Origin of the sequence: Wocania arenilitoris, from assembly GCF_021728535.1 — a bacterium.
Taxonomy (GTDB): domain Bacteria; phylum Bacteroidota; class Bacteroidia; order Flavobacteriales; family Flavobacteriaceae; genus Wocania_A; species Wocania_A arenilitoris.
In genome coordinates this window covers 173014-230684 of sequence record NZ_JAKKDU010000005.1, presented here as the reverse complement: position 1 = coordinate 230684, position 57671 = coordinate 173014, and the positions used below count along the sequence as shown (strand labels likewise).

At 32.1% G+C, this 57671-nt stretch carries 44 protein-coding genes and 1 pseudogene (2 of these 45 only partly in view); 19 read left to right on the top strand and 26 right to left on the bottom strand.

Going from position 1 to position 57671, the window contains the following annotated elements; all coding sequences use genetic code 11:
• The 5 genes from L3X37_RS05960 to L3X37_RS05940 all read left to right on the top strand — a co-directional run.
• Positions 1-154 carry the 3' portion of an acetyl-CoA C-acyltransferase gene (locus tag L3X37_RS05960; RefSeq protein ID WP_237239258.1) on the top strand. The gene continues 1037 nt to the left of window position 1, outside the view, so the window shows 154 of its 1191 coding nt (coding positions 1038-1191); its start codon lies beyond the left edge, outside the window; the stop codon is at positions 152-154.
• Between the two features lie 36 nt (positions 155-190).
• Positions 191-544 carry a four helix bundle protein gene (locus L3X37_RS05955; RefSeq protein ID WP_262910787.1) on the top strand — a complete coding sequence of 118 codons (354 nt, stop codon included), beginning with the start codon at positions 191-193 and terminating at the stop codon, positions 542-544.
• 42 nt (positions 545-586) lie between these two features.
• Positions 587-2389: an acyl-CoA dehydrogenase FadE gene (locus L3X37_RS05950; protein ID WP_237239256.1), complete on the top strand. Its 1803-nt coding sequence runs from the start codon at positions 587-589 to the stop codon at positions 2387-2389.
• A gap of 382 nt (positions 2390-2771) precedes the next feature.
• The gene (locus tag L3X37_RS05945; protein WP_237239255.1) at positions 2772-4103 is read left to right on the top strand and encodes a M28 family peptidase; all 1332 of its coding nucleotides are present in this window, start codon (positions 2772-2774) and stop codon (positions 4101-4103) included.
• A gap of 12 nt (positions 4104-4115) precedes the next feature.
• Positions 4116-5765: a M1 family metallopeptidase gene (locus L3X37_RS05940; protein ID WP_237239254.1), complete on the top strand. Its 1650-nt coding sequence runs from the start codon at positions 4116-4118 to the stop codon at positions 5763-5765.
• 95 nt (positions 5766-5860) lie between these two features.
• Here the strand turns inward: L3X37_RS05940 and L3X37_RS05935 are convergent, their stop codons facing one another.
• Complete coding sequence (locus L3X37_RS05935) at positions 5861-6538, bottom strand: Crp/Fnr family transcriptional regulator (RefSeq protein ID WP_237239253.1); 678 nt, start codon at positions 6536-6538, stop codon at positions 5861-5863.
• Between the two features lie 107 nt (positions 6539-6645).
• On the opposite strand from L3X37_RS05935, the gene L3X37_RS05930 reads away from it, so the two are divergent.
• From L3X37_RS05930 to L3X37_RS05885, 10 genes are all read left to right on the top strand, one after another.
• Positions 6646-9021 carry a heavy metal translocating P-type ATPase gene (locus L3X37_RS05930; protein WP_237239252.1) on the top strand — a complete coding sequence of 792 codons (2376 nt, stop codon included), beginning with the start codon at positions 6646-6648 and terminating at the stop codon, positions 9019-9021.
• Positions 9022-9101: 80 nt separating this feature from the next.
• Complete coding sequence (ccoS, locus tag L3X37_RS05925) at positions 9102-9290, top strand: cbb3-type cytochrome oxidase assembly protein CcoS (RefSeq protein ID WP_237239251.1); 189 nt, start codon at positions 9102-9104, stop codon at positions 9288-9290.
• Positions 9291-9295: 5 nt separating this feature from the next.
• Positions 9296-11470: a cytochrome-c oxidase, cbb3-type subunit I gene (gene ccoN / locus L3X37_RS05920; RefSeq protein WP_237239250.1), complete on the top strand. Its 2175-nt coding sequence runs from the start codon at positions 9296-9298 to the stop codon at positions 11468-11470.
• 5 nt (positions 11471-11475) lie between these two features.
• Complete coding sequence (locus L3X37_RS05915; RefSeq protein ID WP_237239249.1) at positions 11476-11661, top strand: CcoQ/FixQ family Cbb3-type cytochrome c oxidase assembly chaperone; 186 nt, start codon at positions 11476-11478, stop codon at positions 11659-11661.
• A complete protein-coding gene (locus L3X37_RS05910) occupies positions 11658-12593 on the top strand; it encodes a cbb3-type cytochrome c oxidase N-terminal domain-containing protein (RefSeq protein WP_237239248.1) in 936 nt (311 codons plus the stop codon). Before L3X37_RS05915 ends, L3X37_RS05910 begins: the two co-directional genes overlap by 4 nt.
• Before the next feature lie 47 nt (positions 12594-12640).
• Positions 12641-14065 (top strand): cytochrome c oxidase accessory protein CcoG, encoded by a 1425-nt coding sequence (gene ccoG / locus L3X37_RS05905; RefSeq protein ID WP_237239247.1) that lies wholly within the window; start codon positions 12641-12643, stop codon positions 14063-14065.
• Between the two features lie 26 nt (positions 14066-14091).
• Positions 14092-14538, top strand: a complete 447-nt coding sequence (locus L3X37_RS05900; protein ID WP_237239246.1) for a FixH family protein — start codon at positions 14092-14094, stop codon at positions 14536-14538.
• A gap of 12 nt (positions 14539-14550) precedes the next feature.
• Complete coding sequence (locus tag L3X37_RS05895; protein WP_237239245.1) at positions 14551-15252, top strand: sulfite exporter TauE/SafE family protein; 702 nt, start codon at positions 14551-14553, stop codon at positions 15250-15252.
• A gap of 61 nt (positions 15253-15313) precedes the next feature.
• Complete coding sequence (locus L3X37_RS05890; RefSeq protein WP_237239244.1) at positions 15314-15709, top strand: hypothetical protein; 396 nt, start codon at positions 15314-15316, stop codon at positions 15707-15709.
• Between the two features lie 221 nt (positions 15710-15930).
• Positions 15931-18033 carry a TonB-dependent receptor gene (locus L3X37_RS05885; RefSeq protein ID WP_237239243.1) on the top strand — a complete coding sequence of 701 codons (2103 nt, stop codon included), beginning with the start codon at positions 15931-15933 and terminating at the stop codon, positions 18031-18033.
• A gap of 70 nt (positions 18034-18103) precedes the next feature.
• On the opposite strand, the gene L3X37_RS05880 is transcribed toward L3X37_RS05885, so the two are convergent.
• Both L3X37_RS05880 and hemN read right to left on the bottom strand, forming a co-directional pair.
• Complete coding sequence (locus L3X37_RS05880) at positions 18104-18937, bottom strand: universal stress protein (RefSeq protein WP_237239242.1); 834 nt, start codon at positions 18935-18937, stop codon at positions 18104-18106.
• A gap of 17 nt (positions 18938-18954) precedes the next feature.
• Positions 18955-20319 carry an oxygen-independent coproporphyrinogen III oxidase gene (hemN, locus tag L3X37_RS05875; RefSeq protein WP_237239241.1) on the bottom strand — a complete coding sequence of 455 codons (1365 nt, stop codon included), beginning with the start codon at positions 20317-20319 and terminating at the stop codon, positions 18955-18957.
• Positions 20320-20444: 125 nt separating this feature from the next.
• Here hemN and L3X37_RS05870 point away from each other — a divergent pair, with 125 nt between their 5' ends.
• Positions 20445-21020 (top strand): superoxide dismutase family protein, encoded by a 576-nt coding sequence (locus tag L3X37_RS05870; protein WP_237239240.1) that lies wholly within the window; start codon positions 20445-20447, stop codon positions 21018-21020.
• Between the two features lie 74 nt (positions 21021-21094).
• On the top strand, positions 21095-22267 hold the full coding sequence (locus L3X37_RS05865; protein ID WP_237239239.1) for an LETM1-related biofilm-associated protein: 1173 nt from the start codon (positions 21095-21097) through the stop codon (positions 22265-22267).
• Between the two features lie 65 nt (positions 22268-22332).
• Here the strand turns inward: L3X37_RS05865 and secDF are convergent, their stop codons facing one another.
• The 3 genes from secDF to mdh form a co-directional block, all read right to left on the bottom strand.
• Entirely contained in the window at positions 22333-25320 is a 2988-nt protein-coding gene (gene secDF, locus L3X37_RS05860; protein WP_237239238.1) for a protein translocase subunit SecDF, read from the bottom strand.
• Positions 25321-25522: 202 nt separating this feature from the next.
• Positions 25523-26185, bottom strand: coding sequence for a hypothetical protein (locus L3X37_RS05855; RefSeq protein ID WP_237239237.1), 663 nt, complete (start codon positions 26183-26185; stop codon positions 25523-25525).
• A gap of 183 nt (positions 26186-26368) precedes the next feature.
• Positions 26369-27295, bottom strand: coding sequence for a malate dehydrogenase (gene mdh, locus L3X37_RS05850; RefSeq protein ID WP_237239236.1), 927 nt, complete (start codon positions 27293-27295; stop codon positions 26369-26371).
• 617 nt (positions 27296-27912) lie between these two features.
• Here mdh and L3X37_RS05845 point away from each other — a divergent pair.
• Positions 27913-29027, top strand: a pseudogene (locus L3X37_RS05845) (ISAs1 family transposase).
• Between the two features lie 50 nt (positions 29028-29077).
• Here the strand turns inward: L3X37_RS05845 and L3X37_RS05840 are convergent.
• From L3X37_RS05840 to L3X37_RS05790, 11 genes are all read right to left on the bottom strand, one after another.
• Entirely contained in the window at positions 29078-29905 is an 828-nt protein-coding gene (locus tag L3X37_RS05840) for an endonuclease/exonuclease/phosphatase family protein (protein ID WP_237239235.1), read from the bottom strand.
• Between the two features lie 14 nt (positions 29906-29919).
• On the bottom strand, positions 29920-31695 hold the full coding sequence (locus L3X37_RS05835) for a DUF4091 domain-containing protein (protein WP_237239234.1): 1776 nt from the start codon (positions 31693-31695) through the stop codon (positions 29920-29922).
• 33 nt (positions 31696-31728) lie between these two features.
• On the bottom strand, positions 31729-33291 hold the full coding sequence (locus L3X37_RS05830; protein WP_237239233.1) for a sulfatase: 1563 nt from the start codon (positions 33289-33291) through the stop codon (positions 31729-31731).
• Between the two features lie 18 nt (positions 33292-33309).
• Positions 33310-34947: a beta-N-acetylhexosaminidase gene (locus tag L3X37_RS05825; RefSeq protein ID WP_237239232.1), complete on the bottom strand. Its 1638-nt coding sequence runs from the start codon at positions 34945-34947 to the stop codon at positions 33310-33312.
• A gap of 68 nt (positions 34948-35015) precedes the next feature.
• Entirely contained in the window at positions 35016-35930 is a 915-nt protein-coding gene (locus L3X37_RS05820; protein ID WP_237239231.1) for an endonuclease/exonuclease/phosphatase family protein, read from the bottom strand.
• Positions 35931-35981: 51 nt separating this feature from the next.
• Positions 35982-37889 carry an acetate--CoA ligase gene (acs, locus tag L3X37_RS05815; RefSeq protein ID WP_237239230.1) on the bottom strand — a complete coding sequence of 636 codons (1908 nt, stop codon included), beginning with the start codon at positions 37887-37889 and terminating at the stop codon, positions 35982-35984.
• Between the two features lie 21 nt (positions 37890-37910).
• Complete coding sequence (gene nagB, locus L3X37_RS05810; protein WP_237239229.1) at positions 37911-39839, bottom strand: glucosamine-6-phosphate deaminase; 1929 nt, start codon at positions 39837-39839, stop codon at positions 37911-37913.
• A 15-nt stretch (positions 39840-39854) separates the two neighbouring features.
• Positions 39855-40826 carry a Gfo/Idh/MocA family protein gene (locus L3X37_RS05805; RefSeq protein WP_237239228.1) on the bottom strand — a complete coding sequence of 324 codons (972 nt, stop codon included), beginning with the start codon at positions 40824-40826 and terminating at the stop codon, positions 39855-39857.
• A gap of 51 nt (positions 40827-40877) precedes the next feature.
• Positions 40878-42248: a sugar MFS transporter gene (locus L3X37_RS05800; RefSeq protein ID WP_237239227.1), complete on the bottom strand. Its 1371-nt coding sequence runs from the start codon at positions 42246-42248 to the stop codon at positions 40878-40880.
• A 37-nt stretch (positions 42249-42285) separates the two neighbouring features.
• Positions 42286-43356 carry a phosphotransferase enzyme family protein gene (locus L3X37_RS05795; RefSeq protein ID WP_237239226.1) on the bottom strand — a complete coding sequence of 357 codons (1071 nt, stop codon included), beginning with the start codon at positions 43354-43356 and terminating at the stop codon, positions 42286-42288.
• On the bottom strand, positions 43356-44261 hold the full coding sequence (locus L3X37_RS05790) for a nucleotidyltransferase family protein (RefSeq protein ID WP_237239225.1): 906 nt from the start codon (positions 44259-44261) through the stop codon (positions 43356-43358). Before L3X37_RS05790 ends, L3X37_RS05795 begins: the two co-directional genes overlap by 1 nt.
• 169 nt (positions 44262-44430) lie before the next feature.
• Between L3X37_RS05790 and L3X37_RS05785 the strand changes: the two genes are divergently transcribed.
• Positions 44431-45474, top strand: coding sequence for a LacI family DNA-binding transcriptional regulator (locus tag L3X37_RS05785; protein ID WP_237239224.1), 1044 nt, complete (start codon positions 44431-44433; stop codon positions 45472-45474).
• 3 nt (positions 45475-45477) lie between these two features.
• Here L3X37_RS05785 and L3X37_RS05780 read toward each other — a convergent pair whose 3' ends face one another.
• The 9 genes from L3X37_RS05780 to L3X37_RS05740 all read right to left on the bottom strand — a co-directional run.
• On the bottom strand, positions 45478-46350 hold the full coding sequence (locus L3X37_RS05780) for an AraC family transcriptional regulator (protein WP_237239223.1): 873 nt from the start codon (positions 46348-46350) through the stop codon (positions 45478-45480).
• Between the two features lie 115 nt (positions 46351-46465).
• Complete coding sequence (locus L3X37_RS05775; protein ID WP_237239222.1) at positions 46466-48160, bottom strand: beta-N-acetylhexosaminidase; 1695 nt, start codon at positions 48158-48160, stop codon at positions 46466-46468.
• Positions 48161-48182: 22 nt separating this feature from the next.
• The gene (locus L3X37_RS05770; RefSeq protein WP_237239221.1) at positions 48183-48521 is read right to left on the bottom strand and encodes an L-rhamnose mutarotase; all 339 of its coding nucleotides are present in this window, start codon (positions 48519-48521) and stop codon (positions 48183-48185) included.
• 5 nt (positions 48522-48526) lie between these two features.
• A complete protein-coding gene (gene fucP / locus L3X37_RS05765; protein ID WP_237239220.1) occupies positions 48527-49855 on the bottom strand; it encodes an L-fucose:H+ symporter permease in 1329 nt (442 codons plus the stop codon).
• Positions 49856-49925: 70 nt separating this feature from the next.
• Complete coding sequence (locus L3X37_RS05760; protein ID WP_237239219.1) at positions 49926-50705, bottom strand: SDR family oxidoreductase; 780 nt, start codon at positions 50703-50705, stop codon at positions 49926-49928.
• Between the two features lie 27 nt (positions 50706-50732).
• The gene (locus L3X37_RS05755) at positions 50733-51650 is read right to left on the bottom strand and encodes an alkaline phosphatase family protein (RefSeq protein ID WP_237239218.1); all 918 of its coding nucleotides are present in this window, start codon (positions 51648-51650) and stop codon (positions 50733-50735) included.
• 33 nt (positions 51651-51683) lie between these two features.
• Positions 51684-54524 carry an NPCBM/NEW2 domain-containing protein gene (locus L3X37_RS05750; protein ID WP_237239217.1) on the bottom strand — a complete coding sequence of 947 codons (2841 nt, stop codon included), beginning with the start codon at positions 54522-54524 and terminating at the stop codon, positions 51684-51686.
• A 17-nt stretch (positions 54525-54541) separates the two neighbouring features.
• On the bottom strand, positions 54542-56926 hold the full coding sequence (locus L3X37_RS05745) for a glycoside hydrolase family 95 protein (RefSeq protein ID WP_237239216.1): 2385 nt from the start codon (positions 56924-56926) through the stop codon (positions 54542-54544).
• Positions 56923-57671, bottom strand: the 3' portion of a protein-coding gene (locus L3X37_RS05740) for an amidohydrolase family protein (RefSeq protein ID WP_237239215.1). The gene runs 79 nt beyond the window's last position; only the last 749 of its 828 coding nucleotides appear in the window; its start codon lies off the right edge, out of view; it ends in the stop codon at positions 56923-56925. The genes L3X37_RS05745 and L3X37_RS05740 overlap by 4 nt, the downstream gene beginning before the upstream one ends.

Genomic DNA, 57671 nt, shown 5'->3' with positions numbered 1-57671 from the left:
ATTAGGGCATCCTCTCGGTTGTACAGGAGCCAAGCTTTCAGTTCAATTATTTGACGAAATGCGTAAACGAGAAATGAAAGGTAAATATGGCGCCGTGACAATGTGTGTTGGAACTGGTCAAGGTGCTTGTGGAATATTTGAATTTCTTAATTAAGAACAAGGACAATTAGAACCAAGAGACAAGACTTAAATGCATAATTTCAAAAAACTAAAAATATGGATAGTTAGTATGGAGTTAGTTTCAGAATCTTATAAAATAACACGAACTTTTCCAGATTTTGAAAAATTTGGATTATCAAATCAAATGAATCGATGTGCAGTTTCAATTCCTTCAAATATAGCTGAAGGTTCTAGTAAAAGCACAGATAAACATTTCAATAAATATCTTGAAAATAGTTTAGGTTCTGCTTTTGAATGGGAAACCCATTTAACAATTGCATTTAACGAAGGTTATCTATCAGAAGAAAAAATCAAAGAATTAGAAGAAAAAATAAAACAAATACAAAAAATGATTTCAGGTTTTCAATCTGGACTTAAATTTTAAGTCTTGAATCTTGAGTCTTGAATCTATTAATCTTAAAATAGAATGGAAGAAAAAGAATTATTAAGAGGAGGTCAGTTTCTTGTAAAAGAAACAAACTGCGAAGATGTTTTTACTCCTGAAGATTTTTCAGAAGAACAACAAATGATGAAAGATGCAGTTATGGAATTTAATGACCGCGAAATTATCCCTCACAAAGCACGATTTGAAGCAAAAGATTATGCTTTAACTGAAGACGTTATGCGTAAAGCTGGTGAATTAGGATTTTTAGGTGTTGCAGTACCTGAAGCTTATGGCGGCTTAGGAATGGGATTTGTTTCAACCTGCTTAACATGTGATTATATTTCAAGCGGCACAGGCTCTTTCAGTACTGCCTTTGGCGCACATACAGGAATTGGAACCATGCCAATTACACTATATGGAACAGAAGAACAAAAACAAAAATATGTGCCAAAATTAGCTACTGGTGAATGGTTTGGTGCTTATTGTTTAACAGAACCTGGAGCTGGAAGTGATGCTAATTCAGGAAAAACAACTGCTACACTTTCTGAAGATGGAAAATCTTACAAGATTAACGGCCAAAAAATGTGGATTTCAAATGCAGGTTTTTGCCGTTTAATGATTGTTTTTGCAAGAATCGAAGATGATAAAAATATAACAGGTTTTATTGTAGAATATGATGAAGACAACCCTAATGGAATTACCCTAGGTGAAGAAGAACACAAACTAGGTATTCGTGCTTCATCAACACGACAAGTATTTTTTAATGACACTGTCGTTCCTGTTGAAAACATGTTATCTGAGAGAGGAAACGGTTTCAAGATTGCAATGAATGCTCTTAATGTTGGGCGTATAAAATTAGCAGCTGCTTGTTTAGATTCTCAACGTCGTATTTTAACAACAGCTGTAAATTATGCTAATGAGCGTAAGCAATTTAAAACACCTATTGCCAATTTTGGTGCTATTAAAACCAAATTAGCACAAATGGCAACAAGTGCTTATGCTGGCGAATCTGCAACCTACAGAGCTGCAAAAAATATTGAAGATAGAATTGCTATTCGTGAGGCTTCTGGTAACTCACACCAAGAAGCAGAACTTAAAGGTGTTGAAGAATATGCCATTGAATGTTCAATTTTAAAAGTAGCTGTTTCTGAAGATGTTCAAAATGCAGCAGATGAAGGTATCCAGATTTTTGGTGGCATGGGATTCTCTGAAGAAACACCTATGGAAGCTGCATGGAGAGATGCTCGTATTGCTCGTATTTATGAAGGTACTAACGAAATTAACCGAATGCTTTGTGTTGGCATGCTAGTAAAAAAAGCAATGCGTGGACATGTTGATTTACTTAATCCAGCAATGAAAGTTCAAGAAGAATTAATGGGCATCCCATCTTTTGAAACTCCAAATTATTCTGAATTGTTTTCCGAAGAAAAAGCAATGATTAAAAAGCTTAAAAAAATATTTTTAATGGTTGCTGGTGCTGCTGTTCAAAAATTTGGACAAGATTTAGAAGAACAACAGCAATTATTAATTGCTGCCGCTGATATTTTAATTGAAATATATCTTGCAGAATCCGCCGTTTTAAGAACTGAAAAAAATGTAAAACGCTTTGGAGAAGATTCTCAATCCGTACAGATTGCAATGTCTAAACTATATCTTTATAACGCCATTAATATTGTTGAAGATAAAGGTAAAGAAAGTATCATTTCATTTGCCGAAGGCGACGAACAACGTATGATGCTAATGGGACTTAAACGTTTTACTAAATACCAAAACTACCCAGATATAGTTGATTTACGTAACGAAATAGCCGAAAAAGTTAAGGCTGAAAATAAATACTGTTTTTAGTTTACTAGAAACATTTTGTGACTAACTTCAAATGTAAAAGCGTTTCAGGATTAATTTTCTGGAACGTTTTTTATTTTATTATCTTTAAATCATAATTTTTAATCGATAAAATTATTTATTCAATCTAAAAAAGTGTGGATTGTCTAGTTTTGTTGGTAGGTTTTTTAGTGAACAAAAATCACTTAACACATTATGAAAAAAAAATTAGTTTAAATGAAACATCCATGATTAATATTTAATCACACAACCAAATGATTATTTAGGATGTTACATATGACCGTTGAATAACAATAAATATAAACACATGAAATGAATGTTTATGTCGATATACATCAAAATGACGGTTCAGTAGGAACCATAAAATTTAATTATACTAAATAACATGAAATATTTTTTAGTAACATTATCATTTCTATTTTCATCACTTTTAATAGGTCAAACCAATCAACAAATTTATGATATTATTGATGCCGTTTCTTCAGAACGTATAAAAAAAAACATTCAAATCTTGGCAAACTTTGGTACAAGAAACACATTTAGTGATACCATTTCTGAAACTAGAGGTATTGGAGCTGCAAGACGTTGGATAAAGTCAGAGTTTGAAACTATTTCAAAAAAATGTAGTCATTGTTTAGAAGTTTTTTATCAAAAAGATTTTGTTACTAAAGCAGGTAATCGCCGTGTTCCGCATGATGCTTGGGTGGTAAATGTAGTAGCCATTCAAAAAGGCAATAAATATCCAAATCGATATATTATTATGAGTGGCGATATAGATTCCCGAGCCAGTAATACTATGGATTTTACTACAGATGCTCCTGGAGCCAACGATAATGCATCTGGTATGGCTGGAACCATTGAAACCGCTAGGGTTTTATCTCAATATAAATTTGAAAGTAGTATTGTTTATGTTGGGCTTTCTGGTGAAGAACAAGGGCTTTTTGGTGGCGCTGGATTAGCTAAATATGCAAAAGATAAAGCTTGGGATATTATAGGTGTTTTGAACAACGATATGATTGGGAATATTAAAGGTGTTGATGGTGTAATTGACAATAGAACTTTTAGAATTTTTTCTGAACCAGTACCAGCAAACGAAACCGAAAGACAACGAAAATTACGCCGTTTTTATGGTGGCGAAGTCGATGGAATATCGCGACAATTAGCGCGATATATTCATAAAACTGTAAAAACTTATATGCCAGAAATGAATCCCATGATGGTATATAGATTAGACCGATTTGGTCGTGGTGGGCACCATAGACCATTTAACGATTTAGGCTTTGCAGGTGTTAGAATTATGGAAGCTCATGAAAACTACACCCAACAGCATCAAGATATTAGAGAAGAAAACGGCATTAAATATGGCGACGTTATTGAGCATGTTAATTTTAATTATACTAAAAAACTAACAGCAGTAAACGGTATTAATCTTGCCAGTTTAGCTTGGGCACCTCCTGCACCAAAAGAAGTAGCTATTGGTGGTGTAGTAGAACCATCGGCAAAATTTAAATGGAATAAAGTGGATGGAGCCAAAGGCTATAAAATTTATTGGCGAGACACCACTTCGCCTACTTGGGATAATAGTCGCTATGTTGGGGATGTTTCAGAATTCACGTTAAATGGTATTGTTATTGATAATTATTTCTTTGGAATTTCTGCCGTTGGTGAAAACGGATTTGAAAGTACTGTGGTATTTCCAAATAAAGTTATGAGATAAAATTTTTAGACAATGAACAAAAACAACCTTGTAATAATAATATTTACTATTGTTTCAATTCAAATGTTCTCGCAAGAACTTCTGCAAGAAAAAACACACTTTTCAAGACAGGATTCACTTCGGGGAAGTATTACACCAGAACGTGAATGGTGGGATTTAACTTATTATCACTTGGATATAAAAGTTGAACCAGATAAAAAATTTATATCGGGTAAAAACACCATTCATTATAAAGTTTTAAAAACCGATTCTGTAATGCAAATAGACCTACAACCGCCATTAAAACTAACAAAGGCTACCCAAAACAATAAAGAACTAAACATAAAGCACGACGGAAATGCGCACTTTATTTCCCTCTATATCAAGCAAAATATTGGAGACACCAATAGTGTAACTGTTTACTACGAAGGCATCCCAAAGGAAGCTGTTCGTGCTCCTTGGGATGGAGGTGTATCTTGGAAAAAAGACAATAATGGCAATCATTTTATAGCAACATCTTGCCAAGGTTTAGGTGCCAGTGTTTGGTGGCCCAATAAAGACCACATGTACGATGAGGTTGACAGTATGCAAATTAGCGTAAATGTGCCTGATAAATTAATGAACGTATCTAACGGTAGATTACGTAAAGTAGAGCAAATTAAAGATACAAAAACCTATCATTGGTTTGTAAAAAACCCAATCAATAATTACGGTGTTAATATAAATATTGGTGATTACGTTAATTTTTTTGAGGTTTACAATGGAATGGCTGGAAATTTAGATATGAATTACTATGTACTTCGCGATAATCTAGAAAAAGCTAAAAAACATTTTAAAGATGCGCCTAAAATGATGAAAGCTTTTGAGCATTGGTTTGGGCAATATCCGTTTTATGCTGATAGTTTTAAATTAGTTGAAGTCCCATATTTAGGCATGGAACACCAAAGTTCTGTAACCTATGGAAACCAATATAAAAAAGGTTATTTAGGTAACGATTTATCGGGAACTGGCTGGGGTTTAAAATTCGATTTTATTATTATTCATGAAGCTGGGCATGAGTGGTTTGCAAATAGCATCACTAATAAAGATATTGCTGATATGTGGATTCATGAAAGTTTTACTGCGTATTCTGAAAATTTGTTTTTGGATTATTACTACGGAAAAGAAGCATCAGCAGATTATGTAATAGGAACTCGAAAAAACATTGCTAATGACAAGCCTATTATTGGAAAATATTACGGTGTAAACAAAAAAGGGTCTGGTACAGATATGTACTACAAAGGTGCTAATATGTTACATACCTTGCGTCAACTTATTGAAGATGATGAAAAATGGCGACAAATTTTACGTAAAATGAACATAACATTTTACCATAAAACCGTAACGACTCAACAAATAGAAAATTTTCTTTCTAAAGAAACAGGTATTAATTTAACCGAATTTTTTAACCAATATTTAAGAACTACTAAAATTCCAACTTTAGAGTATTTACATAAAAATAAGTCTTTAAAATATCGATGGACAAATATTATTGATGGTTTTGACATGCCTATTCAAATTAAAATAGGAAATAAAAAACAATGGATTTATCCTAAAACAGAATGGCAAAATTTAAAAATATCTTCTAGTAAAACACCAATAGTTGTTGATAAAAACTTTTATGTTGAAACAAAAAAGCTCTAATCCCAATGGATAGAGAAATAACCTTAAAAGAAATTGAGGCAGAAACTAACTAAACTACAAAAAAACGCTCTGAAGAAAATTTTTAGAGCGTTTTTTTATTCCACACGTTTAAGTGCTTCTATATTTTCAATTTTTATTTGTTTACCAATTGTAGCAATAAAACCATCCCTTTTAAATTGAGATAATACACGTATGGCAGATTCAGTAGCAGTTCCAACTATATTAGCAAAATCTTCTCTAGAAAGTAATACACTCAATGTCCCATCAGGATTAGTACCAAAACTATCATGAATATAAACTAGAGCTTCTGCTAAACGTTGACGAACAGATTTTTGAGCCATATTAACAATTACGTCATCAGCCTCTTTTAAATCATGAGCCATTTCTTTTAAAACTTCAAAAGAAAACTTTGAATTTTTTTGTAAATCTTCAATAATTTCACTCTTAGGAATAAAACAAACTTCCATATCGTTTAGAGCTACTGCTTGCAAATTTGAACTTTCATCAGAAATTAGCGAACGTTGACCTAGCAATTGTCCTTTAACAACCATTTTAACTATTTGATCTTTACCGTTAGCACTTAACTTTGATAGTTTACAAATACCATCTTTAACACAATAAACTCCGTTTAAAGTTTCTCCTTCTTCAAAAATTACATCGCCTTTTTTAATAGTCATCGAAGTTTTACAACCAGAAATACGCATTAACTCATCTTTAGTCAATGCTTTAAGAGAATTAAACTGCTTTATAATACATTGTTCGCACTTACCCATACTAAATAATTGATGTTTGGTAAAAATAAATAAAACATGACAAATATCATATTAAAAATTTTACTAACTTTTAACCTTTGCAATAGGTGTAATTGAGTAAATTAATAATGAGTAAAAACACGTGTTTTCATTGTGGTTTAAATGCTACTTCTACAAAAATCACATTTGATGATAAATCGTTTTGTTGTAATGGCTGCAAAACAGTTTACGAAATTTTTTCTGCTAATGACTTAACGTGTTATTACGATTTACAACAAGCTCCAGGGACTACTCCCAAAGATATTGAAGGCAAATACAACTTTTTAGAAAACCTAAAAATTGTTGACCAATTACTGGAATTTAATGATGAAAACACCCAAATTGTTAATTTGTACATCCCCAATATTCATTGCAGTTCATGTATTTGGATTCTGGAAAATTTAAATAAATTAAACCCTTCAATAAGCTCTTCTATTGTCAATTTTGGAAAAAAATCAGTTCGAGTTACTTATAATTCTGAAAAATACTCACTAAAAAACCTTGTAACTTTACTAAGTAGTATTGGTTACGAACCTTATATAAGTTTAGACGATTATAGCGTTGGCAAAAAACAAATTGACCGATCGCTTATTTACAAGCTTGGTGTTGCTGGTTTTGCTTTTGGCAATATAATGTTTTTATCGTTTCCTGAGTATTTTCAAGTGAGTGGTTTTTGGATTGAGCAATACGCACCTGTTTTTAGATGGCTCATGTTTGTCTTTTCAATTCCTGTAGTTTTTTATTCGGCTCAAGATTATTTTATTTCGGCATACAAAGGGCTTCGCTCTAAAATTTTAAATATTGATGTACCTATTGTTCTTGGGGTTTTAGTATTATTTTTAAGAAGTACTTTTGAAATTATTTTAGATATCGGTACTGGTTTTTTTGATAGCTTAACTGGTCTTATTTTCTTTTTACTTTTAGGAAAATTTTTTCAACAAAAAACTTACACTTTCTTATCTTTTGAACGTGATTACAAATCGTATTTCCCAATTGGAATTACTAAAATCACTTCCAAAGAAAAAGAAGAATCCATACAAGTTTATGACATTAAAAAAGGCGACCGATTACTTATAAGAAATGAAGAATTAATCCCTGTAGATTGTATTTTAATAAAAGGTAACGCTCGAATAGATTATAGTTTTGTTACTGGCGAATCAAAAACCGTTTCTAAACAATCTGGAGATAAACTTTTTGCAGGAGGCAAACAACTAAATGGAACTATTGAAGTTGATGTTTTAAAATCTGTTGAGCAAAGTTACCTCACACAACTTTGGAGTAACGATGTCTTTAAAACAGATAAAACATTGGCGTTTACAAACATTACAAATAGTATAAGTAAACGCTTTACAATTACTATATTATTAATTGCTTTAATTGCCTCTTCGTATTGGGTAATTTTAGATTCTAGTAAAGTATTAAATGTTTTTACATCGGTTTTAATTATTGCTTGTCCTTGTGCTATTGCGCTTTCTGCCCCTTTTACTTTCGGCAATATTTTACGAATTTTAGGTAAGAAAAAATTCTATTTAAAAAATGCAAGTGTAATTGAACAATTAGCGAAAATAAACACCATAATTTTTGACAAAACTGGTACGATAACAGCAAATAAAGAAACCACTATTAATTATGAAGGGGCAACACTTTCGGCTTCTGAAGAAGCACTTTTAAAAAGCACTTTGCGAGGCTCTAATCATCCTTTAAGTAGATCGTTGTACAGCCTTTTAGACGAGCACAATATTGTTTCATTAGATACTTTTAAAGAGCATTTTGGTAAAGGTATTGAAGCCAAATACAAACAAGAATATATAAAAATAGGTTCTGCGCCTTTTGTTGGACACTCATCAGATGTGGCAACATTAAACACCACAGTGCACGTTAGCACTAACAATACATACAAAGGTAAATTTACGTTTTACAACGCTTACAGGAAAGGTTTATCACAATTATTTAATGCATTAAAAAAAGAATATGACTTAGTAATTCTTTCTGGTGACAATGCGGGTGAAAAAGACAATTTAACCAAATTGTTACCAACTAAAACCAAGTTGTTGTTTAACCAGAAACCAGAAGATAAACTGGAGTATATAAGATATCACCAAAGCGAAGGTGCTAAAGTATTAATGGTTGGAGATGGATTAAACGATGCGGGCGCACTGGCACAAAGTAATGTGGGCATTGCTATTTCAGAAAACGTCAATGTTTTTTCACCAGCTTGTGATGCTATTTTGGATGCTTCAAAATTCAATCAATTATTTAATTATATAAAAATTTCAAAATCGGCCATAAAGATTATTAAATGGTGTTTTCTTTTGTCGTTTATTTATAACATTATAGGGCTTTACTTTGCAGTCACAGGGCAATTGGCACCAGTTGTAGCTGCTATTTTAATGCCTTTAAGTTCTATTAGCATTGTGGTATTTACAACCATTACAACAAATATTTTAGGCAAAAAATTAGAATGATTACAAATAACTAAACATGACAAAAATCATGTTTTCAAAACATGTATAAAAGTATTTTTGCAACCTAACTTTAAATAGGCATGAGTGTTATATATATTTTACTAAGTATCAGCATTATTGTGGCTATTGGCTTTTTTATTGCATTTATTTATGCCGTAAAAAAAGGACAGTTTGATGATAGTTACACACCTTCCGTTCGTATGCTTTTTGAAGACGAACTTGTTAAAGAACAATTAAAACCATCTATAAAAACCAAAAAGACTAATTAATTATTATGGAAGTACAACAGTTTCATTACGATAACAAAATCGTTAAAAATTTCCTCTATGCCACAATAGTTTTTGGGGTTGTAGGAATGCTAGTAGGTTTAATACTTGCCTTTATGTTTCTATTCCCAAATCTTACCGATGGCATTTCATGGCTTAGTTTTGGTCGTTTAAGACCATTACACACCAACGCTGTAATTTTTGCCTTTGTAGGTAACGCTATGTTTGCAGGTGTTTACTACTCGCTTCAGCGTTTATTAAAAGCGCGTATGGCAAGTGATCTTTTAAGTAAAATTAATTTCTGGGGTTGGCAACTTATTATTGTAGCAGCCGCAATTTCACTTCCATTAGGATACACAACATCTAAAGAATATGCCGAATTAGAATGGCCAATAGATATTGCTATTGCCCTTATTTGGGTAGTTTTTGGTGTAAATATGATTTGGACTATTTTAAAACGACGCCAACGCCATTTATATGTAGCTGTTTGGTTTTACTTAGCCACATTTGTAACGGTTGCTGTACTTCATATTTTTAACAGTTTAGAGCTTCCTGTTAGTGCTATGAAAAGCTACTCGGTTTACGCTGGAGTACAAGATGCCTTAGTACAATGGTGGTACGGACATAATGCGGTTGCATTCTTTTTAACCACACCTTTTTTAGGATTGATGTACTATTTTGTGCCCAAAGCAGCAAACAGACCTGTGTATTCATATAGGTTATCTATTGTGCATTTCTGGTCATTAATATTTATATACATTTGGGCAGGACCTCATCACCTTTTATATACAGCCTTACCAGAATGGGCTCAAAACTTAGGTGTTGCCTTTTCAGTCATGTTACTGATGCCTTCTTGGGGTGGTATGATAAACGGATTATTAACGCTTCGTGGTGCTTGGGATAAAGTACGTACAGACCCCGTTTTAAAATTTATGGTAGTAGCTATTACGGGTTATGGTATGGCAACTTTTGAAGGCCCTATGCTTTCACTTAAAAACGTAAATGCCATTGGTCACTTTACAGATTGGATTATTGCTCACGTTCACGTTGGTGCTTTAGCATGGAATGGTTTTATGGCTTTTGGTATTATTTATTACCTAATCCCAAGATTATTTAAAACTAAATTATACTCGCTTGGATTAGCTAATTTACATTTTTGGTTAGGCACATTAGGCATTATCGTTTATGCATTGCCAATGTATGTTGCTGGATTTACTCAAGCCAGTATGTGGAAACAGTTTAACCCTGATGGTACTTTAGTATACGGCAACTTTTTAGAAACAGTTTCTGAAATTATTCCAATGTATTGGATGCGTGCTATTGGTGGCACACTATACATAGTAGGTATGCTAATCTTAGTTTATAATATTATTATTACTATTAAAAATGGTAGTAAAGTTAGCGATGAGTTAGCCGAAGCTCCTGCATTACAAAACGTATCAAAACGTCGTGTAGCTGGAGAAGGTTGGCACACTTGGTTAGAAAGACGACCTGTACAATTAACATTATTAGCTACAGTTGCTATTTTAATTGGTGGTATCATTCAAATTGTACCAACTATTATGGTTAAATCTAACATCCCAACTATTAGTAGTGTAAAACCCTATACACCTTTAGAATTAGAGGGTAGAGATATTTATATACGAGAAGGTTGTGTGGGTTGCCACTCGCAAATGATTCGCCCTTTTAGAAGTGAAGTAGAGCGCTACGGTGAGTATTCAAAAGCAGGAGAATTTGTGTACGATCATCCTTTCCTTTGGGGTAGCAAACGTACAGGTCCAGATTTACATCGTGTAGGTGGTAAATATTCTGATAATTGGCATCTAAACCATATGTACGACCCACAGAGTACTTCTTCGGGTTCAATAATGCCAGCTTATCAGTGGTTGGTTAAAAACAAACTTGACAAATCGCAAACCGAAGCCAAAATGAAAACTATGGTTTCTTTAGGTGTTCCTTATACAGATGAAGATATTGCAAACGCTCAACAAGCCATGTTAGATCAAGGTACTCAAATTGAGAAAAACCTGTATACCGATCCAGATTTTGCCGAAACTTACGAAGCAGATAAAACATCTAGCGGTGAAGATTTTGTAGAAATGCGTAATCGCGAAATAGTAGCATTAATAGCTTATTTACAACGCTTAGGAACCGATATTAAAGTAGAAACCGCTCAAAACTAAATACTATGCTAAAATTTGTAAAAAACCATATGGAAAGCATTACCGGTATTGAGATATACCCTATTATTTCCTTACTTATATTTTTCATCTTTTTTGTAGTTTTATTTTGGTGGGTTTTCACTGCTAAAAAAGACTATATAAATAGGGTAAGCAACTTACCATTAGACAACCAAAATCAAACAGAACTATGAGACATTTAATTCCATCTTGGGTAAGAGTACCGGTTGTATTCTTTATCATATTCGCAATAGTAGAATACTTTATAGATTCTGGTGAAAAGCCAGCGTTTATAGAACAACCTATAGTATTACTATTTTTATTATTAGTACTAATAATTTTAATAGCTATTGAAGCTATTGTGGCTTCTGTTGATAATATTTTGTACCAAAGTTTAGATGAAGAAGGTAAAGCAAGATATGATGCACAACGCAGCAAAGCACCAGAATTTAAGTGGCTAAAAAACACTTATAAAAAATTACTTGGGCAAAAACCAATTCAAGAAGAACACGAAATTATTTTAGACCACAATTACGATGGTATAAAAGAATTAGACAACAACCTTCCACCGTGGTGGCTTTGGGGTTTTTATGCAACTATTATTTTTGCTGCTGTTTATTTATTGAGGTTCCACGTATTTAATGGTGAAAATCAATATCAAGAACTAGAAGCTAAAATAGCGCAAGCCAAATTAGATATTGAAGCCTATAAAAAAACCGCCAAAAACTTGGTAGATATTAATACCGTTGAGTTGTTAACTGATGCATCCGATTTAAAAGCTGGGCAGAAAATTTTTGAAACTAACTGTGTTGCTTGTCATAAATCTGATGGTGGCGGTGGTATTGGTCCTAACCTAGCGGATGAATATTGGATATTAGGCGGAGGTATTAAAAACGTATTTAAAACGGTATCTGAAGGTGGTAGAGATGGTAAAGGTATGATAGCTTGGAAACAAAGTTTAAAACCATTAGAAATTGCTCAAGTTTCTAGTTATGTTTTACAGTTTCAAGGCACAACACCAGCAGAACCTAAGGCAGCAGAAGGTGAAATTTGGGTAGATCCAAATACTGAAGCAACTACCTCTGAAATAGAAGAAATAGTAATAGATTCAACACAAGTAGAATAAACTATTGTTAGTTCGATTGGTTTTTTAAATAAAAAAATAAACATCATTTGGAAGCTCCAAAAAATGAATCATTTAGAGACTCTATTGGCACCATTAATGAGGAAGGCAAACGTGCTTGGGTTTATCCAAAAAAACCAAGTGGTAAATTTTACCAAAAGCGAAAAATAGTTAGCTATTTTTTATTGGCTTTTTTATTTGCAGCTCCTTTTATAAAAATTAATAGCAACCAGTTCTTAATGTTCAATGTTTTAGAGCGTCGCTATAATATTTTTGGTTTTCCGTTTTGGCCACAAGACTTCCATTTATTTGTTATTTCAATGCTTATTGGTGTTGTTTTTATTGCCCTTTTTACAGTAGGATTTGGTCGTATTTTTTGTGGTTGGATTTGTCCGCAAACCATTTTTATGGAAATGGTTTTCAGACGTATTGAATATTGGATTGATGGAGACCGTAACAAACAACGAAAACTAGACAGACAAAAATGGAATGCCGAAAAAATAAGAAAACGGGTTTTAAAATGGTTTATATTTTTAGTCATTTCGTTTTTAATTGCTAATATATTTTTGGCCTACTTAATAGGAAGCGATAAACTTTTAAAATATATTACCGATGGTCCTTTCGAGCATTTAGGAACACTGTTTCCTCTTATTATTTTTACAGCTGTTTTCTATTTTGTATTTGCTTGGTTTAGAGAGCAAGTGTGTATTATTGCTTGCCCCTATGGGAGATTACAAGGCGTTTTACTTGATAACAAATCAATAGTTGTAGCCTACGACCATAAACGTGGTGAAGGCAAAAACGGTAGAAAAAAGTTTAGAAAAAATGAAGACCGAAAAACTCTTGGTCATGGAGATTGCATAGATTGTTTACAATGTGTACATGTTTGTCCAACAAATATAGATATTAGAAATGGTACGCAGTTAGAATGTGTAAACTGTACAGCTTGTATTGACGAGTGCGACCATATTATGGAAAGCATAAATCTGCCAAAAGGTTTAATTAGATATGCCAGTGAAAACGAAATAGAGAAAAAAGAAAAATTCAAGCTTACCGCTAGAATGAAAGGCTATATAGCTGTACTAACTATTTTAACAGGTCTTTTAATAGGTATGCTTATGCTACGAAACGATGTTGAAGCTAGAATATTACGTTTACCAGGGCAATTATACGAACATAAAGAAGGCACTATTATTAGTAATGTTTTTACTTATAAACTAGTAAATAAAACATCTAAAACAATTGATAATATAAACTTTAAACTTAGAAAGTATAAAGGTGAAATTAAATTAGTATCGGCAGATAACAATATTATGGTACCTAAAGAAGGCTTAGCAGAAGGTACACTGTTTATTGAGGTTGATAAAAACGACTTAAAAGGCGACAAAAACAAGTTAACAATTGATATTTACAGCGGAGATATACTAATAGAAACAACTACAGTTAGCTTTTTAGCACCACGAAGTTATAACTAATTGATTATTTTTTAAAATAAAGAATTATGAAATTTAATTGGGGAACAGGAATTGTATTAGCTTTTATAGGCTTTATTAGCTTTATCATGTACTTTATTATTACTATGCATACTAATGATCAATACGACCACGATTTAGTTACTGAAGATTACTACAAGCAAGAATTAGAATTTCAAAATGATATTGAAAAACAAAAAAATTCGAAAGCATTAACAACTAATATTGATTGGAAAAAAACTAGTGAAGGTATTGTTTTAACATTTCCAAAAACATTAAAAGCTGAAAATATAACAGGAAAAGTGTTCCTATACAGACCATCTAATAAACAATTTGACTTTGATGCTACTATTTCACTGTCAAACCATAATTTGCTCATACCTGACAAACGTTTGTTAGATGGTCGTTGGAACATTATAATAGATTGGCAATATAGCGGAAAATCATATCTCTACAAAAAAGAGATTGTATATTAAATTTTAAAATCTATGCTTTGGTCTGCATTTATATTGGGTCTTTTAGGAAGCTTCCATTGCGTTGGCATGTGTGGTCCTATTGCGTTTATGCTACCCGTAGACCGAAGTAATTCTACAAAAAAAATAATACAAATTTCTACCTATCATTTTGGTAGACTATTGGCGTACAGCTTAATTGGATTAATTTTTGGTTTAGTTGGAAAAAGTCTCTATATCTTTGGTTTGCAACAACAACTATCAATTCTTATTGGTATTATTATGATTGTAGTTGTGTTAATTCCTGCTCAAACCATTAATAAGCATAACTTTTCCAAACCTATATATAAAATAATATCTAAAGTAAAATCTGTTTTAGGCAAAACCTTAAAAAAGAAAACTGCAGACACCTTTTTAACCATAGGTTTTTTAAATGGTTTTTTACCTTGCGGGTTAGTTTATATGGCTGTCTTTGCATCTATAACAACAGGTGTAACTTTAAAAAGTAGTTTATACATGATCGTGTTTGGTTTAGGTACTATTCCACTTATGACTTCCGCTATTTATTTAGGCCATTTTTTAAATGCAAAAATTAAGCAACGCATATTAAAAACTATACCTATTTTTGTCATCTTAATTGGTTTATTATTTATTATAAGAGGTTTAGGCTTGGGTATTCCGTACCTATCTCCTGCTCCAATTACAGAAACAGCTTCTAGCTCTATAGAATGTCATTAAAAGACTTTTAAACATGATTTACAATACATTTTCAACCAATAATAATACTATGCACTAACTAATGAAGACTGCCTCATTATTAGTATCTTTTACCTTAAGTATTCTTATTATGTTTAATAGTTTAAGAATATCTATTACCTATGCATATTACGAGCTAGACCCTATTGGATTTATTGAAAAACTATGTATAAACAAAGACAAACCAGAACTACAATGTAACGGCAACTGCCATTTAAAAAAAGTTACTGAATCAAATACTAATAATGATAACAACCACCCTACACAAATATTAGATTTTAAAGAAATTTTATTCTTTACACAAGAACCTAATGCTTATAATTTACATTCAATAAAATGTTCTAATAAAGTTTCTGTAGCATACAAAAACCTATACGCTTTTTTAGGTTTTAAATCTCACTATCGCCCACCAAAAGTGCAATTAATTTTTAATAATTAATTTGAGTTTGACATAAAAACATTCTTTCTATTTGCTAATAGTATAGGATAGTTTCCAAAATTACATCATGTTTTAAGCCGCTTGACTGCGCTCTAAAAACTGTTAGTTTACATAGCTAAATCAATATAAAATGACATAAAAAGTTATATTAAACTCACTTTAATTAGGTTGATTCTTTTCAACTAAAATAATTTATTTACACTATTTAAATACAATACAAAATGAAAATATTTTATTGTGTGCTAATTAGCGCGCTAATATCTACTATATCTTTTTCTCAAGAAAAAAACAAAATAAAGCAAGATACTTTAAAACAAAAAAATGTACAATTAGACGAAATTATTGTAACAGGTAATATTAGAACAGACCCCATTTTAACTTCGGTTTCAAATAAACATGTAAAAAACATTATGCAGCCTAAAAATGTTGCCGACTTATTTAACGACATCAATGGTTTTTCTGTTATAAAACGAGGTAACTATGCTATCGACCCTTCTTTTAGAGCATCACAATACGAACAATTAAATATTCAATATGATGGTGGTACTAAAGCCATGCATGCATGTCCAAACAGAATGGACCCCATTACTACGCATATTATTCCAGAAGAAGTTTCAAAAATTGAAATCATTAAAGGTCCTTATACGGTACGCTATGGTGCTACTTTTGGTGGTATTATAAATATGGTAACACAAAAACCAGATTATTTAGACAAAGGAATTCGCGGAAAAGCTTCTATTGGCTACCAAAGCAATGGAAATTCTTTAGTAAACATGATTCAACTGCAATACATACAAGACAAATACAATATTGTAGGTAATGTAGGCTATAGAAATTTTAGTAATTACAAAGATGGTAATGCTATTAAAATTCCTTCTTCTTTTAAAAGTACAGACTATGGTATAAAAATGGGTTATAATTTTACCAAGAACCAACATTTACAAGCTCATTGGCGTCAATCCTTTGGTAGAGACATATTACATGCTGCTTTACCAATGGATAGTGATTATGATAATAGTAGCATTATATCTATAGATTATAAATTAGACCATATTGGTAAAATTACAAAATCACTTACAGCCAAGGCCTATTATAGTCATGTTGATCATTTAATGCATAACAGAAATAGACCTTCGTTTAACATGATGGAAGCATTATCTAAAGTTAATGCTACAACCATTGGTGGTAAATTAGAACTAAATTGGATACCTTCAAAGAAATTAAATATGCATAGCGGTTTTGATATTACTCATATTGATAGAGATGGAGGAAGAATGCGATTGGTGAAAATTATGAATAACAACTCGCTTACTATTCCAATGACTTTTAATGACAAGGTTTGGCAAGATTCTTCAATAGACGATTTAGGTATTTTTACAGAAGGAAAATGGTCTATAAACAACTCTTTATTAGTAACTGTAGGTTTACGCTACGATATTGTAAATTCTAACATAAAAGACGCAGATGAGGACTTTGCTTCAATGTATAACTTAAAAAACCGTAGCGAAAATATTTTAAGCGGAACCATTTCGGTTAAAAAATTAGTTGCAGATAAATTTACACTAGAAGCTGCTTATGGTCGAGGTATACGTACGGCATCAATGGCTGAACGCTATATAAATCATTTTACAATTGGACAAGACCCATACGAATACATTGGTAATCCTAATTTAAATGCAGAAGTTAACAATCAGTTTGAAATAGGTTTTAATGGATTTGAAAAACTCACCAACGGTTTAAATAAATTCAGCTATTCTGCTTCTTTCTATTATTCATTTTTCGAAAACTATATCGTAGCTGTTGTAAATAATAGCTTAAATAGAAAGTATATGCCAATGGCTCAACCTAAACACCCTAAAGTGTTTACAAATTTAGACGAAGCCTATAAAACAGGATTAGAAGCTATGACAAAAATAGAATTTTTAAACAACTATTATTTTAAAACCGAAATAGCTTATGTTTATGCTAAAAACAAAGATTTAAAAGAATCTTTACCATTAACTCCCCCTCTAATCACAAAATTTTTTCTTGGAATAGATAAAGAAAAACATTGGGCTAACATACAATATAATTTAACAAGCAAACAAGGTAATATTGCAAAAAGTTTTGGAGAAACAAGTACTAAAGGCTACAGCACTTTAGATTTACGTTTAGGTATTAAACCTTTTAAAAACATAACACTTGGTATAGCTGCCTTAAATGTTTTTAACGAAGCGTATAACAATCATTTGAACTTCTCTTTTACAAATCAATCAGAATTTTCAAGAATACCAATTACAGAACCTGGGAGAACCCTTTCTGCTTTTTTTCAAAAAAAATTTTAAGTAACTAAAAGCCTCGATTTATTAAAAAAGTCGAGGTTTTAAAACCATTAATAAAACGGTAATTAACCTATCAAATTTTAAAGGTAATAACAGGTAAAGTTGAATGATTTGCCACATCTTCTCCTACACTACCTTGAAAGAAATGAGACAAACCTTTTCTTCCGTGTGTTGGCACAGCTATTAAATCTGCTCCCATTTTAATTGAAAAGTTTAAAATCCCTTCTTCAACTGTGTAATCAGACACAAAATGAACATCTTTCATACGATCTAAATTTCTATCTGCTTTAGTAAAAAAGTTAACCATAAGACGTTCTATTTCTATTGAACTCTTAAATCTATCATTAGGTAAATTAACATAAATTAAGTGTATTTTAGAGCCCATTGCATCAAACAATTTACAAGCTTTTAAATAGGCTTTAATAGAATCTTCCGAGAAATCGCAGGCAAAAGCCACTACTTCAAAATTTACTTCATTTAAATCATTTTTTACAACCAACACAGGAATATTTGCATTACGAACTACTCGCTCTGTATTAGAACCAATTAATAACTCTTTTACACCACTAGCACCATGCGACCCCATAATAATAAGATCTGCTTCATGTTTTTGAGCAACATCGTTTACTTCGCTAAAAACCTTAAAGTGCTTAACTATAGGTGTTACTTTTACACCTTTTAAATAGTCTTTGTCTAAAAATTCTGTGATTTTTTTTTCTGCTAGCTTTAAAAAAAACAAAGCTTCAGGTCTTTGAGAATCAGAAGAACTAGTAAGTATAGTGTCTGATAGTTCTAACATATGCAATGCATAAACTTCTGCATTATTTTTTTTAGCTAGTTTAATCGCTGTTTTTAAAGCAAACTCTGAATGTTCAGAAAAATCTATAGGTACAATAATTTTTTTCATGGTTTATTGTTTTAGTGTTAAACAGTCATAGAAAACAACTGTACATTGGGTTGTTCTCTTTGCAATAATACATCAAAAGCCATACAAACATTTCTAATAAATGGCTGTCCAGTTTTTGTTACCTCAATGCTATTAGAGCCTATACTTAGTAGTCCATCTTGTTCCATTTCTTTTAATTGGATAAGCATTTCTGGTATTTCTTTGAAATATAGATGTTTTTTAGTCCATTCGGTTCTAAATTGACACATTAAATTTAGAATATGTTTTCTTATAATTAAATCTTCTTCATTTAATATATGTCCTCTATAAACGGGTATTTTGTTTTCTTCTAATAATTTATAATAATCTTCAATACGCTTTACATTTTGTGCAAATCCATACCAACTATCACTAATAGAAGATACTCCTAAACCAACCATAGCTTGCGTTTTTGAGGCTGTATACCCCATAAAATTTCTATGTAAGCTACCTTTTTTCATAGATTGATAAAGACTATCTGATGTAAGAGCAAAATGATCCATTCCTATTTCTTGGTATCCAACTTCTGCAAGTAACTCTTTCCCTAACTCATATTGTGAGCGTTTTAATTCTGCCGATGGCAAATCTGCATCGTTAAATCCACGCTGCCCATTTCCTTTTATCCAAGGTACATGTGCATAACTATAAAACGCTAATCTATCTGGTTGCAATGCTTTTGTTTTTAGTATAGTTTCTTTAACGTGCTTTATGGTTTGAAAAGGTAATCCAAAAATTATATCGTGCCCTACCGATGTGTATCCAATTTCTCTGGCTAAATCAGTAGCTCGTTTTACATTTTCAAAAGGTTGAATTCTATGAATCGCTTTTTGAACGGTTTTGTTATAATCTTGTACCCCGTAACTTACTCGCCTAAAACCAACATCGTATAACGCTTGCAAATGCTCTTTTGTTGTATTATTAGGATGCCCTTCAAAACTAAACTCATAGTCTTCTGCTAATTCAGCGTCTTTTAAAATGCCATTAATTAAATGTTTTAAATTATTGGGACTAAAAAAAGTTGGTGTGCCACCACCAAGATGCATTTCTTTAATAATTGGTTTTTTGTCAAACAATTCTAAATACAAATACCACTCTTTTAAAACTGCAGTTATATAACGAGGTTCTACACTGTGCTGCCTTGTAATACGCTTATTACAACCACAAAACGTGCATAAACTTTCGCAAAAAGGCAAATGAATATAAAGACTAATACCTTCTTTTGAGTTACTTTCTTTAAATGAAGAAATTAAAGACGTTTTCCATTTTTCTAATGAAAATGTTTCACTGTTCCAATAAGGCACCGTTGGATAACTTGTATAACGCGGACCAGCAATATTATATTTTTTGACTAATTTGCTTAACATACCTAACTTTTAATATAACGAAAGTACAATTTTGATTAAGTATAAAATATGACATATGTCATGTAGAATATTTGCAATTAGTTAATTATTAACTTAACTTTCGGATGAATAAAACACCTGTTAAAATGAAAAAAATAAGTTATTTATTAATTACACTGGGACTTAGCCTGTTAGCTTGTAAAAATGACAAAAAAAAGACTGAGACAAAAGAAGAGGTAATTGAAGTTGTAGAAAAAAAGGTTGAAACATCAAAAAAACTTAAAATAGCTTTAAATGCTAAAAGTAATAGCAATGTTTCTGGTAATGCTGTGTTTAAAGAAGAAAATGGTATAGTAACCATGACTGCTATTATTGATGGCTTAGAACCTGGAAGTCACGCCATACATATTCATCAAACGGCTGATTGTTCTTCCAATGATGGTAAATCTGCAGGTGGCCACTGGAATCCTACTGCAAAACCGCATGGAAAATGGGGAGCAGAAACAGGTTACCATAAAGGCGATATAGGTAATTTTATTGCTGATGAAAATGGCAATGGCACAATTACTCATTCTACAAACGAATGGTGTATTGGTTGTGATGATGAGAATAAAAATATTCTAGGTAAAGCTGTTATTGTACATGCTGGAGCAGACGATTTTACATCTCAACCATCAGGTGCTGCCGGTGCTAGAGTTAGTTGTGCTGGTATTATTGAATAATTATAATTAGTAAAATTTATAAGCTGCTTTAACGAGCAGCTTTTTATTTTTACAAAAAGTTTAATCAGAAATTAATGAATCCGTCAGCTTCAGGTTGGATAAAAAAATTATTGCAAGAAATTGCTCAAAACCGTTCTTTTTTAAAAAAGAAAGAGGAAACGTTTTATAGCGACTTAAGAGATAGTGGTTTTATTTATGGTAGTAATTTAAGTATTGTTTCTCAAGCTCTAAAAAGCAATGATTTTACAGAAGAAGAATTGTGTAAAGCCAATTTATGTTTAACCTTTTTATATGCTCATAAAACCTTTAACTCCAAGCTTCCATTTATTGATAGTGTAATAGGTTTTTACACCAGCATTAATGAGCTTAAAACCTCTTTTTTTCAGGAGCTTTTAGGTGGTAAAAAATCTAGCGAGCAACTAGAAAAAATCTTCCATAAACGCATCCAAATAGATGACAATATTCTTACTAAAAATTTTAACTATTTTATTATAAATGCTTTATTATTTGTTGATGTATTAGCGTATCAAGAATTTTTAAAAAATGAATCTATTTCTAACGATTATATAAAAAGCTTAGAAGCCGCTATTGAATCTATTTCTTTAGATGTTTTAAAATCTAAAACTACAATAAATCAATATGATGAGAGCTTAATTAAACTTTTCGAGTCTTCATTAAGGTATCAAAACAATACACATATTACCTATAAGGATGCCATTAAAATTTTAAAAACGCCACAAGAGAAACAGTATATTTTAGATTTGGCTTGTATGGCAACTTGGAGTGACCAGATTATTGATAAAAATGAACAACAGTTTCTTATTAAATTGGGTAAAGATTTACATATAAGCCCAACAAGAGTTAATCAATCTATTAAATCAGTTAATCAATTTTATACCATTCATAAAGATAATATTGCACTATTAAGCTCTAAAAATATTGTAAAAAGTTTTTACGACAATTCTAGTAAAATGGTAACTAAACTAATATCTAGAAATAGTAAACGCTTATATCAAGAGTTAAAGGACAGTAAAGAACTTATGGTACTTATTTCTCAATCTACCATTAGAGATTTGAATAAAGATGAACAAAAAAAAGTACAAGAACAGTTGTTAGATATTTTTAAATCTATACCAAGTCTTGCTATATTTTTACTTCCAGGAGGTGCCCTATTATTGCCTTTGGTAGTTAAGTTTATTCCTAAATTACTACCATCGGCTTTTGATGATAATAGAATTGAAGAATAACTTATAAAAAGAGGCTGTCTTGACTTTTCAGACAGCCTATTCTCTTATAAAGAAAAAAAATTGAGTTAGTCTTTCTTCTTTTTTCCTTCTAATTTATTTACCGAATCGTACATTATTGGCGTAGCAATAAATAACGATGAATATGTACCAACTATTACACCAACTATTAAGGCAAACATAAAGCCTCTAATAGAATCGCCACCAAAAATAAAGATAGCTAATAATACCACTAACGTTGTTAATGATGTATTTAATGTTCGGCTTAATGTACTGCTTAATGATACGTTTACTACTCTATCAAACTCCCAAGAGGTGTGCTCGTTAAAGAACTCACGAATTCTATCGAATACAACCACCGTATCGTTTAATGAATAACCAATAACGGTTAGTATGGCTGCAATAAATGCTTGGTCTATTTCCATACTAAATGGCATAAACCTATAGGTTAATGAGAATACACCTAGTACTATTAATACATCATGGAAAACTGCAGCTACCGCACCTAGTGAGTATTGCCATCTTTTAAAACGCAATAAGATGTAAAGAAATACTACTATTAACGACCCCAATACTGCCCAAACTGATGCTTGTTTAATATCATCGGCAATTGTTGGAGAAACTTTATAAGATTCAAGCAAACCAACTTGTTTGTTTACATCGTTTAAATCTAGAAACTTCTCGTAAGATACACCTTCTAAGTAAGGCACAAGCCCATCGTATAATGCGCGTCTTATTTCCTCATCAACTTCAGCACCTGTTTCGTTTACTTTGTATTTTGTAGTAATTTTTAATTGATTAGCACTACCAAAAGTTTTAGCATCTGCACTACCAAAAACTTCTGGTTTAGATAATACATCTGTGATTTCGGTAGCATTAACATCTTGCGCAAAACGCACTTGATAAGTTCTACCACCAACAAAATCGACACCTTGGTCTAAACCATTTGTAAATAAAGAACCTAAACTTATAATTATAAATACCGCTGAAATAATATAAGCAACCTTACGTTTCTTTAAAAATTCTATACTAATATTTCTAAATAAGTTTTTAGTTAAGGCTGTAGAGAAATCTAATTTACCGCCTTTATTTATATACCAATCTACTAATAATCTTGTAATAAATATGGCTGTAAATAACGATGTACCAATACCTATTAATAAAGTAGTTGCAAAACCTTTAATTGGTCCTGTACCAAAAATAAATAATATTAATGCTGTTAAACCAGTTGTAATATTGGCATCTAAAATAGATGATAACGCATTACTAAATCCGTCTTTAATAGCTTCTTTTTGTCCTTTACCTTTTACTATTTCTTCTCGTATACGCTCAAAAATAAGTACGTTGGCATCAACCGACATACCAATAGTTAATACAATACCAGCAATACCAGGTAATGTTAATACTGCTCCTAAGCCTGATAAAATACCAAAGATTAATAAGATATTTAATAACATGGCAATATCTGCAAATCCACCAGCTTTTCCGTAATAGAAAATCATCCAAAGTAATACTAACGCCAATGCGATCATGAACGATTTGGTACCGCTATCAATAGCTTCTTGACCTAATGATGGCCCAACAACTTCACTTGAAATGATATCTGCCGATGCAGGTAATTTACCAGCACGTAATACATTGGCTAAATCTATCGCCTCATTTAATGTAAAATTTCCAGAGATTGAAGAACGCCCTCCAGCAATTGGTCCTGTTGTTACACCTGGTGCAGAATATACTATATCATCTAAAACAATAGCAATTTGAGTACCTTGATTAAAGGCTCTACCAGTCATTTCTTCCCATATCTTAGCTCCTTTTGCATTCATTTGCATGCCTACTTCAGATTTTCCTGTTGGTCCAAATTCGTTACTTGCATCAGTTACTACAGCACCACTTAGTGGTGGTACATTTTCTCTATTCCCAACTAAAGCATACAAGCCTACTAATTCACTGTCTTTTTCTGCTTTTCCAAAAACAAACTTAGTATATCGTTTACTTGCTGGTAATGCAGCTCTTACTTGTGGCAAGCTTAAATACTCGCTAACTTTTTGTTTATCTTTTATATTTAATGAAGCTATTGAAGCTGGATCAAGGGGTTGAGCTAATAACTCTAATAAAGGATTTGTTGTTGCTACATTAGTAGAATCTGTTGTAGCTTCTCCTAAAAGCTCATCAATTTGTGAGTCTTCAGCATTTTCTTCATCTTGAGATTCCACCTCATCAGTGGCTTCCTCAACTTTTACAATGTCTTTTAAAACCTCATTAGCTTGTCCTAAAAAGACACCAATTTCCTGACTTCTATCTACATCCCAAAACTCTAATTGAGCTGTACTCTGTAATAACCCTGTAGCACGTTCAATATCTTTAACTCCAGGTAATTCTACTAATATACGACCAGAGTTTCCTAAACGTTGAATGTTTGGTTGTGTTACACCAAATTCATCAATACGTTTACGTAATACCTCGAAAGCCGATACAATAGATTCGTCAATCTTGGTTTCAATAATACCTTTAACCTCATCGTCTGTCATGCTTCCATCAATCTCACCATCTAGTGCTTTGGTATAAAATATATCTGGTGAGGCTAATTTGGTATCGCCTTTAATTTCGTTAAATGCTACGAAAAAATCTTCTAAATAGGTATTTTGACTATCTTTTTGAAGCTCTGAAGCATTATCTAGTGCTTGATTAAAAACTGGGTCTTTTGTGTTATTGGCTAATCCTTTTAATATGTCTTTAACCGATACTTGTAAAATAACGTTAATACCACCTTTTAAATCTAAACCAAGATTCATGGCTTTTTGCTTCACTTCATTGTAAGTGAATTTTGCGATACCTATATTAAAAACCGTATCGGTAGCTACAGACTCTAGGTATTTTGCTTCTTCAGCACTTCTTAAAGCTCTGTATCCTTCTTCTGTATCTGCAATTTTACTAATTGCAACTTCTTCAGCTTGACTCTCAATTTGATTGGCTTTAAATGTGAATGATAATTGATAAATACTTACCAAACCAAATAACAGCGCAAATAATTTTACTAATCCTTTATTTTGCATTTTGTATTTTTTTTGTGTCTTAGTTTCCCTCTTTTGTGGGAATGACAAGTTTAATGATTCACAAGGTTTCACCTTGTTCAAAAATTGTTTCAATTTTAAAACGAGCAAATATAAAATTTTCTCGTAGGTTTTGACAATTTTTATGTTTTTATAATTTTGACAGCTTTTGGGTTATTTATTAAAGCTATTTTTTCGAAGTTTTTTAAGCTAAAGGCCCTGCTCTAACTTCAGGTGTTTTGTGTGAAGTATTATCTATTGCTATGGCAATATTATAATGTGTTTTATAGGCAACTTTTTTAATGCTTTCAGTTAATTCAGTAGCATTAACAAAAGCGTATATATTTGGATTTGAAAACCTGTTACTCTCATACTTTAACTCGACAACAGAAATTCCATTGAAATCCCATTCTGCATCATTACCATTTTGAATTTCATAAATATCAAGATTATAACCAACAGCATTTTCTCCTAAAGGCTGATTTGAATCGTCTTTATGTTGTTTATTGAGCGTATAATCTAGTGTTAGACTTTTTTCTTTTGAGAACGTTTCTTTTATACTAGCAACATCAGTATCACTATAATAAGTAATAATTAGTTCTCCGTTTTCCGCTTTTTTTACTTGAATATTACTAACACCAATATTCTGCAAATGCTTTTTTACAGTAGCAATAGTGTTTTGAGTATCTTGAGGTGTAATTGAAGCGTTAGAAAATTGTAATACAATTTCTTGATTTGGTACATTAACTTGCTGCTGAGTAACAGCACCAAATAGGGTAAGTATAATTATTAAAGCACTAATGTACCATTTTGACTTCATGCGCCAAATATACTCAAAACTAATAGGATTCCGAATTTTTACACCCATCTTTTTCCTTTTCTCTTTATTAAAATTTATCACCTTAACTATTGCTATGCTTCAAAATTTTGCTTCGATAAAAGAAAAAACATCAGCCCTAAACTCTCCAAAATTCTATTAGCTTTGAGTATAAAAAATAAAGACTGTATTTCTACAGCCTTTATCATAAAATCTAATTTGTAATATTAAAGTTTACAACTCAAGTAAAGCATTTGTTTTTTTAACACCTTCTGCACTTTCTTGCATATGCTTTTTTTCTGCATCACTTAAAGGAACATCAACAACTTTTTCAATTCCGTTTCTCCCTAATATTACAGGAACACCAATACATAAATCACTTAAACCATACTCACCTTCTAATAAGGTTGAACATGGAAACATTTTCTTTTGGTCGCAAGCAATAGCTTGTACTAATCCAGAAACTGCTGCACCTGGTGCATACCAAGCAGAAGTTCCTAATAATTTAGTTAGTGTAGCGCCTCCTACTTTGGTATCTTCTTTTACTTGATTTAGTCTATCTTCTGCTAAAAATTCTGAAACTTTTACACTATTTCTTGTAGCATGCGATGTTAAAGGCACCATACCTGTATCGCTATGCCCACCAATTACCATTCCATCAACATCACTAATTGGAGCTCCTAAAGCTTCAGCTAATCTGTATTTAAAACGCGCAGAATCTAAAGCACCACCCATTCCTATAATTCTATTTTTAGGTAAATCAGTTGTTTTATGAACTAAATAAGTCATAGTATCCATAGGATTACTAACTACAATCATAATAGTATTTGGAGAATGTTTGATTAAACTTGATGAAACCGATTTTACAATACCAGCATTAATACCAATTAACTCCTCACGAGTCATTCCTGGTTTACGCGGAATACCAGAAGTAATAACACAAATATCGCTATTTGCTGTTTTACTATAATCATTTGTGATACCTGTAATTTTAGTATCAAATCCGTTTAAAGATGCGCATTGCATTAAATCCATGGCTTTACCTTCGGCATAGCCTTCCTTAATGTCTAACAATACAACCTCTGAGGCAAAATCTTTAATGGCAATATACTCTGCACAACTAGCGCCTACTGCACCTGCTCCAACTACTGTAACTTTCATAAGTTTATTTTTTAATGATTTGTTTTATGTTAAAATTTCTAGCCAAAATTCATGATTTTTATTTACTCAAAACATGACATTTGTTTGTTTTAGAGTTGAACTCATCTTGACTTTTTCTATTTCCTAAAAAAATGGCTGAAATTCACCCATATTTTGTTACTTTTCTTACCCGTAGCACTGCTATGGATTTCAAAAAGTGCCTCATCTGGTCAAATTTCAACTCATTTTCGGTTAAAAACAAAAAGTCAAGATGAATTGTTAATAAATTTTGGAATACAAAAATATGAATTAAAATAGTGTAAATAAAAAAAGAAGTCGTCTAAAAAGTAATTTTTAGGCGATTTTTTTTTGATTATTTTTAGCTTATTGTTTTAGTTTTCAATATTAGGGTTCAAAAAGCTTGATTAAAAAAAGCAAAAGCAATTTTATAGCGCTAAACTATACTTTTTAAGGTTATGTGCCATGGTAACTAGCCCTATTTCTACATTTACTTTATCAATACCTCTTACAGGGCAACAGGGTAAACTCATACTTTTTGTTTAGAATTTAATTGAGTATAGTGGCTTACTATTTATCTAAAAATCAATGATTTAATTGTTATTTTTTATATCAAAATATTGTATATCATATTGATAATCAATATTTTATATGTTTTGAAAACAACAAATAAGTTTAAGTCTATTTTCGGCAAAATAGACGACCCAAGAAGCGATATAAACAAACTTCATCAATTAGATGATATCCTTCTTATTGGCATAATTTCGGTAATCTGTGCAGCAGATACTTGGAAAGATATGGAGACATACGCCAAGGCAAAAGAAGATTTTTTACGTTCGTTCCTAGATTTGCCTAATGGTATCCCTTCTGACGATACTTTTAACCGTGTCTTTTCATCGATTGATTCAGAACAATTTGAAGCTTGCTTTATAGATTGGGTTTCTGATTTGATAGATTTAACTGGCGGTGAAATTATTCCAATAGATGGTAAAACCTTACGAGGTGCTAAGTCTAACGGTAAAAAATCACCGTTTCATATGGTGAGCGCTTGGGCAAGTAAAAACAATATGGTTTTAGGACAAGTAAAGGTTAATGAAAAATCTAATGAAATTACTGCCATTCCAAAACTGTTAGAACTTATAACCATTGACGCTATGGGTTGCCAAGAAAATATTGCACGGGCTATCATAAAACAAGAGGCAGACTATATCTTGGCTGTAAAAGACAATCAAAAGCAATTACATCAAGATGTCCAAGACGAATTTGGATTTGGTAAGAACATAGAAAAGTACACACATCAAGATTTAGGTCATGGTAGAATAGAAACACGAACCTGTAGTGTTATTACAGATTTTAAGTTCATTCAACAAGATACTAAATGGGATGCTTTACAAAGCATTATTAAAATAGAGTTAAAAACTCTGATAAACCAACAGAAACAGCTACACGATATTACATCTCAAGTCTAAAAACCGATGCTAAATCATTTCAAAAAGCAATAAGACTACATTGGGGAATTGAAAATAAATTGCATTGGGTGCTAGATCTTGCTTTTGGTGAAGATGCCTCTAGAAAAAGAACAGGAAATGCTGCGCAAAACTTCTCTATACTTGGAAAAATGGCTTTAAACCTACTCAAAAAAAACACCATAACTAAACAAGGTATTAAAGGAAAAAGACTTAAAACTGCCTACGACAACAACTATTTATTAGATATACTTGGAATTAAAGTGTGAGTTTGCCCTGAAGAATTTACTAGAAAATTTGCAAAAAAAAAGACTCCTTTTCAGACAGCCTCTTTTTTTATAAGTTCTAGCACACTTAAAACGGGCTTATGATCTGATGCTGTTTTTTCATCAATCACTTTTTTTTCAATCACTCGCCACCTATTAGCTGGTCTAAAAAGGACATAATCAATTTTATCTTTTGCATCTTGTGCAGGGGCTGTTGGAATGTTTTCTGTAAAAGATGGATGCCATTCTTTAAACAAAATTTTCATAGTTTTACTTTCTGGTGTAGCATTTAAATCACCTGCAAGAATAGTTGGTAGATTTGTTTGTGCAAAAATACTATTTAATTGATTTGCTTGATTTATTCTATCTGTTTCATCTGTTGTATGATCGAGATGAGTACCTATAAACCTAATCGTATCTCCACTTTTAATTTGTACATTTACCTCTAACGCTGCACGAGGCTCTTTATCTTTTCCGGCTACTAAAGCATGCTTTTTAGTGTTTAAAAAAGAATACTTTGATAATATTCCTTCTCCATATTCACCCTCATTATAAGACATAGCCTTACCAAAAATAGCTTGCATTTTTGTACGTAACCCTAATTCGGTTACTAAATCCATTTTTAAAACCCTGTTAGTTTTAAAATCAACCTCTTGTAATGCTACTAAATCTGGTTTTGAATTACTAATAATTTTAGCCAATAAATCTAAATCAAATTGTTTTTCTGCTAAGACAGTTTCTCCATGATAAATATTGTATGTTAAAACACGAACCACTCGCGAAGAATCAATTGGAGTTTGAGCAGTAATTATTTTACTAAAAAACAAAAGCATACTAACAATTAATAAAAAGAAATAGGCATTTGTTTTTACAAAATTCATTTTATAATATCGTTTTACTTATTAATCAACTTGCTTGCTAAAATATTTAATGTGTTTTTTCCATCTGCTATCATCTCTTCCAAATTATCTGGTTTTGTTATAATGTTAAATTTTGCTACTATTTGATTTAAATAATCTAGTTCATCAAGCATTTTTTTTGTTAGTAATTCTTCCCGAAGTATTCTAATTTTTTCAGCATCTTCTATACCATCACGCAAAGTTTCAAAACGAATAGAACTGCGGTTTCCTGGATACACTTGATAAGTATCTCCCGCTGGCCATGTTCTAAAACGAGAATCTTGTAATGGGTTTTCAACCCAACTATTATATGCCCAACGCAAAAAACCATCAAAATCTGCTGCCATAGTGTACCAACCTATAAATACACCTTCTGCAGGAGGTGAAAAAGTAAATGTGTTTGGAAATGCATCTGAACAGCAAACATAATGTGTACTTATATAACCATTTTCTCTTCGCTGCTCTAAATCTTCTTCATCAACAGGGTGACCAAAAGCAACCGACATATCTTTTAACTCATTTGGATACAACTTATAACTCTTATGATTATCAGCAAATGACACACCAAACTCTGGAGCATACTCATTTAAAAGCTTTAACATAGCTTTCATTTCTTCTGGACCACGTTCGTCCATAGCTATTCTAGTGATTCCATTCCAACCCTTATCAACTAGATGTTTTTTAAATGCTTTTAAAAATGGAATCCACAAATCTTCATACGCTTTGGTTCCTGGTGGTGCTTTAATTTTAATTTCTTTGTTTTCGGCTTCATCAAAATAATAAAACTCATTGCCCCATGGTACCATTGAATAACAGCTAATTTGTTTTTTAATGCCTAAATTCATCATAAACTGTACCCAGTTATCAAAAATGGTAAAATCATAGACCCAAGTACCATCAGTTTTCTTTTTCCAATTAGCCATTGCTTCAAACTGATCAAAGGTTTGCCCGCCCCATGGTCTTTTATTTAATGATACAGTGATTACTTTTTGACCAGCATCTGCTAAACTTTTCATTAAAGGTTTTAATAAATTCCAATGTTCTTGAGACCAAGGCTCTACATTATGAAAACGAGAAACTGCATATGGATTTTGCCATAAATCAAGATGAAACTTCCAATCTGTAGCTGGTGGTAACACTTTATCGATGACATTTAAAGAAAAATCAAATTCCTTTGATTCTTGACCTTTTATGTTTAGAGTCACTGCACTTTTATAAGTGCCTGCTTCAGCATCTTCAGGTACGTTAATGGTTACCCAAATAGGTCTGGTTGATTGTGCCTTTACAACATAAGAATTTACATTTTCAAAAGCATCGGCTACTAAAGACGATGCAAAATCTTCAGGTTTTCTATAACCACAACCTCCAGCGAACTCATCGGTAATCACATATTTAACAAAGCTGATTTGTGTATTTTCTTTTGATATTTTACTACCGTTTTCATCAATAAAATCAGAAATTTCTACTTCAACCTCATTAATAGAATCATTACTCCAAAGCACCAATTGTGTTGAAATACGTTCATTTTTCCATGCAGTACCAGACCACGAGTTTTTTATTTTAATTTTTGGAATGACACTTTTTACAAAACGAATATCTGTTGATGCTACTGAGGCCTGTAAGCCACTTGGAACAGCTTGCCAGTTTTCTGCTAAATTAGGTGATGGGTCTTTAGGTTCTTCATAAGTTTGAGCAACTAAAATTTGTTTTTTTTGCTGACAACTAACCGCTAACACAAGGCATAATAGCAAGCTTATTATATTTTTAAACATGACTTTTATATTTTCTTCTTACAAATTTTCTTCTTACAAACTGTTCAAAACCTCTTGATTATCTGGCCAAGGTACTTGGTTATTGGTATTAGTTTGTATTGGCATTTGTGCATTTACGCTTCTTAAATAGCTTCCTAATTCTTTTGATAACGCCTTAAGTTTTGCTTTTTCTTTAAAAGCCAAATTTGTTGTTTCTCCAATATCATTAGTTATATTAAATAGTTCAAAACTACTATCTATATGATAATAAATAAGCTTCCAATCACCTTTTCTAATGGTACTTGAAGCACCAATACCTGGTCCTGTTGGCCCCCAATTATTTGGGTAATGCCAAAATAAAGCTCTGTTATTATTATTTTGCTTTTCACCTCTTAAAATTGAAGTAAAACTTTTTCCATCTATCGGTTGAACCGTTTTATAATTTTCGATTCTAGCTAGTTGAATAATAGTTGGAAAAAAATCTTCAATAATGACAAAATCATCAGTTGATGAGCTTTCTTTAGTAACTCCTGGCCACTTAACAAGCATTGGTTCTCTAATACCTCCTTCGTGTGCTGATCCTTTTCCACTTGATAAAGGCTTGTTATGTGTGTGTTTTTCACCACCACGAGCAACAGCACTTAAACCTCCATTATCGGACATAAACAAAATAATAGTGTTATCTGCAATTCCTTTATCATCAAGATAATCCATTAAATCACCTAAACTTTTATCCATGCCTTCAACCATTGAGGCATATTTAGCTTCAATTGGATTTAATCCTTTATCTATATACTTTTTTTCAAATCTTGGATCGCCTTGAATTGGAGTATGTACAGCATAATGTGCCATATATAAATAAAATGGCTTATCACCCTTAATAGCATTATCTAGAGCTAAAATTGATTCCTGCGTTAAAGCTTCGGTTAAGAAAATATCTTTTTGGTAATACTTTTCTAAATTAGGAACATCCCAAATACTATGTTTATCAATATCCTTTTTAAAATTTTTAGTGCCATAATAACTAGCTGGTGCTCCAGCAGCATGCCCTGCAATATTAATATCAAACCCTAAATTTAAAGGGTTTTCCCCAGGAGTACCAATAGCTCCAAAATGTGCTTTTCCAGCATGAATAGTTGTATAACCATTATCTTTAAGTATTTTAGGTAAGGTAGTAACATGTGTTGAGCGTTCTATGCTATCTGTTGGTTGGATTCCATTTAAATTCCATTCTGGCATTGTTAAACCTTTGGGTGGTTTTACTTCTGATACACCTCTTCTTAAGGTCCAATTTGTTACGCGATGTCTAGCAGCATTCATTCCAGACATTAAACTTACGCGAGTAGGAGAACACACAGAAGTTGAGTAAGCTTGTGTGAATTTCATACCTTGTTTAGCAAGACGTTCCATATTTGGGGTATGGTAAATATTATTTAATGGCGTCTTTTCTTTCCAAAAGGGTACAGATGTATCTTGCCACCCCATATCATCAACCATAAACAAAATAATATTCGGTTTAGTAGTAGGTGTTTTTTCTTCTTTCTTATCTGTTTTACAAGAAATAAAAACAATTAAAAAGAAAAGAGATAATATATTTTTTTTTGATAGTTTAATCATGATATTTTGTGTTCTATATTATTCTATATCTTTGTGATAATTGATTCCTAAATTGTCCCAGTGCTTTTGTACGTTTTTAAGAGCTTTTTTAAAGTTTGAATAATCCTTATTTTCTAATTGAGTCCATCCTACTTCTGCATAAGCTGCTATTCTTGGGAAAGTTTGGTATTCAATATCAGTATTTGTTGGTGTCCATTCACTCCACATTTGGCAACCCAGTCCTAATATATTTTTATGATATTGTTCTTCTAAACCTTCAGGAATTGGATTAAAACTATAAGCTTTTTCTAAACTAATAGACTTATAATCATAATCTAAATACGTACTACTATGCAACGAGTTTACAATATCGTAGCCTTTTTTTGCCGCATCTGTTACCAAATCTAAATCGCCTTTCCAGAAGTGTACCACAACGTTTTTAGCCAATTCTGTTTCGGCTTCTTTATCATGCTTTTTTTCTTCAAAGCCTTGGTGAATATTTTTACCTAAAATTTCATTCCAACCCATCATTCTCTTTCCATTAGATTCAATAAAATTTGAAATGTTATTTGTAAACTGAATTTGCAAATCAGCAGGAGTTTTTATGTTATTTTTTTTCATGTAGTCTTGTACATGCTTTGTTTCTTCCCAAACTTTATATCCAACCTCATCGCCACCAATATGGATAACTTTTGATGGAAATAACTCAAACATTTCTGTTAGTACATCTTTTATAAACTGAATAACTTCTGGTTTTGTAACATCGTAATTATCATATAAACGTCCAAACTTAACAGGTACATCTATGTCTTTTCCAGCAGTACCTAACCAAGTATATGTAGCTATTGCAGCACTAGAATGCCCAGGCATTTCAAACTCGGGTACTATAGTTATATTTCTTTCTGTAGCATAGGCAACAATATTTTTAATTTGCTCTTGAGTATAAAACCCACTATGAGGTTTTCCATCAAAAATATTACTTTCCCAACGCTTACCTTCATGGTTTATTTGCGTACTATCTCGTTTTGATCCAATCTCGGTTAATTTTGGGTATTTTTTTATTTCTATACGCCAACCAGCATCATCTACTAAATGCCAATGAAAAATATTCATTTTTAACAATGCCATTTGGTCTAACATTTGTTTTACAAACTTTTCGCCATGAAAATATCTAGACTCATCCAACATGTAAGCACGCCATTTAAAACGTGGGTTATCTTTTATAGTAACCGCTGGTAGTAAATATTTAAACTTGTCTTTACCCTCTAAAAATTCTTTTGAAAGCAGTTGATTTATGCTTTGTACACCATAGAAAAACCCACCGTAACCATTGGCAGTAATTATTACTTGATTTGGAATAATGCTTAAATGATATGCGTCGTTAGTTAGAGAATTATCTAATTTAAATACGATGTTAGCATTTTTATTATCCGTTTTCTGAAGATTAATGCTTAAAGAATCTTTAATAGATTCGATAAAATAATCACTTGCTTTTTTAGCTTCATTAGTTTCACTAAAAACAGTCATCTCATCTTTTAAAGCGAATGAAGACTCTCCTATGACTAAAGATGATGGTTGTGGAAGTATTGCTATTTCAGAATCTGAAAAAGTTTTATTTTTTTCATTACAACTACTTAGTAAAATAACTGCCAGAATTAAGCGATAAATTGATTGCATAATTTAAGATTAAAGTAAAAAATAATATATTGTATAAACTTAAAAGCCTTTTTAATTATTAAAAAAAGCTATTTTAATAATTGAAAACTAGTCACGACAAAACCATGATCTGATGGATAAATAATCTCTTTGTCATTTATTGTTATAGCTTTATTAAAGAAAGCATTATACGTTTTAGATTTTATTGCTTTTAGTTTTGAGCCCTTATAAAAAATGTAATCTATCCTGTGCGAATCATCTTTACCTTCAGAATCCCAAGTAATTCCTGGATGTGATATTGGGTTCGGATTTAGAGTTCTGTAAGTATCAATTAATCCTAATTTGTCTAATTCAGTTGTTGTTTGCCATGGTACAACTAGGTTATTATGAATAGTTTTAGTGTTTTTCTCCCAATCTAAATGCGATGGGGAATTCATATCTCCACCAAAAATCATTGGTACAGAGTCTGTTTCGCTAGAATACTTTTCCAGATACGGCAATACATTTTTTAACATTGTATATCTTGTTTCAGTTTGTTCCCATTCTAGAAGCTCTTCAACTGTTTTATTCATTTTTTCTGGAGCATTGTTCCATGGTAAATAATGAAACCAATTAGAAAAAAATCGAATTTTTTGATTGTTAATTATTATTTCTATCCCTCCTAAATAAAAAGGATATTTTGTGTCAATGCGATTACCAAAAGGAAATTTTGAAAAAATAGATAGGTTTGTTCCTTTATCATTTAAAGCAGTTCCTTCGGGTGCTATTAAATGAAAATTATAACCTAAAGTGTCTGCTATTCTTTTTCCAGAACCATAGGTTTCGACCATTAATATTACATCAGGATTAATCTCTTTTATAATTGCAATGGCATTTTCTTGACCGTTAGGAATATCATTAGCACCATGCAAAATATTCCACGCCATTACCTTAAATACAATTGGCTGTTCTTTTTTACAACTTGTAAAACAAAGAGCGATAAAGAACATTAAAAATATACGCATAATATTAGTGTGTTTATTTAGATGCAAACCAATTGTATAAACAGTAAGATATTACAGGACATTATCCATAATATCTTGTACAACTTCTGGATTTAATAAAGTTGAAGTATCTCCTAAATTACTCGTGTCTTTACAAGCTATTTTTCTTAAGATTCTTCGCATAATTTTTCCAGAACGTGTTTTTGGTAAGCCACTTGTAAACTGAATTTTATCAAGCTTAGCAATTGGTCCGATATGCTCGGTAATCATTTGGTTGATTTCCTTGCGTAAGTTTTCATGGTTACGGCTCTCTCCAGTATCTTTTAGAATAACATAACCGTAAAGTGCGTTTCCTTTTACATCGTGCGGGAAACCAACGATAGCAGACTCTGCTACAGCTGGGTGCTCATTTATAGCATCCTCTATTGGTGCTGTTCCTAAATTATGACCGGAAACGATAATAACATCATCTACGCGTCCCGTAATCCTGTAATAGCCTACGTCATCCCTTAAAGCACCATCACCCGTAAAATATTTATTTTCATAAGCTGAAAAATATGTATCTCTATAACGCTGATGATTACCCCAAATGGTTCTTGCCATTGATGGCCATGGAAATTTTATACATAATCGACCATCTACTTGATTACCTTTCAATTCTTGTCCATCTTCCCCCATTAAAGCTGGTTGGATTCCTATAAATGGTAACGTTGCATAAGTTGGTTTAGTTGGTGTTACAAACGGAATTGGTGTAATCATTATACCTCCTGTTTCAGTCTGCCACCAAGTATCTACTATTGGACTTTGCTTTTTTCCAACATTATCGTTATACCAATGCCACGCCTCTTCATTAATTGGTTCTCCAACCGAACCTAAAACTTTTAGTGATGACAAATCATACTTATCAACAAGCTCTGTGCCTTGTTTTGCTAAAGCACGAATAGCAGTAGGCGCTGTGTAAAATTGATTGACCTGGTGCTTATCTATAATTTCCCAAAAACGTCCAAAGTCTGGGTAACTTGGCACACCTTCAAACATTACAGAGGTAGCTCCGTTAGTTAATGGTCCGTAAACAATATAACTATGTCCTGTTATCCAACCAATATCAGCTGTACACCAATACACATCATCTTCTTTATATTGAAAAACATTTTTAAAAGTATAAGCAGTATAAACCATATAACCAGCAGTGGTGTGTACCATACCTTTTGGCTTACCTGTAGAACCTGAAGTATATAAAATAAATAATGGATCTTCAGCATTCATTACTTCTGCAGGACATTCTTTAGAAGCAGCATCTAACAAAGGTTGTAACCATTTATCACGTCCTTGTTTCATATTAATATCTGAATTAATACGTTTTGCAACCAATACCGTTTCTACTCCTGGGCAGCTATCTAAAGCATCATCAACAATGCCTTTTAAATCAATAGTTTTTGCACCTCGATAAGAACCATCACTTGTAATAACCGTTTTACAATCGCAATCGTTAATACGAGTAGCTAGCGCTGTTGATGAAAATCCTGCAAAAACAACTGAGTGAATGGCGCCAATACGTGCACAGGCTAAGGTAGCTATTGCCAATTCAGGAATCATTGGTACATAGATACAAACGCGATCGCCTTTTTTAACACCTTGCCCTTTTAACACATTAGCGAATTCGCAAACACGCTCATATAATTGATTATATGTGATATGTTCTGCAGCTTCGCTAGGGTCGTTTGGTTCGAACAAAATAGCTGTTTTATTGCCACGAGTTGCTAAATGCCTATCGATACAGTTTTCAGTAATATTTAGTTGAGCACCTTCAAACCATTTAACTTCTGGTTTTGAAAAATCCCAACTTAAAACGTTATCCCATTTTCTTTGCCACATAAAATGTTCTTCGGCAACTTCTTCCCAAAAGTTTTCGGGCTCACGAACAGATTTTCTATAAACTTGATAATATTCCTCTAAATGTTTTATATGGTAATTACTCATGGTTATTTATATTTTAAATTATTAATACTCCCATCTAACAAAAGCTTCCATAGCCGCATAGTGGGCTAAACCTAACTGGTCGTATAATCCAGCTGTTTCACTGTTTCGATCTTCGGCTCGTTGCCAAAACTCTCTACTGTCTGCTCCTTGGAAGACAACACCATCTTTTTGAGATTGATGCTTAAAAATACCTTTTCTTTTTTCTAAAACTTGATCTGGTCCCATTGGTACTGCCATTTCTATCTCATCAATACCCCATTCTTGCCAAGCGCCACGGTACAACCAAACCCAGCAATCTTTCATGAATTTTTTAGGTTTTAAATTTTTAACTGCTGCAAAAATAGCATCTAAACATACTTTATGTGTACCATGAGGATCTGCTAAATCGCCTGCTGCATATATTTGATGTGGCTTTACTTTTTCAATAAGTTCCATTGTAATTTTAATATCTGCTTCACCAACTGGATTTTTTTCTATTGTACCTGTCTCATAAAAAGGTAACTCCATAAAATGAATTTGTTCATCTGGAATTCCAACAAAATGACAGGTTGCTCTGGCCTCCCCTTTTCTAATTAATCCTTTTATATATCTAACCTCTTCGGTATCAATTTCACTTGATTTTTTGTTTCTTAGAAAAATTACCGCACGTTTATAAATATCTTCAGCCTCCTTACTTTCAATTCCAAATTTATCATTATAATCGCATACAAAACTTGCAAAACGCAGTGCCTCATCATCTGCTACTGCTATATTACCTGATGTTTGATAACCTACATGAACTTCGTGACCTTGTTCATGTAATCGTTTAAAGGTACCTCCCATACTTATAATATCATCGTCTGGATGTGGACTAAAAATTATAACACGTTTTTTTGCAGGTTCTGCACGTTCTGGTCGTTTACTATCATCTGCATTTGGTTTTCCACCTGGCCAACCTGTAATAGTGTTTTGTAGTTTATTAAATATTTTGATATTTATGTCGTAAGCTGGTCCAAAAGTGGCTAGTAAATCACTCATACCATTTTCGATATAGTCTGCATCAGTTAGCATTAAAACTGGCTTTTTTAAGTGTAAAGCCAAACTTAATACCGCTTTTTTAATAAGCTTATCTGTCCAAGTTATTTTTTCGACTAACCATGGTGTATCAATTCTTGTTAGTTTTGAAGCTGCTGCTTGGTCTAAAACAAAAGTAGCATTATTGTGTTCTTGTAAATAGGATGCAGGTACAAGACTAGTTACTTCTTCTTCAACTGATGCTTTAATAATATTGGCTTTTCTTTCACCCCAAGCTAAAAGTATGACTCTTTTGGCTTCCATTATTTTTTTAACCCCTAAAGTAATAGCTGTTCTTGGTGTATTGTCTAAACCACCAAAATCGCCACTGGCTGCAACTCTTGTAATATGATCTAGCGCGACTAAACGTGTTCTTGAATTTTGAAGCGACCCAGACTCGTTAAATCCAATATGACCATTACCTCCAATACCTAAAATTTGTAAATCTAACCCCCCTAATGCTTTAATTTTTGCTTCATATTCATCGCAATACAATCTAATATCCTCTTTTGCTAATGTGCCGTCTGGTATATGATAATTACTAGGTAATATATCAACATGATTAAAGAGTTGTTCTTGCATAAAACGCACATAACTATTTACAGAGTCGGGCTCCATTGGGTAATATTCATCTAGATTAAACGCTATTACATTTTTAAAACTTAAGCCTTCTTCTTTGTATAAACGCACCAATTCTGCATATAACCCTTTTGGTGAAGATCCGGTGGCTAAACCTAGTATACAAGGCTGTTTTTGAGCTTGCTTAACCTTTATAAGATCTGCTATTTCTTTAGCAACTGCTTTTGAAGCTAAAGTTGAATCTTTATAAACTACGGTTCCAATATTTTCAAATCTTTTTTCGAAACCTGTTGCTTTGTCTATACTGCTTTTTAACATTATTCTGATTTTATTTTAGTTTTTTAGTATGTTTTCTAACACCCAAGTGGTGTGCAATGCTGTTTTTCCTGTTGAAGGATGATTTTTATTTTCTAATAAATGCTCTTTTATATTTTGAACGTGAAACAATTGAATATTTTCAGGATTGCCTATATTCATGATTTCTTTATGAGGACCAGATTCTAATATAATTGGGTTTTTATCAAAAACTGAAAAACTTATTTTTCCTTTTTCTCCATAAATTTGAACATGATCTTCTCTTTTTTCGACTCCAAAATTCCAGCTTCCTGACCCTGTAATACCCGATTTATGTAACCAACTTCCAGTAACGGCGTCCATAGCAGTATATAATTTTTGTTGGTTTACGGCTATCCCATTTGCTTCTATAATATCTCCTAAAAAATATGTAAACAAATCCATACCATGTGATGCTAAGTCATCAAAATAACCTGCATGAGCAATTTTAATATCTGTTCGCCAATTGTATGCTTTAGATAAATCAATATTGTTTGCTGGTTTACTTAAATGCCAACTAATATGCCTAATTTTTCCAATTTCATTGTTATCAATCCAAGTTTTCACTTTGTTAAATCTTGGAAGTGACCTTCTGTAATAGGCAACAAACAATGGTGTTTTTTGGGTTTCAAAAGTATTGTTTATTAGCAAACACTCTTTATAAGTTGGCGCCATTGGTTTTTCTATACAACATATTTTTTTTGCTTCAGCAACTTTTAAAGCGTAATGGCAGTGAGAGTCTGGAGGTGTAGCAATATATACCGCATCGATTTCTGGATCGCTAATTAATTGGTCTGCATCTCCATAAAACTTAGGAACATTGTGTCGAATGGCATAATCCTGAGCCTTTTCAATATCTCGACGCATTACAGCATGCAACTCAAAGCCTTCAACCTTTTGATATGCTGGACCACTTTTAATTTCGGTAACATTTCCGCAGCCTATAATTCCCCATTTATACACTTTACTCATTATACTAATAAACCTTTACTTTAACTTTTAATAGTAATTATTTTGAATTTTTTATTCAAGGTTTTTCGTCCAGCTTCTATATTTATGTCCCTTAAATGCATAAAAAATAATCATAAAATATGCTGGTAACAATATTAAATAAGCTATTTGGTTACCACTTTTTGATGATTCAACTATTCCTTTAGCCTCATTAGATAAATTAATGGAATCTGCTAAAGCACCGTAAATTAATGGAAAAATAGCACCGCCAATAATAGCCATAACAAGCAAAGCACCTCCTACTTTAGTATAACCTCCTAAATCTTCAAGTGCCATAGGCCATATTGCTGGCCAACACAATGCGTTTGCAAGTCCTAAAAGAGCTACTAAAATAATTACAAAAGGCATTTCTGGCAGACCTGGTAACTGAACCATTATTTCTGGTGATATTATTACAATAATTATTACTAAAAGAGTTCCTGTAATACCCGAAAATTTTAGTGCAGCAACTTGAGATACATGTTTAGGAATTAATATAATGCCCAAAACATACCCAATTACCATCGCAGTCATTGTAAATGAGGTTAATTTTAAATAAAAATCACCATTATCACCATAAACACCTAACTGTTTTCCAAAACCTCCAATAGAATCTCCAGCTAAAACTTCAGCGGCTACATATAACATTAAAGTAATAACTCCCAAAACTAATTGAGGGTATTTTAGCACTTCTTTGATTTGTTTGAAGAAACTTGAATTTTCTACATGCCCATCTTCATCTAAATTAATTTCTGGAAGAGGTGAAAACTTCAAAAGAACAGCTAAAACCAAAACAATTAATCCCATATAAACATATGGAGTTTGCAACTGAAGAGCTAGCGCATTTAAAGCTTCTGTTTTAGTAACTGCATCCATTGCCTCAATTTTATCTGCTGTATAATCAGACATATTTGACAACACCAATGCTGTCAATGCTAACGGTGCAATAAAGCCAGCTAATTTATTGGCAATACCTAATACACTAATTCGAGCTGCTGCACTTTCCCTAGGTCCTATTACCACAACATAAGGATTTGATGCAGTCTGTAATAACGCTAAACCGGTACCCATTACGAATAAAGCTCCTAAAAACCAACTATAAGTCCTTACTGATGCAGCTGGATAAAACATGAATGCACCTAATGCTATAACGACCAAACCTAATGATAAACCATTTTTATAACCTATTTTTTCTATAACCCATGAAGACGGTATAGCCATTACAAAATAAGCTATATAAAATGCAAATGTTACAAAATAAGACTGTGATTCTGTTAATTCACAAGCTATTTTAAAAAATGGAATTAGAGGTCCATTTAACCAAGTTACAAATCCGAAAATAAAAAATAAAGTGGTTAAAATAACCATCGGAATGAAGGTGTTTGATCTCTTTGTTTGTGTCATAGTCTTAGGTTTTAGTTAGTGTTTTATATAAAGTTTTTTAATTTTTAATTTCCATTTGAGAAACCATACTATCGATAAGTTTAAATTGATTTTTTGCTCGATCTAAATTATGCTCAGGATACTTAGTTTTATAATAAATATCGTTATTCAAAAAATCGGTTAAAAACCTTATTGCCATTATAAATATCATGGTTTTAGCTCCTAGCGACAAAGTTTTAATTTCTAAAGGAGATAAAGTAGATTCTACTTTTTCTAAAAATCCTTTTTTATATGCCTTATAATAATCAATATTAAAATTTACTAAATCTAAATTCGTTTCATCTTCTGCTGCTGTATTACAAATAGTTCTTATAGCATCTCCAAAGTCGTAATGTACAACTCCAGGCATTACTGTATCTGTATCAATTACACAAAGCCCTTTGTTGTCTTTATCGAATAATGCATTAGATATTTTTGTGTCGTTATGAGTAACACGTAATTTTATTTTTCCAGATTCTTTTAAATTCTGAATGATATGCATTTCTTCTTTAAGTGCATTAACCCTATCGATATATTCTTTTGCTTTTTCTAACCGTTCTTTAGATGCCACTTTTAATGCTTCTTTAAACTGCGAAAAACGGAATGACATGTCGTGAAATTTTGGAATGACATCAATTAACTTTGAAGCATCAAAATCGCTAGTTAAATTTAAAAAATCTCCAGATAACTTGCCTCCTTCATAAGCAACTTCTTCACTTTTTACAATCTCATGGGTTACACTGTCACTAATATAAACCATAACATTCCAATAATTACCGTTTTCGTCTTTATAATAATACTCTCCATTATTAGCTTGCACAAAAGTTAAGACACTTTTCTTTAATTTGGCTTCGGGCAAATGTGCCAATTTTTTAAGAATGTGTTTACTTACACCAACTTTATTAGAAATTAACCCAGGAACATCTTTAAAGACAATATGGTTAATGCGTTGAAGAATAAAGAAAGGTTCTTTACTAGTTTGTATTAAATAGGTGTCGTTTATATGACCAGAAGCTAACTCTTTATTCGACACATATGATGATGCATGATTAAATTGATTAAACTTGTTTATTAATTGTTTTTCTGTCATTACTCCCAAAGATTTTTTGGATAAACGCCCTGTTCTTTTAATTTTTTTATTGCTTTTTCAACAATTTCTTTGTCTTCTCGATAAGTAACACCAAACCATTTAGCATCTGATTTTAAAACTTTTACATTTGCTTTGCCTGATTTTAAAATATCATTAACAATAGAAGGAATATAAAACTCAGCTTTTAAATTTGATTTATTTTCTTCTAAAAACTCTTCGAATAAACGATTTCCGAAGTTAAAGCATTCAGGTGTAAATCCCCAAAAATTCATTGAAACAATTGTATTTTCATCAATAGAGACAAAATTTCCATGTTCATCTTTACGCATTAACTTTCCATCAATTTTTTCAATGTGGGTTCTCTCGGTTACATCAGTTAAAAACCCTTTTTCATTAACTTGACATTCGCCTCTAGATACATAACCATGTTCTGACACTGTATTTTTTAACAAATAAGCCATAGTATTAAAAACATTAGAGTTTTTATCTTTTGACATTAAAGCTTTTGCCATAACCTTAAAAGCTTCTTTACCATAAAAATCGTCTCCATTAATTATTGCAAAATTTTCTTTAACAACATCTTTTGCCATTAAAAGCGCATGCCCCGTGCCCCAAGGTTTAACGCGTTCTGGATTTATGTACTTTTTAGGAACGTTTTCAAACTCTTGGAACACATAATCAACTTCTGCTTTTCCTTGCAGTTTACTACCTATGCTTTCTTTAAATTCCTTTTCAAAACTTTTTCTAATTATAAAAACAAATTTTCCAAATCCTGCTTGAAGTCCATCGTAAATTGAAAAATCGATAATAGTATCTCCTTCTGGAGTAAAAGTATCTATCTGCTTTAAACCACCATAGCGACTTCCCATACCAGCTGCTAAAATTACAAGTGTGGGCTTTTCCATTTTTTTATTTAATAAATTGTTATTATACTTATTTTCAACCTTACAACTACTAAAACACATTGCAAAATAAGGCAAACTTACAGATTAATTCATCAATAAAAAAGAAATTTCACAAAAAATGTGTACGAACACATAATTGTTTTAATCTATATTTATATATTTGTTCTGTATGAAAAAATACACCATAAAAGATATTGCTAAATTAGCAGGGGTTTCTAAAGGCACTGTAGATAGGGTTATACACAAGCGCGGTAAGGTTTCTAAAAAAGCATTGGATAAGGTAACCAAATTATTGGAGGAAATTGATTATCAGCCAAACCTTATTGCTAGAAGCTTAAAAAACACCAAAAACTACCATATTTGCGTTATTCAGCCCAATCCAGAAATTGACCCTTACTGGCAACCATGTATTGATGGCGTTAATCAAGCTATTAATGAGTATAAATCTTTTGGAATTACAATTGACTCTTATTTTTTTAATCATGCCGATACTTATTCTTTCTTAGAGGTTAACAAAGATGTTTTAAAGCAACAACCCGATGCCGTTTTAATTACACCTGTTTTTCATAAAGAATCTGTAGAGGTTATAAAAAAATATAATGCAAACAATATTATTGTTAGCACGATTAACGACCCATTAGAATTAAATGGTATTACTAATTACGTAGGACAAGATTTATTACAAAGTGGACGAATTGCAGCGAGTCTTATGGAAATGATTGTGCCTAAAAATAAAGAGATTATAATTATTCACTTGGATGAAGTTTTTAATAATTCCATTCATATGCAATTAAAAGAAAAGGGATTTAAAAACTATTTAGAACAAGTATCAAACAATAATTACACCTTGAAAACTTACAGTTTTCAACAGGCCGATTTAGATAAAGAGTTACCTAATTTATTAAATAAATCAAATAATATTTCAGGTGTTTTTGTAACCACATCAAAGGTTTATAGCGTAGCAAAAATCATTAAAAATTTTACCGATTTAGATATTAAAATTATTGGATATGATTTATTAGACGAGAATATTAAATACTTAAAAAGCAATGCTATAGATTTTTTAATTCATCAAAACCCCAAGCACCAATCTTACCTTTGCATAACTCAACTGGCAGAACATTTCCTTTTTGATAAAAAAATACCAAAGCAAAAGTTATTGCCAATAGACATCGTTAATTCTGAAAATTTTGACGGCTATACTAATAATTAAAAGTTAATCTAAACTTAAGTGCCTTTTAATATAATTTGTTGGAGAGTATCCTGTTGTTTTTTTAAACTGCCTATTAAAGTTTGAAATATTGTTAAAACCAGACTCAAAGCATATTTCTGAAATATTATACTTTTCTTCCATTAATAATTTGCAGGCATACCCTACACGAACCTCATTTAAATATTCACTGAAAGTTTTTCGGTTTACACGTTTAAAAACTCTGCTAAATGCTGTAGGGTTCATGCAAGCAATATTAGCAACATCGTTTAAAGTTATGCGCTCTTTAAAGTTTTTTATTATATACTCGTAAACCTCAACTAAGTTAGTTCGCCCTGTTTTTTTAAACGAATTAACAAATCCCATACTAGATAACAACTTGTAATCTTTGTGGTTTGCTAATAGATTTAGAATTTTTAATAAGGCAATAGTTTTATCGAAACCTTTTAGAGTTTCTATTTTTTTTATCCATCTAATTGCTAAACTTAAATCTCCTGTAAACTTTACTCCATACTTTGCATTTTCGAACATTTTTTTAATCACACTCATTTCAGGGATATTAAAAAATGATTTGCCTAGAAAATTTTCTTTAAAATGAATTGCTATGGCTTGTGCCTCTAACTTGGTGTTTTCTTGAAAATACTCTTTATCATTTAGCCACATATGCGGCAAATTTTTCCCTATTAAAACAACTTCTCCAACATTAAATTGTTCTATATTATCTCCAATAAATCGAGTACCAGAGCTTTTTAATATAGTTACGAGTTCAAATTCTGGATGATAGTGCCAAATCTTTAAAAAATTGGGATACCGATTATTTCTGATTGAAAATGAAAAATCATTTAGCTTCGTACTTCTATCTAATAAATGTAATCTCATTTAATGTAGCTCTTTAAAGAGGTGTGGATTTTGCATTGATTTGCAAAAACAATGTTCGAAATTTAGATGTTTTCACTCTAATTATAATGTTCTAATAAAAAGAGATTAGTATTAATTACTTGCCAAAAGTATGCTTTGCATAATTTAATTCTAAAGCATCTAATCTATCTTTAAACGTGTTTAATCGGGTGCTAAAATCTTCCCAATCTCTATTGTTTTTTGATGACCAAACAACTTCTGAAAGTGCAGTCATTCTTGGTAAAATCATATACTCAACATAATCGGTAGTTTTCATATATTCTGTCCAAACATTAGCTTGAGCACCTAAAACATACTTTTGTTCTTCCTTATTTAATTCACTAGGCATTGGCTCATAAGTATATACATCTGCTACTGTAGTATTGCCACCTATTGACAAAGGTTCTTTAGCTTTTTCATCTTTAGTTTTTACTTGATAATGATCAAAATAACACGAATGATTTGGTGACATTATGACATCGTGCTTTTGTTTTGCAGCCTCAATACCTCCCTTGGTGCCTCTCCAAGACATTACGGTTGCATTTGGTGCTAAACCACCTTCTAAAATTTCATCCCAACCAATAATTTGCTTTCCTTTTGTATTTAAATATTTTTCAATTCTTGTAATGAAATAGCTTTGTAACTCATGTTCGTCATGTAATCCTTCAGCTTTAATTCTTGCTTGACAACTTGGACACCTTTTCCAGTTTTCCTTTGGGCATTCATCACCACCAATATGAATATATTCTGATGGAAACAAAAGTATAACCTCATCTAAAACATCTTGTAAGAAAGTAAAAGTTTCGTCTTTACCTGCACAATAAACATCATCAAAAACACCCCAAGTTTCTTGCACTATTTTTGGGGTACCTGTCGCTTGAATTTCTTTTCCTTTTATAGATCCCATATCATGTGAAACCTTTGTTGGTTCTTCTGGAAAACAACTTAAATAAGGATATGCTGCAATAGCAGAACTACTATGCCCTGGTAATTCTATTTCTGGGATTACTGTTACGTGTTTTTTTGTAGCATAAGCCACAATGTCTTTAATATCTTCTTGGGTGTAAAAGCCACCATATTTTTTTTGATCGTTATCGGTTCCTGGATGATGACCAACTATGGTTCCGTTTCTCCACGCCCCTACTTCGGTTAATTTAGGATATTTTTTTATTTCAATTCTCCAACCTTGATCTTCGGTTAAATGCCAATGAAATGTATTCATTTTATGCATTGCAATTAAGTCTATATACTTCTTTACAAAATCTACAGGAAAGAAATGGCGCGCAACATCTAAATGCATACCTCTGTATTTAAATCTTGGATTATCAGCGATTGAAACTGCTGGAATAGTTAGTTCTTTTATATCTCCATTTGCAGATTCGATACTTGCAGGCATTAATTGCCGTAATGTTTGAATACCATAAAACACGCCCTTTGTTGTTTTTCCAGATATTTCAATTTTATCAAAAGTTACATTTAAACTATATCCTTCTTCATTTTTAATGGCATCATCTAATTTTAGGGTTATATTCCCTGAACCTTCAGAATAAAAATTAATAGAATTACCAGTAGCTGCGCTAAGCATACCCGCTAAAAATTCACCTTCATTTTTTAAAACTTCGCTACCAACAATTTTAGTGTTTCCATCTACTAAAAACTTACCTGTTAACATATCTAATTTTTGTGGCTTTGGTATAACCTGATAATCTTCTGCTGTATTTGCTAAATTCTTGTACTTATTAGTGCAAGAAAAACTTAATAAACAAATAATTGCAATCATTAAAATCCTCATTGTATTTAATTTAAAATGTTATTTATAATTGATATATTTTTTCCATTAAAAGCCATTTTTCGCCCACTTTTGCTGTTGGTAAAGCCTTTTGGTAGTTCCACATTAAAGTTTCCCATTCTTGTACTTTTGGGTTGTTGTTATCCATTTTAGATTTCTTTTCAAATGAAAACGAATCGTTTACTTCCATAATCATAAACAACCGATTTGCTATACAGTAGATCTGTAAAACTTCAATGCCAGAATCAACAATACTTGCTGTTATTTCAGGCCATATTTTTTCGTGATATTTTTTATATTCTGCTATTAATTGAGCATCATCAATTAAATCTAAAGCAAAACAATGACGTTTTAGATTATTCATTTTAATTAGGCATTATGTAAAACATCATCGGTTGCTTCGTGTCTTTTAAATACTCTTAATCCGTACCAAGCGATGTAAATGAAACATATTAATGGTAGTATGAATGAAAAATTAACCTCGGTTACTCCCATAATTTTAGTATCTGCAACGCCATTTCCTCCAACATCTATAATCATTCCTTGTAATAAAGGCATCCCCGCACCACCAACAATCGCCATTATTAGTCCAGCAGAACCTACTTTTGATTGTTCTTCGGTTAAATCGCCTAAAGCAATCCCATATATAGTTGGGAACATTAAAGACATAAAGAAAGATATGGCAACTAAGCAATATAAACCAACTATCCCTTGAACACATATTGCACCTAGTGTACATAATGCAGCAAAAACAGCAAAATACATTAATAATTTACCAGAACTCATAAAACGAAGCATATAAGTTCCAATAGCTCTACCCACAAAGAATATTATAAAAACTGCAATTTGATAATTACCTGCTGTTACACTATCAACTCCAATGGCTCTAGCGTAATGATATATATACGTCCAGCACATAATCTGCGCACCTACATATAAAATTTGCGCAACAACTCCTAATACATATTTTTTGTTCTTTCCTAACGTTCTAAAAGTATCTCCTATACTAGGCATCCCTCCTTCATCTTTAGACTGTGGCATTTTGCTTATTAAAAACATAATAAAAATTCCAATCAAAACTAACCCAAGAATTACATAAGGGTTACGAATCACCATTAAATCAGCTGTTTTTATAGCCACTTTAGACGCTTCATCTAAAACACTAAAATCTTTAATATCATCAGATTGTAAGTTTCTCAATACAAATTGTTGCGCAACAAATACACCAACAATTAAACCAACTGGATTAAAGGCTTGTGCTAAATTTAGACGTTGAGTAGCTGTTTCTTTAGCTCCCATTGCTAATATGTATGGATTTGCTGCTGTTTCTAAAAAGGCTAACCCAAACGTTAAAACATACAACCCTAAACAGAAAAATATAAAACTTTCTGTCTGTGCAGCTGGAAAAAACAACAAAGCACCAGTAGCGTATAAAGCGAGCCCAATTAAAATACCAACTTTATATGAATATTTTCGCATAAACATAGCTGCTGGCAACGCCATAGTAAAGTAACCTCCATAAAATGCCATTTGTACCCAAGATGCCTGAGCATTTGAAAGTTCTAAAACTTTTTGAAAGGCCTGTACCATCGGGTCTGTTACGGCATTTGCAAATCCCCAAAGTGCAAATAATGAGGTTACTAAAATAAAGGGAATAAGTATCTTTTTTGATACAACAACTGGTTTTGAATTACTCATAATCAATTTAGTTTATAGGGTGAAAATTACTGAACTATTTTAATCTTTTATATTTTTTTCGCTAAAAAACTTATAATGCTCTATCTAAATGGGTATATCCGCCATCAACAAAAATTAATTGTCCTGTAGTATGACTTGATTTATCTGAAAGTAAAAACACTACTGTATTTGCTATTTCTTCAGCAGTAGTCATTCTATTTTCTAAGGGAATGTTTTTGATAATCCCTTCTAACTTTTCCTCTGGATTATCAAAAGTTTTAATCCATTTGTCATACAGTGGCGTATAACATTCAGCAACAATAAGTGCGTTAACTCTAATGCTGTAAGGCAACAATTCTACCGCCCATTCTCTGGTTAAAGCATTTCTCCCGCCATTAGCTGCCGCATAACCAGATGTTCCTCCTTGTCCGGTTAAAGATGTTTTAGAGCCAATATTTACAATGCTCCCTTTACTTTTTTTAAGTTCTGGTAAAGCGTGATGCACAATAAGATAGTAGTGTACTAAATTGCGTTTTAAAGACTCTATAAAATCTTCATAATTTCCATTTTCTAGACTTACACCATCGTTTACACCAGCATTATTTACTACACCATCTATACGGCCATATTTATTGATAGTAGCTTCAACTGCATTTTTACATTGCAAAGGATCGGTTAATTCTGCAATAACATAATGCGCTTCTTTTCCTTCTGCATGTATATTATTAATTAATACTTCAACACTGGCTTTATTTCTACTAACTATTACAGGAATAGCACCTTCATTAATTAGAGCTTCCGTAATTCCTAGACCAATTCCTTTTGATCCACCAGTTACAATAATGACTTTGTTTTTTAAGTTTAAATCCATTTTTAAATTAATTCTTTGATTAAAATGTTACTTGTCTTCATTAAAAACCTCAGTTATAAATTTTCCTCTCCAAAAATCAGGAGTTTCTAAACCTAAAAGATATGCAATTGTAGCTGCTGTATCATAAGTAACAATACTAGAACTAAGCTCACCTTTTTTAGGTATGTTTTTTCCATAAATTATCCAAGGTATTTCTACTTCTAATAATGTTTTTCCACCGTGACCTTTGTCTATACCTCCATGATCTGATGAAAAGATAATCACAGTATCCTTTAATAAGTTATTCTTTTCTAAAGCTGTTATAATATCTCCTACTAAGCCATCTATTTTCTCAACAGCTTGATAGTATTCTGGAGTATCGTGCCCTATTTTATGTCCTGTATTATCTGGTTGGCTAAAATGAATAAAGGTTAGTGCAGGCTTTTCATTTATTATAAATTCTAAAGCCTTGTTTTTAGTTTCTTCATCAGATGTTCCGTTAAAATCTAAGTCCACCATGTTTTTTTCGAAAAGATAGCCTATACCACCCCAAGAATAAGATACCCCTTTTTTAGTTTCTGGTTGTTGCTTATCTATTAAACTAAAAATAGTTGGATAGATATTACCTTCACCAATAATTCTTGAAGGCAATTCGGGGGTTTTACTTCCCCATTCTGTGTAGCCATGTAACTCTGGCCCAGAGCCCATAATCATGGATGCCCAATTTACAGCACTAGATGATGGCAATACTGATCTTGCTTTTAATGAGTAGGATCCTTCTTCCATAAGCCTTCTTAAGCTAGGTACTTTAGCCTTTTTAAAAGCATAGGCTCCAAAACCATCTGAACCAATCAAAACAACGTGTTTTACAAGCTGTTTAGGGTGTTCCTCTAATTTAGGCTTACAGGAAAAGAAAATAACTGCTAGCAACAATATTACCAAGCTAGTTTTTAAAACTGTTTTCATACTTATTCTATGTTTTTTTTAATTATTTATTTACTATTCAATTACAATCCATTGGTATGAATGTGCCGGTATCACAACATTAATTTTCACCTTATAATCTCGTGTTAATTTATACGTTTTAGATTCACCTTCTTTTTGTCTTATTAAAGCCGTTTTAGTAAGTCCTGTATAATAAAGTGGTAATTTAATCTCTCGTTCCATATCTGCATCTGTTGGGTTAAAAAATAGAGCCAATCCTTTTTCTTTTAGATTGGGGTTTACATGTAAAAACCCATCCCAATCTTTACCAGATGGACGTTTTAAATGCACAATGTCACTATTAAGTATTTCTCGATATTTTTTATACCAATGAACTACATTAATCACTACTTGTTTTGTTTTTGGTGTATCGAACAATCGTGGCCCTCTGTAACAAGCCTGAACTCCAGAGCCATAATTTTGAATCATCTGATTTTCATAATCTAGCAAATGATCATTTAAAGGTTCTAATGTCGCTGCTGCTCCGCCGCCGTGGTATTCTGTTAAGGGTACAAAAGTCCAGTTCATGCTGGGAATCCTGTCCCATAATCCATCATAAATATTCATTCTGCCTAGAACCAGTTGTCTGTTTCTTGGTAATGACCAATTAACTTCTCTATATCCGATTCCGGTTTTATTTGATCCTGAATTGATATAAAAATCGGGCACATTCATATAAATACCTTCAGATCGCATCCATTTATACAACCCTTGTATTTGAGCATATTGTTTCCATTGTGAGTCTTCTAGCCCGTTATGATGAGCATGTTTAATAGAAGCACAAACATTACCTGGATAAGAGCCATCATTTTCAAAAACCTGCATTCCTGTTTTAGTGAAAAACTTTTTTATTTTTCTAAAATAGTTATATCCCCATGCACTACTTAAACATGGTGAAGACCCATATATCATTCCGCCTCGTTTTCCTGTTTTTGGATTAATAACATCTACATCGTCACTAATCCACCTACTAGACAATAAGGAATAGCCTCCTAATTCTATACCTTTGGAGTTGGCATATTCTCGTAATTTTTTAAATTTTTTATAGTAGGCCTCATCTTCTTTTTCCATATCCAAACCGCTGCCAAAACTTAGAATAATCATCTCATAACCTGTTTCTGCACATTGATTTACTGCCCTTTTAATAATTTCAGGATCTGTTGATGTTAAATGCAAAAACATTGGATTTTCAGTAGTCCAGGGAGAAATCGTTCGATATAGTTTTCTTTTGAACAAACCAACACGTTCTTGATCTTTACTGTCTAAAGGTGTTTCCCAAACTCTAAAAGTTGTTAATGATTCTCCTACAGGAATACCTATATCGGGGCCCAATGGTGGTTTTATTTCTAATAAACAGGGTAGGTTTAAAGGATAGTTAGTTTGCGAAGTATAACGTTTATCTTTTTCCCAAAACGTGGTTTTATCAGACGTTTTTTGTTGCATCGCTCCAAACGCGTAGTCACTTTCAATATGAATATTTGGTTTTACCCAATGTTTTGGTGTACCCACCAAACTTTCCCCTTCAACCATAGCGAGTTGCTCTAGTTTAAATGTATTCAACTGAATCATAAATTCTGACGTATTGATAACTTCTATCCATTTACTAAGTGTAGGAATACCATCATATAATACATAATGCACTTTAACAATAATCCCATCTTTTGAAAGCGTGAATATCAATTCTTTTCCTGTTGGCATTTTTGTATTTGATGCCCAACGCACTCGTTTCCACAATAGCCTATCTGTTACTTCCTTAACTTCAAAATTTTCAACCATAAAAGAATTTTGAACTGCAGATAGAGCATCTACCCATTTCATTAAAGTATATCCGTATTCTGGTTGTTTACTTAAACCGCCAATTTGATAGTCTTTACCATCTATAGTTAAAACACCTTCATTAGAAACACTTCTTAACATACTTTCTCCTGTCATTTGGTTCATATAATCTATAGTTGCCAAATTAGGAGTTACTCTAAAAACTCTTGCAATTAAACCGTTTGAAAGCACAATGTCTTTTCCACTCTTTGTTTTATATACCTTGGCTTTTACTTTATTATTATTTATCAACCAATCATAATCTGGTACTTTAAGCGGAAATTGTATTTCTGGTAAATTCTGAATTAATTTAGATAATTTGGTTTTTAACTCTTGCGGTTGTTTCATTGGGTTTCCTTGAAATTCTTCAGGAACTACTTCTGGAGCAATTTCAAAATATTCAAACATAGCATCAACCCAAACCGCATGGTCACCACTTGCATCATCACCTGCATTTTCAACAATCAACTCTAAAAGGCCTCGCTCTATTTTTAGATGGATTGCTTTAGCCGGATCACCCTGTTTAATAATTCCACTATTGAAAATCTCTTTTCCATTTTGACGTATTATAAATACCACACTACCTTTGCTTACCTTTCCTCCTGCTCCTTCTACTCCAAGAAATTGCTTTTTTGATGGTGTTACATTATAAAAAATGCGCTTCCCGTCTGTTAAAGGAATAGTTTTAATCGTTTTTAATTTATAGTCTATCTTAGAATCGTTAACACCAACTTTCGCTATAAAGGTTCGAGCATTATTCGTTTTAATTTTAATAACAGACCTGGAATGAACTCCAACACCGTTTTTATAGGAAACTCCTGCAATGGATAAAGGTGCTCCACTAACCGATTTATTAATGGTAGGAGCACTAAAGGTTTGTTGAGATAGTGAAACTTGCAAATCTTTTAGAAACACCTGGGATTGTGCTTTTGCTAGTTGACTAATACTCAATAAGACAAAAAATAAGAATACAGTCTGCTTTTTTTTAAAACGCTTCATTTGTTTATAATTAAATTCTTTTGGATGACTAATACGTAACATTTTACTCTATTATGCTTTTACTTTACTACACTAAGGCTTTTATCTAACCAGATTTTCTCATTTTTAGGCAATTTAACATCGCTCATTAAAGATCCATACTTAATTTTATAAACCCCTTCATTTTTTACCAATAGCCCAACTTTTACCAACTTCCCTTCTTTCCATTCAATATCTACTTCTACATTTCCTCTTGCCTTTAAACCTTTAACATTACCTGCTCCCCAGTTTTTTGGTAAAGCTGGAAGTATTCTTATAAAAGGCTCATGAGATTGCATTAACAACTCAGCTACACCAGCAGTATATCCAAAATTTCCATCAATTTGAAACGGCGGATGCTCATCAAATAAATTATCGGCGACAGATATTTCCATAAACTTTTTAATGTTTTCTTGTGCAGATTTTGCATCTAACAAGCGTGCGTTTAAATTAATCATCCACGCTCTACTCCATCCTGTTCCTGCTCCACCATGTTGTAAACGATAATCAATGGTTCTTTTTGCAGCTTTAAAAGCTTCGGTATTACTTTCTATTATTGTGTTTCCAGGATGTAGTGCATATAAATGCGACATGTGCCTGTGTCCTTTTTCAGGTTCACCATAAGCTTCATTCCATTCTAAAATACGTCCTTCGCCACTTACAACCACTCCAGGAAATAGCTTTTTTCTTTTTGCTCTTACCTCTTTTGTGAAATCATCTTCAATATTTAAAATTTTAGCAGCTTCTAATGTATTATCAAAAACCTCAGCAATAATTTGATGTCCCATAGCAGCACCGTATGAAATTGCGGCTGGTTTACCATCTTTAGCAAAATAAGAGTTTTCTGGAGAAGTCTCTGGTGTAGAAACCCACTTTTGGGTATTCTCATCCCAAACGAGCCATTCGGCATAAAACTCTGCTATTGATTTAAGATACGGATATACTTGGTTTTTTAAAAACTCCTCATCTTTTGTATAATTATAATGCTCCCAATAATGTTGCCCTAACCAGCCGCCTCCATGAATCCAAGACCCCCAATATGGTTTTGCGGCTCGCATCCAAGCGGGAACCCATAAATCTGTTGCATGATGCATTACAGCTCCTCTTTCTATGCCGTATTGCTCTTTTGCTGTTGTTTTACCTCTTTCTAATAAACGATTAGAAAAATCAAATAAAGGCAAATGCATTTCACTTAAATTAGTAACCTCTGCTGGCCAATAATTCATTTGCAAATTAATATTTAAATGATAATCTGCATTCCAAGGGGCTTCAATATGTTCATTCCATATACCTTGTAAATTAGCAGGATTTGTTCCTGGTCTTGAAGATGATATAAGTAAATATCTGCCAAACTGAAATAATTTAGCCGCTAAATCTGGATCATCTTCTCCGTCCTTAATACGCTGTAACCTTTTATCAGTTGGAATGGTATCTAACTCTTTTCCACCTAAACTTAGCTCAACTCTATCAAAATATTTTTGATAATCTTTTATATGATTTTTTAAAAGTTCACTAAACGATTTTTTTGATGCCTTTTTTAAAACGGCAATATTACTAGCTTTGTAATCTTCATGATAAAATGAAGTTTTACAAGATAAAATTAGTGTAACCTTTTTAACTCCTGCTAAAACCAATTTTCCTTGGTCAGCTTTTATACTTCCTGATGAACTCTTAGTTTTTAATCGTGTTTCAAACTTTACACCATAATCAATTGGAAATGGCTCATCCATCTTTTTTCCTCCATATTGAGTTACCATTCCTTCCATAATAATTTCATCATTTGATGGGTTTGAAATAGTTACTGTCTTATTACCTTTATCTTCTGGACGACTTAAGGCAACACTAAAACTCATTCCTTCTTTTGCATCAGTGTTCAACTCAACAATTAATACATCATCTGCTCCTGAAGCAAAGACTTTTTGTGAATAATTATTACCTCCTGACGTATAATTTACAGTTGACACTGCATTATTTAAATTTAAGGTTCTGGTGTAATTTTCTACTTCTCTATCTTTTAAAAAATCTATAAACAAATCTCCCATGGTTTGATGTGACCGCAAAACCGATTTATACGAAAATCGTTCGACAATAAGTTCATCAACCTTATGCGCGTCTCGATCTTTTAAGAGTTGTCTTAATTCTTCTAAATCTTTTTTATTTCCTTTTGAATCTCCCCAATCTGGACCACCAGGCCACATAGAATCTTCATTTAATTGAATTCTTTCATGGTTTGGATTTCCAAAAACCATAGCGCCTAAACGCCCATTTCCAACTGGTAATGCTTCCATCCATTGGGTTGCTGGTTGTTCGTACCACAAAATATCTTTATAAACTTCTTCTTTTTCTTGGCAAGCTACAATTATTAATAAAACTGATATTACCTTTAAGAGCCTTAAATAGCTACTGTGTTTTTTATCCCTTTTCATAGTAAATTATAAAATTTAATAGCATTGCTTCCAAGTATTTTTGTCTTGTCATTTTCTGAAAAACCTTTAATATAATCTTGAACAAGTTGTAATTGTTGTTCATATTTTGCAGCGAGTAAACAAACCGGCCAATCGGAACCATATAATATTCTATCTGTTCCAAAAGTACTAAATATAACATCTAAATAGGGTGTGAAATCTGAAGTTTTCCAATGTTTTAAATCGGCTTCGGTTACCATTCCTGAAACTTTACAGTATACATTTTGTGCTTTTGATAATTCAATCATTTTAGTTTTCCAGTTATCTATTTTACCTAATCTAATATAAGGTTTTGCAATGTGATCAATTACAAATTTTTGATTTGGAAATTTATTCACCAAATCAATAGCGGATTCTATTTGTGGTGGAAATATTAAAATATCATAAGTTAAATTAAACTGCTCTAATTTACTAATACCATTTTGAAAATCTTTACCCAACATAAAATCGTTTGCTTCAGCTTGCACAATATGCCTAACACCTTTAAATAATGTGTTTTTAGAATAAAATTCTAATCTAGATTCAACATTTTCAGCTCTTAAATCAACCCAACCTACAACGCCTTTTATAAAGGAATTTTTAGCAGCACAATCTAATAAAAACTCTGTTTCAGTTTCGCTTTGATCTGCTTGAATAGCTACACATCCATCAATATCATTTTGCTTTAAAATAGGTTTTAAATCTTTTGGCAGAAAGTCTTTTCGAA

Coding starts and splice junctions, on each gene's coding strand:
- L3X37_RS05775 (WP_237239222.1), bottom strand. CDS start 48,160: ATGAGGATTTTAATGATTGCAATTATTTGTTTATTAAGTTTTTCTTGC.
- mdh (WP_237239236.1), bottom strand. CDS start 27,295: ATGAAAGTTACAGTAGTTGGAGCAGGTGCAGTAGGCGCTAGTTGTGCA.
- L3X37_RS05885 (WP_237239243.1), top strand. CDS start 15,931: ATGAAAATATTTTATTGTGTGCTAATTAGCGCGCTAATATCTACTATA.
- L3X37_RS05785 (WP_237239224.1), top strand. CDS start 44,431: ATGAAAAAATACACCATAAAAGATATTGCTAAATTAGCAGGGGTTTCT.
- L3X37_RS05795 (WP_237239226.1), bottom strand. CDS start 43,356: ATGACAGAAAAACAATTAATAAACAAGTTTAATCAATTTAATCATGCA.
- L3X37_RS05955 (WP_262910787.1), top strand. CDS start 191: ATGCATAATTTCAAAAAACTAAAAATATGGATAGTTAGTATGGAGTTA.
- L3X37_RS05935 (WP_237239253.1), bottom strand. CDS start 6,538: ATGGGTAAGTGCGAACAATGTATTATAAAGCAGTTTAATTCTCTTAAA.
- L3X37_RS05750 (WP_237239217.1), bottom strand. CDS start 54,524: ATGTTACGTATTAGTCATCCAAAAGAATTTAATTATAAACAAATGAAG.
- acs (WP_237239230.1), bottom strand. CDS start 37,889: ATGAGTAATTACCATATAAAACATTTAGAGGAATATTATCAAGTTTAT.
- L3X37_RS05930 (WP_237239252.1), top strand. CDS start 6,646: ATGAGTAAAAACACGTGTTTTCATTGTGGTTTAAATGCTACTTCTACA.
- L3X37_RS05825 (WP_237239232.1), bottom strand. CDS start 34,947: ATGCAATCAATTTATCGCTTAATTCTGGCAGTTATTTTACTAAGTAGT.
- L3X37_RS05895 (WP_237239245.1), top strand. CDS start 14,551: ATGCTTTGGTCTGCATTTATATTGGGTCTTTTAGGAAGCTTCCATTGC.
- L3X37_RS05780 (WP_237239223.1), bottom strand. CDS start 46,350: ATGAGATTACATTTATTAGATAGAAGTACGAAGCTAAATGATTTTTCA.
- secDF (WP_237239238.1), bottom strand. CDS start 25,320: ATGCAAAATAAAGGATTAGTAAAATTATTTGCGCTGTTATTTGGTTTG.
- L3X37_RS05800 (WP_237239227.1), bottom strand. CDS start 42,248: ATGACACAAACAAAGAGATCAAACACCTTCATTCCGATGGTTATTTTA.
- L3X37_RS05805 (WP_237239228.1), bottom strand. CDS start 40,826: ATGAGTAAAGTGTATAAATGGGGAATTATAGGCTGCGGAAATGTTACC.
- L3X37_RS05760 (WP_237239219.1), bottom strand. CDS start 50,705: ATGGATTTAAACTTAAAAAACAAAGTCATTATTGTAACTGGTGGATCA.
- ccoS (WP_237239251.1), top strand. CDS start 9,102: ATGAGTGTTATATATATTTTACTAAGTATCAGCATTATTGTGGCTATT.
- L3X37_RS05840 (WP_237239235.1), bottom strand. CDS start 29,905: ATGAATTTTGTAAAAACAAATGCCTATTTCTTTTTATTAATTGTTAGT.
- L3X37_RS05900 (WP_237239246.1), top strand. CDS start 14,092: ATGAAATTTAATTGGGGAACAGGAATTGTATTAGCTTTTATAGGCTTT.
- hemN (WP_237239241.1), bottom strand. CDS start 20,319: ATGTTAAGCAAATTAGTCAAAAAATATAATATTGCTGGTCCGCGTTAT.
- L3X37_RS05870 (WP_237239240.1), top strand. CDS start 20,445: ATGAAAAAAATAAGTTATTTATTAATTACACTGGGACTTAGCCTGTTA.
- L3X37_RS05915 (WP_237239249.1), top strand. CDS start 11,476: ATGCTAAAATTTGTAAAAAACCATATGGAAAGCATTACCGGTATTGAG.
- L3X37_RS05950 (WP_237239256.1), top strand. CDS start 587: ATGGAAGAAAAAGAATTATTAAGAGGAGGTCAGTTTCTTGTAAAAGAA.
- fucP (WP_237239220.1), bottom strand. CDS start 49,855: ATGAGTAATTCAAAACCAGTTGTTGTATCAAAAAAGATACTTATTCCC.
- L3X37_RS05755 (WP_237239218.1), bottom strand. CDS start 51,650: ATGAAAACAGTTTTAAAAACTAGCTTGGTAATATTGTTGCTAGCAGTT.
- L3X37_RS05820 (WP_237239231.1), bottom strand. CDS start 35,930: ATGCGTATATTTTTAATGTTCTTTATCGCTCTTTGTTTTACAAGTTGT.
- L3X37_RS05910 (WP_237239248.1), top strand. CDS start 11,658: ATGAGACATTTAATTCCATCTTGGGTAAGAGTACCGGTTGTATTCTTT.
- L3X37_RS05865 (WP_237239239.1), top strand. CDS start 21,095: ATGAATCCGTCAGCTTCAGGTTGGATAAAAAAATTATTGCAAGAAATT.
- L3X37_RS05940 (WP_237239254.1), top strand. CDS start 4,116: ATGAACAAAAACAACCTTGTAATAATAATATTTACTATTGTTTCAATT.
- L3X37_RS05770 (WP_237239221.1), bottom strand. CDS start 48,521: ATGAATAATCTAAAACGTCATTGTTTTGCTTTAGATTTAATTGATGAT.
- L3X37_RS05835 (WP_237239234.1), bottom strand. CDS start 31,695: ATGTTTAAAAATATAATAAGCTTGCTATTATGCCTTGTGTTAGCGGTT.
- nagB (WP_237239229.1), bottom strand. CDS start 39,839: ATGTTAAAAAGCAGTATAGACAAAGCAACAGGTTTCGAAAAAAGATTT.
- L3X37_RS05745 (WP_237239216.1), bottom strand. CDS start 56,926: ATGAAAAGGGATAAAAAACACAGTAGCTATTTAAGGCTCTTAAAGGTA.
- L3X37_RS05830 (WP_237239233.1), bottom strand. CDS start 33,291: ATGATTAAACTATCAAAAAAAAATATATTATCTCTTTTCTTTTTAATT.
- ccoN (WP_237239250.1), top strand. CDS start 9,296: ATGGAAGTACAACAGTTTCATTACGATAACAAAATCGTTAAAAATTTC.
- L3X37_RS05890 (WP_237239244.1), top strand. CDS start 15,314: ATGAAGACTGCCTCATTATTAGTATCTTTTACCTTAAGTATTCTTATT.
- L3X37_RS05880 (WP_237239242.1), bottom strand. CDS start 18,937: ATGAAAAAAATTATTGTACCTATAGATTTTTCTGAACATTCAGAGTTT.
- L3X37_RS05945 (WP_237239255.1), top strand. CDS start 2,772: ATGAAATATTTTTTAGTAACATTATCATTTCTATTTTCATCACTTTTA.
- L3X37_RS05790 (WP_237239225.1), bottom strand. CDS start 44,261: ATGGAAAAGCCCACACTTGTAATTTTAGCAGCTGGTATGGGAAGTCGC.
- L3X37_RS05855 (WP_237239237.1), bottom strand. CDS start 26,185: ATGGGTGTAAAAATTCGGAATCCTATTAGTTTTGAGTATATTTGGCGC.